This is a genomic window from Streptomyces sp. NPDC046716 (genome assembly GCF_040645755.1).
Classification (GTDB): Bacteria; Actinomycetota; Actinomycetes; order Streptomycetales; family Streptomycetaceae; genus Streptomyces.
In genome coordinates this window covers 1-55,477 of record NZ_JBEYYU010000020.1, presented here as the reverse complement: position 1 = coordinate 55,477, position 55,477 = coordinate 1, and the positions used below count along the sequence as shown (strand labels likewise).

The window sequence follows — 55,477 nt, the reverse complement described above, 5'->3', positions numbered from 1 at the left end:
CCCAGCGCGACCGCTTCATGGCGCGGGTCTCCATCGGCTATCCCAGCCCGGAGGCCGAGTTGCAGATGCTGGACGTGCACGGCGGGGTGTCGCCGCTCGACGACCTCCAGCCGGTGGCGCACGCGCACGACATCGTGAAGCTGGTGGACGCCGTGCGCACGGTCCACGTCGCGGACTCGGTGCGGCGCTACGCGGTGGACCTGGTCGCCGCGACGCGCGCCCACCCGGATCTCAGACTCGGCGCCTCCCCGCGCGCGACGCTGCACCTGCTGCGCGCGGCCAAGGCGTCGGCGGCCCTCAGCGGGCGCGAGTACGCGCTGCCGGACGATGTGCAGGCGCTGGCCGTGGCGGTCCTGGCCCACCGTCTGCTGCCCACCGCGCAGGCGCAGTTGAACCGGCGTACGGCGGAGCAGGTCGTGCTGGACATCCTGCAGCGCATCCCGGTCCCGGCCGCGGACACCCGCGCCCCCCAGCAGGGCTTCGACTCCGCGACGCCCCCGATGTACGGCCAGCAGTCGCCCGGCACGCGGAGGGCGTGATGACGGCCGGGGGGTATCCCGCGGCCGACCCCGGGGGCGGGGCCACCGACGGCGGCACGACGAGCGACAAGGGTGACAAGAGCGGGCTGCGCACGGCGCTGTCCGGACTGACCACCCGCGGCCGTTCGTTCCTGGCGGCCGGCATCGCCGCGGCCATCTGCGCGTACGTCCTGGGGCAGAGCGATCTGCTCCGGGTCGGCCTGCTGCTCGCGGTGCTGCCGCTGGTCTGCGCGGGCGTGCTGTACCGCACCCGCTACCGGGTCGCGGGCAGCCGCCGCCTCTCCCCCGCGCGCGTGCCCGCGAGCGCCGAGGCGCGGGTGCACCTGCGGATCGACAACATCTCCCGGCTGCCCACCGGTCTGCTGATGCTCCAGGACCGGGTGCCGTACGTGCTCGGGCCGCGGCCCCGCTTCGTGCTGGACCGGGTCGAGGCGAGCGGCCGCCGCGAGGTGTCCTACCGGGTCCGCTCCGACCTGCGCGGCCGCTATCCGCTGGGCCCGCTCCAACTGCGCCTGACCGACCCGTTCGGCATGTGCGAGCTGACCCGGTCCTTCTCCGCGTACGACACCCTGACGGTGATCCCGCGCGTGGAGGCACTGCCTCCGGTGCGGCTGACCGGGGAGGCCAAGGGGTACGGGGACGGGCGGCAGCGCTCGCTCGCGCTGGCCGGCGAGGACGACGTGATCCCGCGCGGGTACCGCCACGGCGACGACCTGCGCCGCGTCCACTGGCGCTCGACCGCGCGCTACGGCGAGCTGATGGTGCGCCGTGAGGAGCAGCCGCAGCGGGCCCGCTGCACGGTGCTGCTCGACACGCGCGACCGCGCCTTCCAGGGCGCCGGCCCCGACTCGGCCTTCGAGTGGGCGGTGTCCGGCGCGGCCTCCGCCCTGGTCCACATGCTCGAGCGGGGCTTCTCCGTCCGGCTGCTGACCGACACCGGCACCTCCGTGCCGGGCGAGGGCAGCGACGGGTTCGCGGGCGCCAGCCAGGAGTCGGCGGACGCCGCCGGCCTGATGATGGACACGCTCGCCGTCGTCGACCACTCGGACATGGCGTCGCTGTCGTCCGCGTACGACGTGCTGCGCAGTGGGAACGAGGGACTGCTGATCGCCTTCTTCGGCGATCTGGACGAGGAGCAGGCGGCCGTGGCCGCCAAGATGCGCCGGCGCAGCGGCGGCGCGATCGCCTTCCTGCTGGACAGCGAGACCTGGGCGCAGGGCTCCGGCGCCGCCCCGGCCGCGCGCTGCGCCGAGCGGCTGCGCACGCTCCAGGAGGCGGGCTGGACGGCGGTGGCCGTACCGGCCGGCGCATCCCTGGTGGAGGTGTGGCGGCAGGCGGACCGGGACCGCGGCGGCGCGGTCACGACAGGTACGAGCACGGCTGGGGGCTGGTCATGAGCGGTGGTGCCCGACTGTCGATCTGCGCGACGCTGGCCACTTTCCTGGCGTCGTGCTCGCTGCTGCCCCTGGTCGACACGTCGGCCTGGCTGCTCGAGGCGGCGATCCTGCTGACGGTCCAGGCGGCGGTGGGCGCCGCGGCCCGCAGAGTGCCGCTGGCCCGGCCGCTGACGATCGCCGCGCAGGCGCTGGTGTCGCTGCTGCTGCTCACCGTGTCCTTCGCCCGGGAGCAGGCGATCGGCGCGGTCGTTCCCGGCCCGGAGGCCTTCCGGCACTTCGGGCTGCTGCTGGAGATGGGCGGCGACGACGTCGGCCGGTACGCCATACCGGCGCCGGTGTCCGACGGCATCCGGCTGATGCTGGTGGGCGGCGCGCTGGTGATCGGGCTCGCGGTGGACGCGCTGGCGGTGACGTTCCGCAGCGCGGCCCCGGCCGGGCTGCCGCTGCTCGCGCTGTACTCGGTGGCCGCCGGGCTCTCCGAGGGCGGCGCCGACTGGCTGTGGTTCGTGCTCGCGGCCGGCGGCTATCTGGTGCTGCTGCTCGCGGAGGGGCGTGACCGGCTCTCGCAGTGGGGGCGGGTCTTCGGCGGCACGGGGCACGGTTCCGGCGGCGCTTCGGTGGCCGACGGTCCGAGCGGCGCGACCGCACCGGTCCGCACCGGGCGGCGTATCGGGGCCGTGGCCCTGGGCATCGCGCTGGTGGTGCCGCTGGCCCTGCCCGCCCTGGACGGCGGTGTGCTCGGCCCGTCCGGTTCGGGCACGGGCGCCGGTTCGGGCGGCGGCGGCACGATCTCCGCGGTCAATCCGCTGGTCTCGCTGCAGAACAGTCTGAACCAGCCGGAGGACCGGACGGTGATGACGTACCGGACGAACGCCGAGCAGACCCAGGAGCTGTATCTGCGGATCGTCTCGCTCGACGAGTTCGACGGCACCACCTGGCGCCCGTCGGTGCGCAGCATCACCGACGTCCCCTCGAACCTGCCGAACCCACCGGGCCTCGATTCGGACATCCGCAGGACCGAGGTGCAGACGAACATCAAGGCGGCCGACTGGTACACCCAGGACTGGCTGCCGATGCCGTATCCCGCCTCACAGGTGTCGATCGACGGGCGCTGGCGGTTCGAGGAGGTCGGCCGGACCCTGGTGGGCGACCACGGGCAGACGACGCGCGGCAAGCAGTACAGCGTCAAGAGCCTGGTCGTGCAGCCGACGGCGCAGCAGCTGGCCAACGCCGGGCGGCCGCCGGGCAACCTCCTGAAGGAGTTCACGAAGGTGCCCGCGTCGCTGCCGGACGTGGTGAGCCGGACGGCGCTCCAGGTCACCCGGGGCGCGGCGAACAACTACGAGCGCGCGGTGAAGCTGCAGGACTACTTCGCGGTCGACGGCGGGTTCACGTACAACACGGAGGTGCGGGCGGGCAGTGGTTCCGCCGCGATCGTCCGCTTCCTGAAGCAGAAGGAGGGCTTCTGCGTCCACTTCGCCTTCTCGATGGCGGCGATGGCCAGGACGCTGGGGATTCCGGCCCGGGTCGCGGTCGGCTTCACCCCGGGCTCGGCTTCGGGGGACGGTACGTACACGGTGGGGCTGCGGGACGCGCACGCCTGGCCCGAACTGTATTTCGAGGGGGTCGGCTGGACCCGCTTCGAGCCGACGCCGACCCGTGGCTACACGCCGGAGTACACGCAGGACGACACGCCGACCGACGTCTCGTCGAACACGGCGAAGCCCAGCGATTCCGCCTCGGACGCGACGTCCTCGGATCAGCCGGAGCTGATGGAGAGCTGCTCGGCGCAGCAGCGCAAGGAGGGCCAGTGCGCCGCACTCCTCCCCACGCCGGACGCGGGTTCCCCGGACGACGGACCGCCGATCGGCACAATCCTGCTGGTGACGCTCGCGGTGCTGCTGGTCCTGCTGGTGCCGCTGCTGCCGATGCTGTGGCGGCTGCGGGTGCGGGCGCTGCGCCTCGGTTCGGGTGGCCGTACCGACGCCGATGTCGCCGGGCGCACCCTGGCGGCCTGGCACGAGGTCACGGACACGGCGTGGGACCACGGCATCGCACCGGACGATTCGCAGACCCCGCGCACGGCGGCGGCCCGGATCGTGCGCCTCGGGCAGTTGGACGAGCCGGCGGCCGACGCGGTGCGGCGGGTGGCGGCGGCGGTGGAGCAGGTGCTGTACGCGCCACGGCCGCAGCCCGTTTCGGGGCTCGGCGACGACGTGCGGCGGGTGCACGCCGGCATGCACGCCAAGGTGAGCCGCACGGCGCGGCTGCGGGCGACGCTCGCGCCGCGCTCGGCCGTCCGGGTGGTGTGGGCGCTGGCGGAGCGCCGGGCACGGTTCACGGCGGGGCTGCGGGCCCGCTGGACCGCGGCCCGCTCCCGGCCGTCCGGTCAGGAGAGCTGACGCACCGAGAGTGACGAAGGCGCCGGCCCCTCGGGGGCCGGCGCCTTCGTCCGTGGTCCACGCGTCCGACCCGCACCGGGACGCACAAAGGGTGACCGCATCCCGCGGTCACCCTTCACACACGTACGCTCGTCGAGCGGTCTCCGTAGGAACCGGAGGGGCTCAGCGACTACCGCCCTGCTCGTCGCGGCGGCGCTGCCAGCGCTCCTCGATGCGGTCCATCATCGACCGCTTCGGTTTGCTCTGGCGCCGGGCGGTGGTGCCGCCCGGGACGGCTCCCGCCGGCTGTTCACCCGGCTTGGGCGCTTTGCGCCAGCCGGTGACGGCGAGCACCGCGCACCCCAGCATGACGAGGAATCCCACCACGCTGATCCAGATCTGCTTCGCGACCATTCCAGCCATGAGGAGCGCGATACCCACCAGGAAACCGGCCACGGCCTGGTAGACCCGACGTCGGGTGTATGTACGCAGCCCGCTTCCCTCAAGCGCTGTCGCGAACTTGGGATCTTCGGCGTACAGCGCTCGCTCCATTTGCTCGAGCATTCGCTGCTCGTGCTCCGAGAGCGGCACGGAGTCCTCCTCATCGTGCAGTCGCCGGGGCGACCGGGGGTCCCCTTCAGGATAGGCAGGGAATCGCCCCCGTGAAACCCGCCCCTCTACGCCAACTTCACCATTCCGGACCGCATCACGCCGCTCCGGCCTCCTGAGGCGTCATTCCCCGGTGGCCGTCCCGTCATGCCGGGCGGTCTCCCCCGATCATACGGCGCCGGGCGCCGGATCGGGGGGCCTGTGGCGTACTCCATCTGCCGCTGCGCCGCTGATCAGCGGTGCGACACGAGGGGCGCTCAGGCCCCGTCCTGCGCCTGCTTCTCACCGAGCACGTGCAATTGGGTCGCCACGGCGTGGAAGGCGGGCTGCTCGGCGGCGGCCGCCTCCAGCCTGAGCAGCTCCTGAAGGGCTCCGGGCTCGGTGTCCACGAGGACGCCGGGGACCAGGTCGGCGAAGACCCGCACGCCGTGCACCGCGCCGACATCCACTCCGGCGTCGGCGACCAACCGGGTGAGCTGGTCGGCGGTGAAGCGCCGGGGCACCGGGTCGGCGTCGCCCCAGCGGCCCGCCGGGTCGTCGAGCGCCTGCCGGGCCTCCTTGAAGTGGCCGGCGAGGGCCCGCGCGAGCACGGCGCCGCCGAGACCCGCGGCGAGCAGGCTCAGCACGCCGCCGGGGCGCAGCGCGCCCACGGCGTTGCGCACGCCTTCCTCCGGCTCCTCGACGTACTCCAGGACGCCGTGGCACAGCACCGCGTCGTACCCGCCGCGCTCGACGACGTCGAACAGTCCGGAGACGTCGCCCTGGACGCCGCGCACCCGGTCGGCGACCTCGGCCTCGGCGGCGCGGCGCTCCAGCGCGAACAGCGCGTTCGGACTCGGGTCGACGACGGTGACGCGGTGGCCCAGGCGGGCGACCGGCACCGCGAAGTTGCCGCTGCCGCCGCCGGTGTCGAGAACGTCGAGAGCTCGGTGCGCCTGGCTTCCCGCGGCCTTGACGCGCCGGTCGAGGGCGTCCTTGAGGACTTCCCAGACCACGGCGGTGCGGAGCGAGGCGCGGGGGCCGAAGGGGTCGGAGCGCTGCGGCGTCGGCTGCGACCGGCGAGGGGAGGCGGGCGGGCGAGTCGGGTCCGACACTGCTGGTGACTCCTCGGCGCGGCTCCGGCCGACGGGCGGAGCGTGAACTGGTGCGGGCGCCTCCACCCTAATGGGCCCGGACGTGGGGCATCGCCAGTGCTCACCCGGCGTCGGACACGTCCCGCTCACCGTCCTTCCGCCGGGGTCCCGGCAGCACCGGCTGGAGCACGAGCATCCGCTCGACGAGGCGCAGGAACATCGCGACGTCGCGCAGCAGATCGTCGGCGTCGCGGGCGCTGGCCGCACCCTGGATGCCCGCCTCGGCGCGAGCGCGCCGGGTGGCGCCGGAGGCGAAGAGGGCGCTCCACTCGGCCAGTTCGGGCGCTATCTCGGGGAGCACTTCCCAGGCGCTGCGGATTTTGGCGCGGCGCCGCGGGGTGGGCTCGGGGCGGCCGCGGGCGGCGAGCACGGCGGCGGCGGTGCGCAGGGCGGCCAGGTGGGCCGTCGCGTACCGCTCGTTCGGCGCGTCGAGGATCTCCGCCTCGTCGAGCCCCGCGCGGGCCTGGGCGAGCAGGTCGAGGGCGGCGGGTGGCGCGCCGGCCCGGCGCAGCACCGGGTGGACGTCGCTCGCCGGGCCGGTCGGTGAGGGGGCAGGGCCGATGGCGGCGCGGCGTCGTGCGGCGGCGGCCGCGGTGGATGCGCGATGTCCAGCCATGACGAACCTCCTGTCGTCTGTGTGACGGCGCAGTGGCCGTATGTGTCGATAGTGGAGGACGCCACTGACAATCGGCTCTGACCTGCACCTTTGCCTCGATCGAAGGTTCGGGTTAGCTTTTTGCACTGACCAGTCAGTTCAAAAGGGGAGGGTCATGGACGGGCCGCAGGGCGGGGCCGCCGTCGCCGCCACCGGGTTCGGGGTGAAGGGGCCGCGCGGCTGGGCGTTCCGGGACGTCGACATCGACGCGGGGCCGGGAACGCTCGTCGCGATCGAGGGGCCGTCCGGCAGCGGCCGCACCTGTCTGCTGCTCGCGCTGACGGGGCGGATGCGCCCGGCCGAGGGCGAGGCCCGCGTCGCCGGCCTCGGGCTGCCGAAGCAGATGGCGGCCGTACGGCGGCTGAGCGCGCTCGCGCACGTGCCCGGGGTGACCGATCTCGATCCGGCGCTGACCGTCGCCGAGCACCTGCGGGAGCGGGCGCTGCTGCAGCGCCGGTTCGACGGCTCGTGGCGCGCTCTGCTGCGCCCGCGCCGGGAGCGGGCGGCCCTGGCGCGGCAGCGGATCGACGACGCGCTGGCCGGTGCCGGGCTCGACCTCGACACGCTGCCCAAGAAGGCCCGTACGGCCGTGCGCGACCTGGAGCGCGTGGAGGCGCTGCGCCTCTCCCTGGCGCTCGCGCTCATCGGCCGGCCCCTGCTGATCGGCGTCGACGACACCGACCTGAAGCTCTCGGACCGTGAACGCGCCGAGGTCTGGGACCGGTTGCGGACCGTCACCGCCGCCGGCACCACGGTGCTCGCCGTGTGCAGCGAGGCCCCCGAGGGCGCGCTCACCGTGTCGACCGTCCCCGCATCCACGACCGACAAGGAGACGGCCGATGCGTTCGCCGAAGCTGGCCGCGCTTGAGCTGAGGCGCTTCGGCAGAGGGAAACTGCCGCGCGCCGCGCTCGTCGCCCTTCTGCTGCTGCCCCTGCTCTACGGGGCGCTGTACCTGTGGTCTTTCTGGGATCCCTACGGGCGGCTCGACAAGATCCCCGTGGCGCTCGTCAACGACGACCGGGGGGCGAAGGCGGGCGGCAAGAAGATCACCGCGGGCGACGACATCACCGCGGGGCTGTACGACAGCGACACCTTCCAGTGGCACGAGGTCGATTCCGCGCAGGCCGCGAAGGGCGTGGAGGACGGCACGTACTACCTGTCGCTCACCATGCCGAAGGACTTCAGCGCGCGCATCGCGTCCAGCTCCGGGGACGCGCCCGAGACCGGCGCCCTCCGCGTGCGGACGAACGACGCGAACAATTACATCGTCGGGCAGATCTCCCGGACGGTGTTCTCGGAGGTGCGATCGGCCGCGTCCACCAACGCGTCGCGTTCGTTCCTCGACAAGATCTTCATCTCCTTCTCGGACATCCACGACGCGACCGAGAAGGCGGCCGACGGCGCGGACGACCTCAGGGGCGGCATCGGGAAGGCGAAGGAGGGCTCGAAGGAACTCGCCGACGGCCTGAAGGACGCCAAGAAGGGCAGCGGTGACCTGGCCGGCGGTCTGACCAGGCTCGACAAGGGGGCCGGTGACCTGGAGTCCGGGTCCCGGCAGGTCGCCGACGGCACCCGGCTGCTCGCGAGCCGGGTCAACGGCGCGGCCGACCAGGTACTGCCCTTCCTGAGGGACAACAAGAAGGCGATCGGCGACACCGCGCGGCTGGTGTCCGACTCGGCCGCGGGCGTCCGGCGCCACCTGGATGACCTGGTGCGCCTGGCCCCCACAGCGCGCCAGGGCGCTCACGCGGGATCGGACATCCTCGCCGCGGTCTACGAGCGCCGCTGCGCGCAGGCGGTGCTCGACGACCCGGCCTGCCCCGACCTGAAGAAGGCGATGACGGCGGCCGCGGACGTCGCCACCGTCTCGGACGACCTGAACACCCTCGTCCAGGACCAGCACGGCGACCTGGCGGTCATGGACCGGAACCTGGCGACGCTCCAGGAGCAGTCCGCGGCCCTCGCCCGGCACGCCCCGACGCTCGACCAGGACGTCGAGAAGGCGGTCGCGCAGATCAACCGCCTCGACGACGGGGCCGGGCAGGTCGCGGCGGGCGCCAGGACGCTGCACGCGGGGCTGGGCACGGCCTCGGCGGGCGCCGCCGACCTCGACTCCGGGGTCGGCAGGCTGGAGACCGGCGCGCAGGACCTCGACGGCGGCATGTACCGACTGGCCGGCGGTTCGGGGAAGCTGGCGAGCGGGCTGCACGACGGCGTCGGGAAGATCCCCGACTACGACAAGAAGGACCGTGACCAGCGCACCGGAGTGATGGCCGACCCCGTACAGCTGGCCTCCCAGTCGCTGCACAAGGCACCCAACTACGGGACCGGCTTCGCCCCGTACTTCATTCCGCTGTCCCTCTGGGTGGGCGCGATGGTCGCCTACATGCTGATCGCGCCCCTGAACCGGCGGGCGCTCGCCGTGGGCGCCTCCTCCTGGCGGGTGACGCTCGCGGGCTGGCTGCCGGTGGCCGCGCTCGGCCTGCTCCAGGTGGCGGCCCTGATGTCCGTCCTGCACTGGGCGCTCGGCCTCCAGATGCTGCACGCCGCGGGCACCGTCGGCTTCCTGTGCCTGGTCACGGCCTGCTTCGCGGCCATCGTGCAGTGGCTGAACGCGCGCTTCGGGGCGGCGGGCCGCATCCTCGTCCTCGCCTTCCTGATGTTGCAGCTGACGTCGGCCGGCGGCACGTATCCCGTGCAGACCAGCCCGGGCTTCTTCAACGCGATCCACCCGTACCTGCCGATGAGCTACGTCGTGGAGGCGCTGCGCAGGCTGATCTCCGGCGGCGGTCTCGGGCCCGTGTGGCAGGCGTGCGCGGTGCTGGCGGCCTTCACGGCGGGCGCCCTCGCGCTCACCGCGCTGACCGCCCGGCGCAAGCAGGTGTGGACCCTGGACCGGCTGCACCCGGAGCTGAGCCTGTGAGCGCGCTCGCCGGCGGGCCTGTGAGAATCAGGGGCATGGAAAGCAGCACACGGCGCCAGGCCACCCGGCAGAAGCTCTACGAGGCCGCTGTCACGCTCATCGCGGAGCAGGGTTTCTCCGCCACGACGGTCGACGAGATCGCCGAGCGCGCCGGGGTGGCGAAGGGCACCGTCTACTACAACTTCGCCAGCAAGTCGGTCCTCTTCGAGGAGTTGCTGCGGCACGGCGTCGGGCTGCTGACCGCCTCCCTGCGGGACGCGGCGCAGAAAGCGGCCGACCGGGGCGGCAGCAAGATCGACGCCCTGGACGCGATGATCCGCGCGGGTCTGGTCTTCATCGACGAGTACCCGGCCTTCACCCAGCTGTACGTGGCCGAGCTGTGGCGCACCAACCGCGCCTGGCAGTCCACGCTCGCCGTGGTCCGCCAGGAGGCGGTGGCCGTCGTGGAGGGCGTGCTGCGCGACGCCGTGGGCAGCGGCGAGCTGAGCGAGGAGATCGATGTGCCGCTCACGGCGGCGGCGCTGGTGGGCATGGTCCTGGTGGCGGCCCTGGACTGGCAGGCGTTCCAGCCGGAGCGCTCGCTGGACGATGTGCACGCCGCGCTGTCGCTGCTGCTCCAGGGACGGGTGGGCGGCGGACAGCCGCTGACCGGAAAGGCCTGACCTCCCGGGGGGCGTCCGCGAAAGGCGCCGCTACGTAGAGCGCCGGTCCGGCAAGGCCTGTGACTGCTCTCAGGCTTCACCGGACCGGCGCATCCCCCGTTGTTCCCCCGTGGGATCCCCGTCGTTCCCCCGTCGGGTCTCCCTCGGTCCCCCGTGCCTCGCTCCCGCCCTGTCGGGCGAGAGGAGCGGCCAAGAGCGCTGCGTTCCGTTCCGCCGCCCCGTGTCGGCGGTGCCGGGTGCCGCGCTCTTCCCCGTGGCCTCCACTCTTCCGTCTACGCAGGTAGAACCCCATCCGCGCACCTACTCATCTCCCTCCCTAGGTACGGATACTCAGACCTGCGTGCTCATCCCCAGGCACGGAGAGTTCCCCACTGGTTACGATCACCTCCGTGTCCGTACTCCCCCTGGTCTTCACCAGCGGCTGGGCGAGCGGCATCAACGCGTACGCGGTGGTCCTGCTGCTCGGCGTCTTCGGCGCGACCGGGTTGACCGACGAGGTCCCCGAGTCGCTGCAGCGCCCCGACGTGCTGATCGCGGCCGGAGTGCTCTTCCTGTGCGAGGCCGTCGCCGACAAGATCCCGTACGTGGACTCGGTGTGGGACTCGGTGCACACCGTGATCCGGCCGGTGGCGGGCGCGGTCGTGGGGGCGCTGCTCGCCGGGCAGAGCGGGTCGCTGTCCGATCTGGCGGCGGGCGCGATCGGCGGTTCGACGGCGCTGGCCAGCCATGCGGTGAAGGCCGGCACCCGGATGGCGGTCAACACCTCGCCCGAACCGGCCTCGAACTTCGTGCTGAGCACCGCCGAGGACCTGGGGGTCGCCGGTGTCGTGACGTTCGCGATGTTCCACCCGGTGGCGGCGGCGGTGATCGCGGCGGTGCTGCTCGTCGCCGGCCTGGTGGTGCTGGTCTTCCTGATCAGCCGCATCCGAAGATTCCTGCGCCGGCGGGCCCAGCGGCGCGAGGAACGGCGGATCGCCCGCGAGGAGCCGCGGCCCCCGCCCTGACCTGGCGGCGGCGTTGTCAGAGGTGGCCGATACAGTCCCTGGCATGGCACGAATTGCGGTGATCGGCGCGGGGATGGGCGCCATGGCGGCCGCCGCTCGGCTGGCCGTGGCGGGCCACCGACCGGTGGTCTTCGAGCGCGCGTCGACGTACGGCGGAGCGGTGGGCCGCATCGAGCGCGACGGCTTCGCGTTCGACACGGGACCGGGCCTGCTCCCGCTGCCTGCCGTCTATCGCGACCTGTTCATCAAGACCGGCAAGGAGTCCCTGGAGGACCTGGTCGGTCTCACGCAGGTGGAGCCCGCCGTGCGGCACGTCTTCGCGGACGGCACGACGGCGGACCTGCCGAACGCACGGCGGGCGGGCGTCGCCGAGGCCCTGGACGCGACGATCGGGGCGGGCGCGGGCGCGTACTGGTCGGCTTTCATGGACCGGGCCCGGGAGGCCTGGGACCGCTCGCGCCGCCCCCTGCTGGAGGAGCCCCTGTGGCCGAACTGGGAGGTGCTGGCCGAGCGCGAGCCCTACCCCGCCGTTCCGCAGAAGCGGCTGCTGCGCAAGGCGCGCACGGCGGTCACCCTCGCCGACATCGGCGACCTGGAGCTCGGCGGCGACCCGCGGCTCACGGCGCTCCTGGAGAGCTACGCGCTCGGGTACGGCCTCGATCCCCGTACGGCACCGGCGAGCGCGGCCGTGCTGCCGTACATGGAGCAGACCTTCGGCACCTGGGCGGTGACCGGCGGCATGCGGGCCCTCGCCGACGCGGTGTACGCGCGCTGCCTGAAGCGGAAGGTCCAGTTCAGATTCGGTGCGGCCGTCGCCCGGGTCGTGGTGAAGGACGGACGCGCGGCGGGCGTGGAGCTGGCCGACGGCTCGGTGGAGGACGCCGGGTTCGTCGTGGCCGGAGTCGCGCCCGGCGTCCTGGACGTGCTCGTGCCGGGGCGGTCCGTGCGCGGCGCGGTCCCGGCCCGGGCCGAGGCCGCCGTGCCCAGCAGGCTGACGGCTCATCTGGCGCTGCGCGGGCCGCGTCCCGAGGGCACCCCGCACCGCACGGTGGTGCACGGGACGGACCGGGCCGCCGAGACGGCCTGGCTGTTCGACGCCGCCGCGCGGCCGGACAGGCCCACGGTCACGGTGCTGCGCCCGGGCGACGCCGCCCAGGTGCCGGACGAGGAGCACGAGGCGGTGACCCTCACCGTGACGGTGCCGTCCGGCGCGGAGGTGTCGGACGCCGAGGTCGAGTCGGTCCTCGACGCGGCCGGGCGCGCGGTGCCCGGGCTGCGCGAGCGCCTGCTGTGGCACGAGATCCGCACGCCGCGCGACATCGCGGAGGCGACCGGCGCGGACGGCGGCGCCGTGCCCGCGCCGGCGCTGGCGGCGGCGCGGGGCGGGCTGCTCCACCCGGCCAACAGCACCCCGCTGCCGGGGCTCCTCGCCGTCGGGGGCTGGTCGCACCCGGGCGGCGGGCTGCCGCACGCGGGCATGTCCGGGGCCCTGGTGGCCGGACTGGTCGTGGAGGGGCCGGAGTTCCGCGGCTCGCAGTGAGCCGGGCCGCGGATCGCCGTCGCAGGCCCGCTCAGTAGCGGTACTGCTGCTGCTCCTGCTGGTACCCGGTGTCGTACCCGGTGTTCGGGTCGTGCTGCGGGTACGTGGGATAGGGCTGCTCGGGCGGCAGTTCGCCGCCGTACTCGTCGCCCCCACGCTGCTGCGGCACCCAGACACCGCCGGGCGGGGTCTCCCCGCCGTAGCCGCCGCCCGTCGCGTACGGGTCGCCGTACTGCTGCTGGCCGGTGGCGTACGGGTCGCCGTACTGGGGCTGCTCGGGGTAGCTCTGCGCCCCGATGTACGGGTCGGAGTACGGGGCCGCGTAAGGCTGCTGCCCGGTGTCGTACCCGTAGGTGTGCTGGTCGTAGCCGTAGGACCCGGTGTCGTAGCCGTAGTCCTGCTGCGCGCCGTGGTTCGCCTGGGCGTACGCCGCGTCGCTGTAGACGCCGTACTGGCCGGTGTCCTCGGGCATCGGCTCCGGGGCGTACACGGAGGTCGACTCGGCCGCGCTCTCCGCCGGCATCGGCGGGAAGTCGTCCGCCGTGTCCCGCGCGCCCTGCTCGTACTCCAGATCGGAGACTTCGAGGGTCGGGTCCTGCCGGACCGTTTCCCTCCTGCCGCGCCGTCCGCCCGTGGCCTCGGCCTGCTGGTCGCCCTTCTTCAGGGCCCAGCCGGACGCGAACCCGCGGCGGAACGACAGCGTGACGTAGGTCTGCCCGATCGCGAAGGCGATGGCGCCGAGCCCGATGACGATCACCGAGGGCATCAGGACGCCGAGGACCACCCCGAGGAAGCCGCCGAAGGCCAGCAACCGCCAGCGCAGCCGCGCCTTGTACTGCAGCAGCACCTCACCGAGCAGCCACAGCGCCACCAGTCCGAACGCGATATAGAGGACCGCCCAGCCCATGTACGCCCCTCTCGTACGGCCGCAGCCCCGGGTGGGTACGGCCCATCAGGCCCGCGGATCGTGCAGGCCCAGGTTTTCGTAGATTTCCAGCGTCGCAGTCGAGTTGTTGAGCGTAATGAAGTGCAGACCCGGCACTCCCTCGTCAAGCAGCCTGGCGCAAAACTCCGTAGCGAACTCGATGCCAATGGAGCGTACAGCGGCCGGATCGTCTTTGGCTGTGAGGATCCGCTCTTTCAGCGCCGGAGGGAAGTCCGCGTTGCTCAGCTTCGGCAGGCGTTCGAGCATCCGCACGCTCGTCACGGGCATGCACTCGGGGATGATCGGGGTGTCGCAGCCGGCGGCGGCGACCTTGTCGCGCAGCCGCAGATACTCCTCCGGGTAGAAGAACATCTGGGTGATCGCGTAGTCGGCGCCCGCCCGGCACTTGTCGACGAAATGCCGCACGTCGGAGTCCCAGTCGGCGGAGCGCGGGTGCATCGCGGGGAAGGCCGCGACGCCCACGCAGAAGTCGCCGGACTCCTTGATCAGCTCGACGAGTTCGGCCGCGTACGTCAGCCCTTCGGGGTGCGAGATCCAGTCGCCCATCGGGTCGCCGGGCGGGTCGCCGCGCACGGCGAGCATGTTCCGGATCCCGGCATCGGCGTACTGCCCGATGATGTTGCGCAGTTCGGCGACGGAGTGCTCGACGGCCGTGATGTGGGCGACCGGCGTGAGCGTCGTGTCCGCGACGATCTGCTCGGTCTCCTTGACAGTGCCCGCGCGCGTGGAGCCGCCCGCGCCGTACGTCACGGAGACGAAGTCCGGGGCGACGGCCTCGACCCTGCGCAGCGCGTTCCACAGGTTGCGCTCGCCTTTTGCGGTCTTCGGCGCGGAGAACTCGAAGGAGTACGTCGCCTTGCCGGTCGCGAGCATGTCGCGCACGGTGCGGGCGCGGTCAGTCCTGGTGGAAGGGGTACCTAGGGCCATACGGGCAGGTTACTGAGGGAATCCGGTAGCCCCTAATCCCCGTCCACCCAGCGGACAGCCGGCCGCGGTGGCCCGCTCGCGAGGGGTCAGACGGAGCGCAGGCGCTTGGCGAACTCGGCCGCGGCGGCGCCCGGATCGTCGGCCTCGGTGATGGCCCGCACGACCACGACGCGGCGGGCGCCGGCCGCCAGCACCTCGTCCAGATTCCCCAGGTCGATCCCGCCGATGGCGAACCAGGGGCGGTCGGTGCCGAGGCCCGCGGTGTGGCGCACGAGGTCGAGACCCGGTGCGTGGCGGCCCGGCTTGGTGGGGGTCGGCCAGCAGGGGCCGGTGCAGAAGTAGTCGACGCCGTCCTGGACGGCGGCCGCCTCGGCCTCCGCGTCGGCGTGGGTGGAGCGGCCGATGAGCACGTCGGCGCCGAGGACGGCGCGGGCGGCGGGCACGGGCAGGTCGCCCTGGCCCAGGTGGAGCACGTCCGAGCGGGTCGCGTGGGCGACGTCCGCCCGGTCGTTCACCGCGAACAGCCTGCCGTGACGGCGGGCCGCGTCGGCGAACACGGCGAGGTGCTCCAGCTCCTCGCCGGCCTCCATGCCCTTGTCGCGCAGCTGGACGATGTCCACCCCGTTCGCCAGCACGGTGTCGAGGAATTCCGGGAGGTCTCCCTGGCGCTTGCGCGCGTCGGTGCACAGGTACACCCGTGCGTCGGCGAGCCGGGCGCGCTTGACGTCGGTCATGGAGATCCCCCCGTGGGTGGTGCGGTGTCGTGGCGTGCGCGTCCCCCGCGAGGGGGACGCGCACGCCGGACGGTCGTCAGGTCAGACGGCGAGCGCCTGGGCGCGGCGCTTCACCTCCGTGCCGCGATTCTCGCTCAGCGCCTGCGCGGGCGTGCCCGGCAGGGTCGGGTCGGCGGTGAAGAGCCACTCCAGCATCTCTTCGTCGGAGAAGCCGTCGTCCCGCAGAACCGTCAGGAGGCCGACCAGCCCCTTGACGATCTTGTCACCGTCGATGAAGGCGGCCGGCACGTGCAGCGCACGGTTCTCCCCGCGGCGTACGGCGATCACCTGGCCTTCCTTCACCAGCTGGCGGACACGCGTCACCTCGAGGTCCATCTGCTCGGCGATGTCGGGGAGGGTCAGCCACTCGGGGACGAGAGCATCGATCTTTGCGTCAATCTCGGTCACGGGACAAGCCTGCCATCCCGGACTGACAGTCGGAAGCCGGGACCGTCTGACCAGGTGTTTCAGGAACGGCTGGAGGCGCCGGTCACGCCACGGCGGACTTCAGCGGGCGGGCCGGGTCGGCCAGCCGCTCGGGGTCCAGGACCGTTCCGGCCTCGATGAGTTTGCGGCCCTGGGCCAGGTCGCGGGGCTTGCCGACCGCGAGGACGGCCACCAGGGCGCCCTCGCGCAGCCAGCACACCGACCAGGCGGCACCGGCCGGGTCGCCGCGCCACACGGCCGTGTCGGCGCTCTCGTGGTGGCCCGCGTACTGCACGAAGCGGCCGAACTGCTCGGACCAGAAGTACGGCACCGGGTCGTAGACGGCGGGCGTCTCCCCGATGATGTTCGCCGCCACGGTGCGCGGGCCCTGCAGGGCGTTGTCCCAGTGGTGGACCAGGAGTCGCTCTCCGTAGCGCCTCGAGGGGAACGACGAGCAGTCCCCCACCGCGTACACGTCGGGTACGGAGGTGCGCAGTCCCTCGTCGGCCAGCACCTCGCGGTGGTCGCCGAGGGCGATGCCGGAGCCGGCCAGCCAGCGGGTGGCGGGGCGGGCGCCGATGCCGATGACGACGGCTCCGGCGGGCAGGCGCGTGCCGTCGTCCAGGACCACGGCCCCGGGTTCGATGTGCTCCACGCGCGCGCGGGTGCGCAGTTCGGCGCCCGAGTCCGCGTACCAGGCGGCCATGGGGGCCGCGATCTCGGCGGGCAGCGCCCCGGCCAGCGGCCGCTCGGCCGCCTCGACGACGGTGACCCGGCAGCCGGCCTCGCGCGCGGCGGTGGCGAACTCCGCGCCGATCCACCCCGCGCCCACGACCACCACGTCGTGCTGCTCGGCGAGGACGGGCCGCAGCCGCTCGGCGTCGTCGAGGGTGCGCAGCAGATGGACTCCGGGGACGTCCTCGGTGCCCGGCAGCCGCACCGGTTCGGCACCGGTGGCGACGACCAGCACGTCGTACGGGACGGGGCCCTGCGCGGTGTCCAGCTCGTGGTCGCCGGGGCGCAGGCCGGTGACCTCACGGCCCAGCTCCAGGGTGACGCCGAGCGCCTCGAAGTCGACGTCGAAGGCGGAGCCCTCGGCCTTGCCCAGGAGGACCGCCTTGGACAGCGGCGGCCGGTCGTAGGGCTGGTGGGGCTCGGCGCCGATCAGCGTGACCGTGCCGGGGAAGCCCTGTTCGCGCAGGGCCACCGCCGTCTGCACTCCGGCCATGCCCGCGCCCACGACGACGACGCGCCGCCCTGCCGAAACCGTGTTCCCGTTCCGCTGCTCGCTCACGGGATCACCTTAGGCACCTGATCTTGTGTCAGTCAGCGGAGCGGGCCACTCGAGCTCCGTGACGTCCTGCACACGTGTCACCGGGTTTAGTGATCATCAGGGTTCGCGGGGCGGTGGGCGACCGGCCCGATCTCCTCGACGACGCTGGTGCCGTGGCCCTCCTGCGACTCCCACCGCCAGCTCTCGTCGAGCCGCACCCGTCCGTCCGGCAGCTCGGACACGACGGAGAGGCAGTGCCCCGATGAGGTGGACCCGTCGGTCTTCAGCTGGACGTAGCGGAAGTCGAGCCGGTCGCCGGAGCGGGTGCCCACGAGGTGTCCGCGGACGACGTCGCCGCCCTCGTAGCCGGCCCAGATCCGGCCGTCCTCCTCGTGGTAGGCGAAGCGGGTCCGGGTCCCGACCTGGCCCGGGGCCTGATCGGCGACAGGGGCGAGGTAGAGACCGTCGAGCGAGCGTGCCACGGGCGAGGGCTCCCTTACTGGAGGGCTGGCCGAAGAGCTAGGGTGGCCACCGTAAAGCACTCGCGGGAGCCCGTACGCAGTGGGCTGAGAGGGAGGCTGGAGCGGCCTCCGACCGTACGAACCTGATCCGGGTCATGCCGGCGAAGGGAGGGGCTGGACGCCCATGTCGCGTACGCCGTCCGGAGCACCGGACTCCAGCGCGCAGCCATCGAGGGCCGGCGCGCCGAAGAAGGCCCCCGCCACCGACGTCCTGGTCGTCGGCGGCGGCATCATCGGTCTCGTCACCGCGTGGCGGGCCGCCCAGCGCGGTCTGTCCGTCGCGGTCGTGGACCCCGAACCGGGCGGCGGGGCCGCCCAGGTGGCGGCCGGGATGCTGGCCGCCGTCACCGAACTGCACTACGGCGAGCAGACGCTGCTCGGCCTGAACGTCGCGTCGGCCGCCCGCTATCCGGAGTTCGCCGCCGAGCTGTCCGAGGCCACCGGCCAGGATCTCGGCTACCGCGCGTGCGGCACGCTCGCCGTCGCGCTGGACGCCGACGACCGGGCCCACTTGCGTGAACTGCACGCGCTGCAAACGAAGTCGGGCCTCGACTCGGAGTGGCTGTCGGGCCGCGACTGCCGTCGCCTCGAACCGATGCTCGCGCCGGGCGTGCGCGGGGGCCTGCGGGTCGACGGTGACCACCAGATCGACCCGAGAAGGCTCGCGAGCGCCCTGCTGACGGCCTGCGAGCGCTCCGGCGTGATCCTGCACCGTGCGTGGGCCGACCGGCTCCGTGTCGCCCGGGACCGGGCGTGCGGCGTCACGCTCACCGACCGCACCGAGCTCGACGCAGGCCAGGTCGTGCTGGCGGGCGGGAGCCGCAGCGGACAGCTGGCCGGCGTTCCCGACGAGGTGCTGCCGCCCGTCCGGCCGGTCAAGGGCCAGGTGCTGCGCCTGACGGTGCCGCGGCGGTACGCGCCGTTCCTGAGCCGCACCGTGCGCGCGGTGGTCCGCGGCAGCCACGTCTACCTGGTCCCGCGCGTCAACGGCGAACTGGTCGTCGGCGCGACCACCGAGGAGCTGGGCTGGGACACCACGGTCACCGCGGGCGGCGTCTACGAGTTGCTGCGCGACGCCCACGAACTCGTCCCCGGCATCACGGAACTGCCGCTGACGGAGACCCGCGCGGGCCTGCGCCCCGGCTCCCCCGACAACGCCCCGCTGCTGGGCCCGACCGCGCTGCCGGGCCTGCACCTCGCCACCGGTCACCACCGCAACGGCGTGCTGCTCACGCCGGTCACCGGGGACGCCCTCGCGCATGTCCTGGTCACCGGTGAACTCCCCGAAGAGGCGCGCCCGTTCACCCCGAGGCGGTTCAGTGCCGCCACCCTGGAGCAGCCCGCATGAACGTCACTGTGAACGGCGAGCCGCGCGCCGTGGCCGCCGGGGTCACGCTCGGCGCCCTGGTGGCCACGCTCACCACGGCGCACTCCGGTGTGGCCGCCGCGCTCAACGAGACCGTCGTGCCGCGCACCCGCTGGCCCCTCACCGCGCTCTCCGAGGGAGACCGCGTCGAAGTCCTCACCGCCGTCCAAGGAGGCTGACTCATTCATGGCTGACGACGCTTTCGTCCTCGGCGGCACCACCTACTCCTCGCGCCTGATCATGGGCACGGGCGGGGCGCCGAGCCTCGACGTCCTCGAACGCTCCCTGGTCGCCTCCGGCACCGAGCTGACCACGGTGGCGATGCGGCGCGTCAGCGCCGACGTCCACGGCTCGGTCCTGTCGGTCCTGGAGAAGCTGGGCATCCGGGTGCTGCCGAACACCGCGGGCTGCTTCACGGCGGGCGAGGCGGTGCTCACGGCCCGCCTCGCGCGCGAGGCTCTGGGCACGGACCTGGTCAAGCTGGAGGTCATCGCGGACGAGCGCACCCTCCTGCCGGATCCCATCGAGCTGCTGGACGCCGCCGAGACCCTGGTCGACGACGGTTTCACGGTCCTGCCGTACACCAACGACGACCCGGTGCTGGCCCGCAAGCTGGAGGACGTGGGCTGTGCGGCGGTCATGCCGCTGGGCTCCCCCATCGGGTCCGGGCTCGGCATCCGCAATCCGCACAACTTCCAGCTGATCGTCGAGCACGCGCGCGTGCCGGTGATCCTGGACGCGGGCGCGGGCACGGCGTCCGATGTGGCGTTCGCCATGGAACTGGGCTGCGCCGGTGTGATGCTCGCCTCCGCGGTGACCCGCGCCCAGGAGCCGGTCCTCATGGCCGACGGGATGCGGCACGCGGTGGAGGCGGGACGGCTGGCGTACCGCGCGGGGCGGATCCCCCGGCGCCATTTCGCCGAGGCGTCCTCGCCCCAGGAGGGGCGCGCGCACCTCGATCCCGAGCGCCCCGCCTTCTGACGCCCGCGCCGGTCACAGCTCTGCTGCAGTACGGGTCCGGTCCTGCCGCACAGGTCCGGCCTGTCAGTCACTCCTCGTAGACTCCCTGCGTGGACACGACCCTTCAGGACCCGTTGCTCGGGCATGTGCTCGACGCCCGGTACCGCATCGACGCACGCATCGCGGTCGGCGGGATGGCCACGGTCTACCGGGCCGTGGACACCCGCCTCGACCGCGTGCTCGCGATCAAGGTGATGCATCCGTCGCTGGCGGCCGACGTCACGTTCGTCGAGCGGTTCATCCGCGAGGCGAAGTCGGTGGCCCGGCTCTCGCACCCCAATGTGGTGGGCGTCTACGACCAGGGCACCGACGGCCAGTACGTCTATCTGGCGATGGAGTACATCGCGGGCTGCACGCTCCGCGACGTCCTGCGGGACCGCGGGGCGCTGCGGCCGCGCGCGGCCCTCGACATCCTGGAGCCGGTCCTCGCCGCGCTCGGAGCCGCGCACCGCGCGGGTTTCGTGCACCGCGACATGAAGCCGGAGAACGTGCTGATAGGCGACGACGGCCGGGTGAAGGTCGCGGACTTCGGTCTCGTCCGCGCGGTGGACACGGTCACCAACACCACGGGATCGGTCCTCGGCACGGTGTCCTATCTGGCGCCCGAGCAGATCGAGCACGGCACGGCGACGCCCTCGGTGGACGTGTACGCGTGCGGGGTCGTCCTGTACGAGATGCTCACCGGCGGCAAGCCGCACCTGGGGGACTCCCCGGCACAGATCCTGTACAAGCACCTGAACGAGGACGTGCCGCCGCCGTCGGCCTCCGTCCCCGGTCTGTCCTACGAGCTGGACGAGCTGGTCGCCTCGGCGACGGCCCGCACCCCCGGCGTCCGTCCCTACGACGCGGTGGCGTTCCTCGCCCAGGTCCGCACGGCCCGGGCGACGCTGTCCGACGCCCAGCTGGACGCGGTGCCGCCGCAGGCCCACGACGCGGAGCACGTGGGGGCCGACGACCGGACGAGCGTGATCCCGCGCGCGGTGGGCGCCACCTCGGTGCAGCTGCCGCTGCCGACGCGGGACGAGGACCAGTACCACCGCACGAGCGTGCTGCAGAGCCCGCCCCCCATGCCGCCGGCCCCGCCGCGCGGCGCGGGCGGCAGGCCCCGCCGCGGGCTCTTCGTGATCATCGCGGCGGTGCTGCTGGCCCTGGGGATCGGCACGGGCGTCTGGTACATCAACTCGGGCCAGTTCACCAAGGTCCCCACGATCCTGAACCAGAGCCGGGCCGAGGGCGAGCGCCGGGTCGAGGCGGCGGGCCTGAAGGTCGGCACGGTCGGCGAGAAGTTCAGCGACACCTACGACCGGGGCTCGATCATGGGCAGCGACCCGGCGCCGGGCAGCCGCATCAGGGACAACGGCACGGTGAACCTGACGGTGTCCAAGGGCCCCAGAACCGTGAAGGTCCCCGACCTCGAGGGCACCCCGCTGGCCAAGGCCAGGAGCGGGCTCAAGGACGCGGGCCTGACACCGGGCATGATCACCAGGGCGTTCAGCGAGGACATCCCCAAGGGCTCCGTGATCAGCTCGGACCCGAAGGCGGGCTCGACGCGCAACTCCGGCACGGCGGTCGCCCTCGTCGTCTCCAAGGGCGCCCCCGTCGACGTCCCCGACGTCACCGGTGAGTCCCAGGAGGACGCGGTCGCCGATCTGGCGGACGCGGGCCTGAAGGCGAAGATCGCCCCGGCGCGGGTCAACTCGGACGAGGACAAGGGCGACGTGGCCGAGCAGTCGCCCGGCGAGGGCAAGCAGCTCGCCGAGGGCGACACCGTGACCCTGACGATCTCCAAGGGCCCCGTCATGGTCGAGGTCCCGGACGTCACGGGCATGAAGGTCGACAAGGCGACGTCGACGCTGGAGGACGCCGGGTTCCAGGTCGACGAGGACCGGGGGCTGCTCGGCCTGTTCGGCGACCACGTGGACAAGCAGTCCGTGGAGGGCGGCGACGAGGCCCCCAAGGGATCGACCATCAAGATCACGATCAGGTAGTGCACGACGGCCCGGCCCCAGGGTGCCCGTCCTCGCCATGACACCCTGGGCCGGGTGAACAGCAGCATCCGCAACCCGATCGGCGGTCACGTCCCCGTGGCCGGCGGCCTCGCCTCCGTAGGACTGTCCTACGCGCGCGACCTCGAGGCCGAGGCCGTCCAGGTCTTCGTCGCCAACCCGCGCGGCTGGGCCACCCCCACCGGCAATCCCCGCCAGGACGAGGACTTCCGCGCCGCGTGCGCCGCCGAGAACATTCCCGCGTACGTCCACGCGCCCTACCTGATCAACTTCGGGTCGCACACCGAGGCCACGGCCGAGAAGTCCGTGGAGTCGCTGCGCCACTCCCTGCGGCGCGGCCGCGAGATCGGCGCCCTGGGCGTGGTCGTGCACACCGGCTCCGCGACCGGCGGGCGTCCGCGCGAGGTCGCGCTGGCGCAGGTCAGGGAGCACATGCTGCCGCTGCTCGACGAGCTGACGCACGACGACGATCCGTTCCTGCTCCTGGAGTCGACCGCCGGGCAGGGAGCGTCGCTGTGCTCGCGGACCTGGGACTTCGGCCCCTACTTCGACGCGCTCGACCGCCACCCCAGGCTGGGCGTCTGTCTCGACACCTGCCACATCTTCGCGGCGGGTCACGACCTGACCGGCCCGGCCGGCATGAAGCAGACCCTCGATCTGCTCGTGGAGACGGTCGGCGAGGGCCGCCTCAAGCTGATCCACGCCAACGACTCCAAGGACGTCGCGGGCGCCCACAAGGACCGGCACGAGAACATCGGCTCCGGCCACATCGGCGCCGACCCGTTCCGCGAGCTGATGGCGCACCCGGCGACCGAGAACGTTCCCCTGGTCATCGAGACGCCGGGCGGCAAGGAGGGGCACGCCGCGGACGTGGCCCACCTCAAGAAGCTGCGTCCGTAGAAATCTCCTCCCCGCGAAGGAATACCCCCAGGGGGTATACGGTTCTTGTCGGTGACAGGAACCGCGACGGACGCTGGGGGACCCATGCGGCACGACGAGCACACCGCACAGCGGCACACGCACGACACACACCACGGCCACGACCACGGCCACCAGCACGGGACCGGCGGGGTCAGCTGGTCGACGGCGGCCCAGGCCACCCTGCACTGCCTCACCGGCTGCGCCATCGGCGAGGTCCTCGGCATGGTGATCGGCACCGCGCTCGGCTGGGGCAACGTGCCGACGATGGTGCTGGCGATCGCGCTGGCCTTCGTCTTCGGCTACTCGCTCACGCTGCGCGGAGTGCTGCGGGCGGGCGTCGGCTTCCGGACCGCGTTCCGGGTCGCGCTCGCCGCCGACACCCTGTCGATCGCCGTCATGGAGCTGATCGACAACGGGGTCATCGCGCTGTGGCCGAGCGCCATGGACACGCACCTCGACGACGCGCTGTTCTGGGGCGCCCTGGCCGCGTCCCTCGCACTCGCCTTCGTGGTGACGACGCCGGTCAACCGCTGGATGATCGGCCGCGGCAAGGGCCACGCGGTGGTGCACCGGTACCACCACTGAGGCGGGACCCCCGGGGAGGGATCGGGCTCAGAGCTCGGGCCCTTCCCCGGGCCCTTCCTGGTACGAATAGCGCTGCTCACGCCACGGGTCCCCCACGTTGTGGTACCCCCGCTCCTCCCAGAAACCCCGCCGGTCCGCGGTCATGTACTCCACGCCGCGGACCCACTTGGGGCCCTTCCACGCGTACAGGTGCGGCACCACGAGGCGCAGCGGGAAGCCGTGCTCGGCGGTGAGCAGCTCGCCGCCCTTGTGGGTGGCGAAGATCGTGCTCTCGGACGCGAAGTCCGAGAGGCGGAGGTTGGAGCTGAAGCCGTACTCGGCCCAGACCATGACATGGGTGACGCCGGGCGCGGGCGGGGCCAGCTCCAGCACGGTCGACGCGCGCACCCCGCCCCACTCGGCGCCGAGCATGCTGAACTTGGTGACGCAGTGCAGATCACCGACCACGGTGCCGTACGGCAGCGCCGAGAACTCCTCGTGGTTCCAGGTGTGCTTGTCGCCGTCGGCGGTGGCCCCGAAGACCCTGAACTCCCAGCGCTCGGGGCGGAACTTGGGCACCGGGCCATAGTGCGTGACGGGCCAGCCGCGCTGCAGACGCTGTCCCGGTGGAAGCTCCTGCTGCACCGCTCCCCCAGACTCGCGACCCACCGGATGACCCATGCCTCCATCCTGACAGACCCCGGGCAGTGGACGTGACCACGCGGGCGCCGGCGGGCGACAGTCGATCATCGATTCGGGCAACTCCTACTAAGCGTGCACTTACTGGACGCGTTTCTGTGCCGGTGCGAGGATGCGCGCGAAACCTGCCCAGTCCACCCGCTTGGAAGGAGCCTCTGCGATGCAGGGCGACCCCGAGGTCATCGAATTTCTCAACGAGCAGCTGACCGCCGAGCTCACCGCGATCAACCAGTACTTCCTGCACGCCAAGATGCAGGAGAACTTCGGCTGGACGAAGCTCGCGAAGTACACCCGGTCCGAGTCGTTCGACGAGATGAAGCACGCGGAGGTGCTGACCGACCGGATCCTCTTCCTGGACGGGCTGCCCAACTACCAGCGGCTCTTCCACGTCCAGGTCGGCCAGACGGTCACCGAGATGTTCCAGGCCGACCGGCAGATCGAGGTCGCGGCGATCGACCGGCTGAAGCGGGGCATCGAGGTGATGCGCGCCAAGGGCGACATCACGTCCGCAAACATCTTCGAGTCGATCCTCGAGGACGAGGAGCACCACATCGACTATCTCGACACGCAGCTCGAGCTGGTGGAGAAGCTGGGCGAGCCGCTGTACATCGCGCAGCTCATCGAGCAGCCCGACAGCTGAGATCCGGCCCCGGGGAAGGCTAGGCGGCGTCCGGCAGCTCGGCCTGCGGCGACAGGGCCACGGCGGCCTCACCCTGTTCGACGAGTTCCCTGCGGGGGCACGTGCCCCGGCCGAGCAGCGCCTGTATCCGGCGGACGCACGAACCGCAGTCGGTGCCGGCCTTGCAGGCGGAGGCTATCTGGCGCGGGGTGGAGGCACCGTCGTCCGCGTGCTTCTTGACCTGCGCCTCGGTGACGCCGAAGCAGTTGCAGACGTACACGCGGGTTCACCTCCCGGTCGGGACGAGGTCGAGACTCATCGGTGGCGCCGTCCCGATCTTTCGGTGAGGCTAACCTAACCTTACCCGCCGGGCCGGAAGCACAAAAGTGCCGTGGGGCGCGGATCCCTGTGATCCGCGCCCCACGGCGTTTACTCAGTGCGCACGACCGTCACTGGTCGCGGTACATCTCCGCCACCAGGAACGCGAGGTCGAGCGACTGGCTGCGGTTCAGGCGCGGGTCGCAGGCCGTCTCGTAGCGCTGGTGCAGGTCGTCGACGAAGATCTCGTCGCCGCCGCCCACGCACTCGGTGACGTCGTCACCGGTGAGCTCGACGTGGATGCCGCCCGGGTGCGTGCCGAGCTCCTTGTGGACCTCGAAGAAGCCCTTGACCTCGTCGAGCACGTCGTCGAAGCGGCGGGTCTTGTGGCCCGAGGCCGCCTCGTACGTGTTGCCGTGCATCGGGTCGGTGATCCAGGCGACGGTCGCGCCGGAGGCGGTGACCTTCTCGACCAGCTCGGGCAGCTTGTCGCGGACCTTGTCGGCGCCCATGCGGACGATGAAGGTCAGCCGGCCGGGCTCGCGGTCGGGGTCGAGGCGCTCGATGTACTGCAGCGCCTCCTCGGCCGTCGTCGTCGGGCCCAGCTTGATGCCGATCGGGTTGCGGATCTTCGAGGCGAACTCGATGTGGGCGCCGTCGAGCTGACGGGTGCGCTCACCGATCCAGACCATGTGGCCCGAGACGTCGTACAGGTTGTTCGTGCGCGAGTCGACGCGGGTCAGCGCCGACTCGTAGTCGAGCAGCAGCGCCTCGTGGGAGGCGTAGAACTCGACCGTCTGGAACTCGGCCGGGTCGGTGCCGCAGGCGCGCATGAAGTTCAGCGCGCTGTCGATCTCGCGCGCCAGCTGCTCGTAGCGCTGGCCCGACGGGGACGACTTCACGAAGTCCTGGTTCCAGGCGTGCACCTGGCGCAGGTCGGCGTAGCCGCCGGTGGTGAAGGCGCGCACCAGGTTCAGCGTCGAGGCGGACGCGTGGTACATCCGCTTCAGGCGCTCGGGGTCCGGGATGCGGGCGGCCTCGTTGAACTCGAAGCCGTTGACGGAGTCGCCCCGGTAGGTCGGCAGCGTCACGCCGTCGCGGGTCTCGGTCCCCTTGGAGCGCGGCTTCGAGTACTGGCCGGCGATCCGGCCGACCTTCACGACCGGCACCGAGGCGGCGTACGTCAGTACGGCGCCCATCTGGAGCAGGGTCTTCAGCTTGTTCCGGATGTGATCTGCGGAGACGGCGTCGAAGGCCTCGGCGCAGTCGCCGCCCTGGAGGAGGAACGCCTCTCCCTTGGCGACGGCCGCCAGGCGGGTACGCAGCTGGTCGCACTCGCCTGCGAAGACGAGCGGCGGATACGACTCGAGGTCCGCGATCACATCGCGCAGAGCCTCGGCATCGGGGTACTCGGGCTGCTGCGCCGCGGGCAGGTCTCGCCAGGTGTTGCCAGCGCTCGCGCTGGTCTTAGCGTTCACGGTCACCTGGCCAACATTACGGGTTCGTGTCCCGCGTCCATTCCACCGCTCATCTTTTGAGACACGCGGCCCACGCATGAGCCGCTCTTCGGGTACGGTTGCGCCCATGTTCGCGCAGTTTCTGACCCGCACCTGGTGGTGGACCGCACATCCGGCGGCCCACTGACTGCGCGTATCCACATTCCGCGAAGGCCGCCCGAGGGGCGGCCTTCAGTGTTTTCCGACACCAGCGGCGGCCGTTCCTCCCGATCGACTCTCACTCCCGACAGTCACTGGAAGGAACATCCCCATGCTCGACCAGCTCCTCGCCGACGACCGCCCCTTCGCCCTGCTGCGCCGCCGCACCCCGGGGCGCGACCACGACACGGTCGAGGTCATGATCGGTCCGGTCGGCACGTACGACCGGCTCGCGGACATCCCGGAGGGCCTGGCCCTCGTCCCCTTCCGGCAGATCCGCGAGCGCGGCTTCGACGTCCGTGACGACGGGACCCCGCTGGCCGTCCTGCGCCCCGAGGAGTCGTACGAGATCCCCCTCGCCGAGGCCCTCGCACAGCTGCCCAGGCACTCCGTCGACGTCCGGGACGGCGGCTTCGACGTCGACGACGACCGTTACGCCGACATCGTCGGCCGGGTCCTGCGCGAGGAGATCGGGCGCGGCGAGGGCGCGAACTTCGTGATCCGCAGGACGTACGAGGGTGAGATCCCGGGGTTCTCACGGTCCGACGCCCTCGCCCTGTTCCGGCGGCTGCTCGACGGTGAGCGGGGTGCGTACTGGACGTTCGTCGTGCACACCGGTGAGCGCACGCTGGTGGGCGCGAGCCCGGAGGTGCACGTGCGGATGTCGGGCGGCACCGTCGTCATGAACCCCATCAGCGGCACCTACCGGTATCCGGCCGCCGGCCCCACCCCCGACGATCTGCTGGACTTCCTCGCCGACGGCAAGGAGATCGAGGAGCTGTCGATGGTCGTCGACGAGGAACTGAAGATGATGTGCACCGTCGGCGACCGGGGCGGGGTCGTGATCGGCCCGCGCCTGAAGGAGATGGCGCACCTGGCGCACACCGAGTACGAGCTGCGCGGGAAGTCGAGCCTCGATGTGCGGGACGTGCTGAAGGAGACGATGTTCGCGGCGACCGTCACCGGCTCTCCGGTGCAGAACGCCTGCCGGGTCATCGAGCGGCACGAGGTCGGGGGGCGCGGCTACTACGCGGGCGCCCTCGCCCTGGTCGGCCGGGACGCGGGCGGCGCGCAGACCCTGGACTCCCCCATCCTCATCCGCACCGCCGACATCGACGCGGCCGGACGCCTCCGGGTGCCGGTCGGCGCGACGCTCGTGCGGGGCTCGGACCCGGTGGGCGAGGTCGCCGAGACACACGCGAAGGCCGCCGGGGTGCTGGCCGCCCTCGGGGTGCGGCCCGCCCGGCCGCGCGAGGAGAGCGCGCGCCCGGCGCTGGCCGACGACCCGCGGGTGCGGGCGGCGCTCGACGGACGCCGGGCCGCCCTGGCCCCGTTCTGGCTGCGGATGCAGGAGCGGGCCGACGAGCTGACCGGGCATGCGCTGGTCGTGGACGGCGAGGACACGTTCACCGCGATGCTCGCGCACGTGCTGCGCTCCTCCGGGCTCGACGTGAGCGTGCGGCGCTACGACGAGGAGGGGCTGCGGGAGCGGGTGCTCGCGCACGAGGGGCCGGTCGTGCTCGGCCCGGGCCCCGGCGACCCGTCCGACCTGGCCGATCCGAAGATGCGTTTCCTGCGCTCCCTGACCGCCGAGGTGCTGCGCACGCACGGCGACGGGGTCCTCGGTGTCTGCCTGGGGCACGAGCTGATCGCGGCCGAGCTGGGCCTGGACATCGTCCGCAAGGAGGTGCCGTACCAGGGCGCGCAGACCGGCATCGAGCTGTTCGGCCGCACCGAGACCGTCGGGTTCTACAACAGCTTCGTCGCGGCCTGCGACGACGAGGCCGCGCGCGAGCTGGCCGCCCACGAGGTGGAGGTCGCCCGGGACGCGGCCAGCGGTGAGGTGCACGCGCTGCGCGGCCCCGGGTTCGCCTCGATCCAGTTCCACCCGGAGTCGGTGCTGTCGCTGCGCGGCGCCGGGATCGTGCGGGAGCTGCTCGCTCAGCTGACGGCCGGCACCAGGACGTTCTCGGAGCGGCGTCCCGCCTGATAGTCCAGGACGTTCTTCACCGTGGCCTCGATGATCTGCCCGATCGCGTCCACGGTGTAGTACGCCTGGTGGGACGTGACCAGCACGTTCGGGAAGGTGACGAGGCGGGCCAGGGTGTCGTCCTCGACGACGTCGAGGGACTTGTCGAGGAAGAACAGGCCCGCCTCGGCCTCGTAGACGTCGAGGCCCACGCCCGTGAAGCGGCCCTCGCGGAGCTCGGAGACCAGCGCCTTGGTGTCGACGAGGCCGCCGCGGCTGGAGTTGATCAGGATCGCGTCGTCCTTCATCGTGCGCAGCGCGGCGGCGTCGACGATGTGCTCGGTGGCGGGGAGCAGCGGCACGTGCAGGCTGATCAGGTCGGCCTCGGCGAACAGCTGGTCCTTGTCGACGTACTTCATGCCGAGGGCGGTGCACTCCGGGTTCTCGGCGACGTCCCAGCCGAGCAGGTTCATGCCGAAGCCGTGCGCGATCCGGGTGAACGCCTCGCCGATCTTGCCGGTGCCGAGGACGCCGACGGTGCGGCCGCGCATGTCGCGGCCCATCAGGCCGTCGAGGCGGAAGTCGAAGTCGCGGGTGCGGGTGCTCGCCCGGACGATGCGCCGGTTGACGGCCATCACCAGGGCCCAGGCGAACTCCGCGACCGAGTACGGCGAGTAGTACGAGACCCGGGACACGGTCAGTCCCAGGCGCTCGGCGACCTCCAGGTCGATGTTGTTGAAGCCGGTGGAGCGCTGGGCGATCATCTGCGTGCCGCCGGCCGCGAGGGTCTGCAGCACGCGATTGTTGAGGGTGGCGTTGACGCTGGTGGAGATGATCTCGTAGCCCGCCGCGATGGGTGCCGTGTCCTCGGTGAGGAAGACATCGAGGCACCGGACGTCGTGGTGCCCCGCGAAGGCCTTCTCGATCAGGGGCTTTTCGTCTGATTGCACACCAAAAGCGAGGATCTCCATGACCAGAGTCTAGGCCGATCAAGCCCCTCCGGCGATTCCCGATCAAGCCCCTCCGGCGATTGAGGAGCGGGGTCCGGGGCGGAGCCCCGGGACCTCAGCCGAAGAAGACCCCCACCTCCTCGTACAGGGAGGGATCGACCGTCTTCAGCCGAGCCGTGGCCTCCGCGATCGGCACCCGCACGATCTCGGTCCCCCGCAACGCGACCATGGCCCCCCAGTCCCCGTCCCGCACGGCGTCGATCGCGTGCAGCCCGAACCGCGTGGCCAGCCAGCGATCGAACGCCGACGGAGTCCCCCCGCGCTGCACATGGCCGAGGACGGTGGTGCGGGCCTCCTTGCCGGTGCGCTTCTCGATCTGTTTCGCCAGCCATTCGCCGACGCCGGACAGCCGGACGTGCCCGAAGGAGTCGAGGGACTCGTCCTTGAGGACCACGTCGCCGTCGCGCGGCATCGCGCCCTCGGCGACGACCACGATCGGGGCGTACGAGGCCCGGAAGCGGGAGGTGACCCAGGTGCAGACCTGCTCGATGTCGAAGCGCTGTTCCGGGATGAGGATGACGTTGGCACCGCCGGCGAGGCCGGAGTGGAGGGCTATCCAGCCGGCGTGGCGGCCCATGACCTCGACGACGAGAACGCGCATGTGCGATTCGGCCGTGGTGTGCAGCCGGTCGATCGCCTCGGTCGCGATCCCGACGGCCGTGTCGAATCCGAAGGTGTAGTCGGTGGCGGAGAGGTCGTTGTCGATGGTCTTCGGGACGCCGACGGCCCGCACGCCGTACTCGTCGGTGAGGCGTGCGGCGACGCCCAGGGTGTCCTCGCCGCCGATCACGATGAGCGCGTCGACCTCCTGCGCGGCCAGGTTCTCCTTGACCCGGCGGACCCCGTCCTCCGCCTGAAAGGGGTTGGTGCGGGAGGAGCCGAGAATGGTGCCGCCGCGGGGCAGGATGCCGCGGACCGCTGGGATGTCGAGACGGACGGTGTCGTTCTCCAGGGGACCGCGCCAGCCGTCCCGGTAGCCGACGAAGTCATAGCCGTACTCCTGGACGCCCTTGCGGACGATGCCCCGGAGGACGGCGTTGAGCCCGGGGCAGTCGCCGCCGCCGGTCAGTACTCCGACCCTCATCGCGTAACTCCCTTGTCACGGTGAGCAGTTCAGGAAACTGTCCCGCGCGGGGTCACTCGTCGTCCAGACCCCGCTCGATCGCGTACCGGACGAGCTCGACGCGGTTGTGCAGCTGGAGCTTGCCGAGGGTGTTCTGCACGTGGTTCTGCACCGTGCGGTGGGAGATGACCAGCCGCTCGGCGATCTGCTTGTAGCTCAGACCCTTGGCGACCAGGCGCAGCACCTCGGTCTCCCGGTCGGTCAGTTCGGGCGCCTTCGGCTCGTCGGCGCCCGCGGTGGGCGCGGGCTCCGAGGCGAGGCGGCGGTACTCGCCGAGCACGAGGCCCGCGAGGCCGGGGGTGAAGACCGGGTCGCCGACCGCCGTGCGGCGCACCGCGTCGATCAGCTCGTCCGTCGAGGCGGACTTCAGGAGATAGCCGGTCGCGCCGGACTTCACCGCCTCCAGGACATCCGCGTGCTCACCGCTCGCGGACAGCACCAGGACGCGCAGCGCGGGGAAGGCGGCGACGAGTTCCTTGCAGACCTGGACGCCGGGCTTGGCCGGCAGGTTCAGGTCCAGGACGAGGACGCCGGGCGCCACGGCCTGCGCGCGGCGCACCGCCTGCTCGCCGTCGCCCGCCGTGGCGACGACGTCGAAGCCGGCGGCGGCCAGGTCGCGGGCGACGGCGTCGCGCCACATCGGGTGGTCGTCGACCACCATCACTCTGATCGCCGGCTGTCCGGCCGGCCCCTGCTCGGCCCGCTGTTCGCTCATCGTTCGTGTCCCGCCTTCCCCCGTGCGGCCCCTTCGGGCCGTGTCACTTCTTCTTCGGTACGTGCAGTTCGACCTCGGTGCCCTGGCCGGGTACGGAGATCAGCTCGGCGGTGCCGCCGATGTCGCGCAGTCTGCCCCGGATGGACTGGGCCACGCCGAGCCGGCCCTCGCCCTCGGCCTGGGCGAGGCGGCCCTCCGGGATGCCGGGTCCGTCGTCCCGCACGGTCACGATCACCGCCTCCGGCTCGTCCTCCACCAGGATCCAGGCCCGCGCGCCATCGCCCGCGTGCTGTCGCACATTGTCCAGGGCGGCACCGACGGCGGCGGCCAGCTCACCGGCGGCGGCGGGCGGCATCAGGACGGCGGTGCCGGGCGCGGAGAAGGTGGTCCGGGCGTCGGCGTGCGGGGCCAGCAGCGGGCGCAGGTCCCGCGGGCCCTCGGTGCCGCGCGGCGCGTCGGACTCGGCATAGGTGGTGACGGCCCGGACGACCGCCCCCTGGGACAGGTCCTCCGAGGCGCGGGACGGCTGGCGCAGGCCCTCGGCGACCAGGGTGCGCAGCGCGATCTCCTGCTCGCCCGCCATCCGGCCGAGCTCGGCGGCCTCGCCGCCCAGGGCGGTGCCGCGCCGCTGCACCATGGCGAGGACCTGGAGCACGCTGTCGTGGATGTCGCGGGCCAGGCGCTCCCGCTCCCGGGTGGTGGCCTCGATCTCCAGGGCGCGGGCGAGGGTCCGCTCGGAGGCGCGGGCCACCTCGACCACGTAGCCGATCGCTATGCCCGCGATGCACACCAGCAGGACGTTGTGGACGGTGCTGCGGCTGACGTCGCCGCGCTGCACCACGTTGGCCGCGCCGATCAGCACCGACGCGAAGGCCGCCCAGCGCCAGCCGCCCTTGAGCGCCCAGGCGAGGACCGCGCCCGCCGTCCAGATCGAGGGCAGCGTGGACCCGCCGGTGACCGCCCGCTCGTGCCCCGCGACCGGGGAGAGCAGGATGCCGCCGACCGCGACGGCCAGGTCGATGGTGAGGAACCGCTTGGTGCAGCGCCGGGCGCCCGACACCTGGGGCAGCGTCGCCAGGGTCCACACCGCGAGCACGGCGTAGTAGGCGATGCCGACCCAGGGCCGCTCGTACACCTCGTACGCGCTGGCGAAGAGCCCGATCGCGTACACCATCGTCAGCACGCGGTAGCCCATCAGGGCACGCCACAGCGGCTGCTCCACCGACATCCGCACCACGCGTTCCCGCCGGGTCGCGCTCCCCATGTCCCCCACCCCCGCCGAAGACGGTGCGGCTAGCTGCCGCCCCGCTCTCCACCCTTGTCCGCGGACTTCTCCGCAGACTTCTGCGCTTCCTTCTGGGCTTCTTTTTGGGCTTCCTTCTGTGCTTCCTTCTCGGCCTTCGCCGCGTCCGCGATCTGCCGCTTGGCGGCGGTCGCGTACATGTCGACGTACTCCTGGCCGGAGAGCTTCATGATCTCGTACATGACCTCGTCGGTCACCGCCCGCAGCACGAACCGGTCGCCCTCCATGCCCTGGTAGCGGCTGAAGTCGAGCGGCTTGCCGATGCGGATGCCCGGGCGCATCAGCTTGGGCATCACCTTGCCGGGCGGCTGGATCTTCTCCGTGTCGATCATCGCGACCGGGATGACGGGCGCGCCGGTGGCCAGCGCCACGCGCGCGAGGCCGCCCGGCTTGCCGCGGTAGAGACGGCCGTCGGGCGAGCGCGTGCCCTCCGGGTAGATGCCGAACAGCTCGCCGCGCTCCAGGACCTCGATGCCGCTCTTGATGGCGGCCTCGCCCGCGCCGCGCGAACCGGAGCGGTCCACGGGGAGCTGCCCGACGCCCTTGAAGAAGGCGGCCGTCAGCTTGCCCTTCACCCCCGGAGTGGTGAAGTACTCGGCCTTCGCGATGAAGGTGACCTTGCGGTCGAGCATCGTCGGCAGGAAGAAGGAGTCGGAGAAGGAGAGGTGGTTGCTCGCCAGGATCGCCGGGCCGGTGGCCGGAATGTTCTCCAGACCCTCCACCCAAGGCCGGAAGCCGAGCTTGAGCGGCCCCCCGATGGCCACCTTCATTGCGCCGTAGATCAACCCTCTGCCTTCCCTCGTTCTCGGACCCCGTACACGGACTCGTACGCGGATCGGTCCGAGGATCAGACCTTAACCCGCAGGGCCGGTACAGGGCCCGACGACCCTGGTCGGTGTCAGTCCGGTCGCGTACGGTGAAGACCTCACTCCCGATGCCCCGCCGCCCCCGACACACCCACGAACAGGAGACCGAAGGTGCCGGTCCTTCCTGGAGCCGAGCCGTACCGCCACGACGGCGGCGAGATCGGCGTCCTCCTCTGTCACGGCTTCACCGGTTCGCCCCAGTCCCTGCGCCCCTGGGCGGAGTTTCTGGCCGAGCGCGGTCTGACCGTCTCGCTCCCACTGCTGCCCGGACACGGCACCCGCTGGGAGGACCTTTCGGTCACCGCCTGGCAGGACTGGTACGCGGAGGTGGACCGCGCGCTGCGCGACCTCAGGGAGCGCTGCGCCCAGGTCTTCGTCTTCGGTCTGTCGATGGGCGGCGCGCTCGCGCTGCGGCTCGCGGCCCGCCATGGGGACGAGGTGGCGGGTCTCGTTCTGGTGAACCCGGGGAACAAGGTGCACGGCCTGGCCGCGCACGCGCTCCCCGTCGCCCGGCACCTGGTCCCCACGGTCAAGGGCATCGCCAGCGACATCGCCAAGGAGGGCTCGGAGGAGGTGGGCTACGACCGGGTGCCGCTGCACTCGGCGCACCAGCTCCGCCAGTTCTTCCGGCTCGTCGACCGTGAGCTGCCGCAGGTGACCCAGCCGCTGGTGGTGCTGCACAGCGTGCGGGACCACGTGGTGCCGCCCGCCGACTCCGCGCGCGTGCTCAGCCGTGTCTCGTCGACGGACGTCACCGAGATCCTGCTGGAACAGAGCTACCACGTCGCGACGTTGGACCATGACGCGGACCGGATCTTCGACGAGAGCCTTGCGTTCATCGACCGGATCGCCCCCCGCGCCGGCCAGACCTCCGGCGAGGGCGGGACCAGCCCCGGCGAGAGCGCGGAAGGGACGGCCAGCGGTGGCTGAGCAGGAGGAGCGGCGGGAGCCCGAGAAGCCCGAACCGCACGAGCCGGAGCAGTCGGCGGACGGACAGCAGCCCGACCCGCTGCTGCCGGCCGACGAGGACGCGGCCTGGGCCGAGATCGTCGCCGGATACGGCGACGAGCCGCCGGACCCGCCGGGCGCCAAGCCGTTCAAGTCGGTGGAGGACCTGGCGCTCCTGGACCCGGAGACCAATGACTCCCCCGACGCCGGACCGCGCAAGGACACCCCGGGCCCGCTCGGCTCCTCGGTCTCCTTCGCCCCGGGTGTCGCCACACCCCGGGGCCCGCGCGACTACACGGCGCCCGAGCCCGCGGACGACGACCTCGGGGACGACGACGAGGGCCACTTCGTGCCGCCGGACCCCTCGCTCCCGGAGGCCGACGTCACGGCGAAGTTCGCCTGGCTGGCCGTGGTCGGCGGCCCGCTGCTGCTGCTCCTCGCGGTGCTGCTCGGCTGGGACATGACGTGGTGGCTGGCGACGGTCTGCATCGGCGGCTTCCTGGGCGGCTTCGCGACGCTGGTCGCCCGGATGCAGCCGGGCGACGAGGAGGACGACGACCCGGGGCGCGGCGCGGTCGTCTGACCTGTACGAGTAAGCGGATGAAGGCCCGGCCGGAAGCTTCCGGCCGGGCCTTCGCCGTACCGGATGGAACCCGATCGGGCGTTGCGGCGAAGTACCGGTGAACCAGCCCAAGCCTTCAAGGCGTTCACACGGACGAAAGGAGCCCCGATGGCCGTCAGACCCCGGGAGCACCGCCTGCATCAGCACGGCGAGAGCGACGCCCGGGCGATCGAACGGTCGCGGGAGGAGCCCGAGCAGTTCGCCGCCCTCTTCGACCGGTACGCCGACGCCGTGCACCACTACGCGGCGCGGCGGCTCGGCCCCGAAGCGGCGGAAGATCTGACGGCGGAGACCTTCACCACCGCCTTCAAGCAGCGCCACCGCTACGACCCGGACAGATCCGGCGACGCCCGCCCCTGGCTCTTCGGGATCGCCACCAACCTCGTCGGCCGGCACCGCAGGGCGGAGGCGCGCCGCTTCAAGGCGCTGTCCCGCCTGCCGGAGCCGGTCCAGCACGAGGAGCCGGTGGCCGATCGCGCGGTGTCCCGGGCCGGTGCGCACGGTCTGCGCCGGGAGCTGGCGGCCGCCCTCGCCGCCCTTCCGGCGCGGCAGCGGGACGTGGTGCTGCTCGTGGCCTGGACCGACCTCAGCTATGAGGAGGCGGCCGAGGCCCTGGGGGTGCCGGTGGGCACGATCAGGTCCCGTCTGAGCAGGGCTCGCAGCGCGTTGCGTGAAGCACTGGGCGGTACCGATCCGACCGCTCCGACCGCCCTCCGGGAGGCACACGCCCATGACTGACCGCGAACTCGACCCGATCCTCGACGAATTGAGCACCTGGGAGGGGGACGCCGGGCCCCTCGACCCCGCCGCCCGCCACCGAGCCCGTACCCGCCTGCTGTCCGCGACGGAGAACCGCCGGCGTCCGCTGTGGCAGCGGCCCGGCCTGCGGATCGCCGTGTCGGGCCTGGCCACGGCAGCGATCGCCGCGACCGTCCTGGTGGCGGTGCGCGCTGACGACGGCGCTCCGGCCACCGCCCAGAAGCAGCAGGTGCGCTCGGTGAACGCCCGGGTCGTGCTGGCCGGGGCCGCCGCCTACGACCGCGAGCACGGGCTGCCGGTCACGACGCCGCCGCGCGACGACCAGTTCGTCTACACGAAGGAGATCATCAAGGAGACGAACCAGAAGACGGGCGAGACGAAGTCGTACGTCGACGAGAACTGGAAGTCGGTGGACGGCTCCAGGCGTTCCTGGGTGATGGAGATCGGCAGGGGCTGGTGGTCGGAGCCGCTCGGCAAGAACGAGAGCATGTGGCCGACGCAGGAGTGGGACACGCTGAAGAAGCTGCCGACCGACCCGGAGAAGCTGATCCTCGCGTTGCAGCGCAAGGCGGGCGGCGGGAGCAAGTCCCTGGACCGGCTCACGACCCAGGACTGGTGGGAGGTCCAGTTCTCCCTGACCGGTCTGCTCAAGCTGATCCCCGTGATGCCCGACGGTCTGCGCGCGGCCTCGTACGAGGCGCTCGGCATGGTGCCGGGCGTGAAGGTGGTGCCCGGCGAGCGGGACGCGAAGGGCCGCACCGGTGTGGCGGTCGTCTGCACCCTGGACCCGAGCGGCCGCCAGGTCGACGGCCACCTGGCGTTCCTCTTCGACCCGAAGACCTACGCGTTCCTGGGCTTCCGGGACGTCCGCACCTCGGGTGACGGTGCGAAGAAGAAGACCTACACCCAGCTCTCCTCCCTGGACAGCTGGGCGATCACCGACAAGGTGAAGCAGCGCCCGTAGCTCACGCGGCGGGGATTCTGAGGGCGGCCAGGACCGGCAGATGGTCCGTGGCCGCCCTCAGCTCGTCCGTGTCCAGGAAGGCCGGCACCCCGCACCCCAGCACCTCCACGCCCTTGGTGGCCAGGATCGCGTCGATGCGCTGATGGGGGTCGTCCGGCGTCGAGGTGTACTCGCCGCCCCAGGGCGCCTTCGCCCAGCAGTCCTGGAGCGTCGCGCTCAGCCGCCGGAAGGTCCGTCCGTCCGGCCGCTCGTTGAGATCGCCGCCCGCGACGACGTGCTCGACGCCCAGCTCCGCGATCCGGTCGAGGAGGAGCCCGCCCTGCGCGTACCGCTCGTCCTTCTGCAGGCTGAGGTGGCAGCTGACCACACCCACACGTGGACCCTGTGCGCCGCCGAACCGGACGACGGCGGTCGCGAAGCCGCGCCGGTGCAGGCCGGGGTTGAGCGGGAGCAGGACGTCGTCGGTGCGCTCGACGGTGGCGCGCAGGGAGCAGAGCAGCGCGGGCCCGGCGGCGCTGCCGCCGCCGGAGAGGTACACGAGGTTCGCGGCGCGGGCGAGCCGGGCGAGCTGCTTGCGCCAGCGGAAGAACCGGGGCGCCTCCTGGATCAGCACCAGGTCGGGGGCGCAGGCCTTGATCACCCGGGCAAGGGCCACGGGGCTGTCGCGCATCGAGCGGATGTTGTAGCTGAGGACGCGGATGACGGCCGAACCGTCGGGTTCCGTAACGGAGTTGGGCAGTTCGGGAAGGTCGCTGAGGGAGCCGGAGTCCATGACGATCAAGATACGCCGGTGCCCGCCGCCCCCGGGGGGAACGACGGGCACCGGGCCGTGCGGATGTCACATGACGGGGTCGGGCTCCCGCGCCAGGTCGGCGGCGCCGACCAGGCCCGCCTTGTTGCCGAGCTGGGCCGCGATCACGTCGGCCACCGGCCGCCAGTTGCCGCCGACCAGCCAGCGCTTGTACGACTTGCGGATCGGGTCGAGGACCAGCTCGCCCTCGTCCGACAGGCCGCCGCCGACGATGAACGCCGACGGGTCGAAGAGCGAGGCCAGGTCGGCCAGGCCCGCGCCGGCCCAGCGGGCCAGCTCGCGGTAGGAGTCGACGGCCACCAGGTCGCCCTGCCGGGCGGCCATGGAGATGTGCTTGCCCTCGATGCCCTCGGGGGTGCCGTCGCCGAGCGACAGCAGGTACTCGGCGCTCTCCGGCGTCGCGTTGGCCCGCTGGCGGGCGTAGCGCACCAGGGCGCGCCCCGACGCGTACTGCTCCCAGCAGCCCTGCGAACCGCAGCCGCACAGCAGCCCGTCCGGCACCATGCGGATGTGGCCGAACTCGGCGGCGACGCCGAAGTGACCGCGGCGCAGCTTGTTGCCGATGATGATGCCGCCGCCGAGGCCGGTGCCGAGCGTGATGCAGATGACGTTGCGGTGGCCCTTGCCCGCGCCGAACTTGTACTCGCCCCAGGCCGCCGCGTTCGCGTCGTTCTCCACGACGACGGGCAGGCCGACGCGTCCCTCGACCTTCTCCTTGAGCGGCTCCTGGCGCCAGTCGATGTTCGGCGCGAAGTACACGGTGGAGCGCTGCCGGTTGACGTATCCGGCGGCCCCGATGCCGACGCCGACGATCTCGTGACCGGCCCTGGCACCTTCCACGGCCGAGGCGATCGCGTCCACGATCCCGTCAGGCGTGGAAGGCGTCGGCACCTTGAACGTGGAGAGGATGTTCCCCTCCTCGTCGACCACGCCGGCCGCGATCTTCGTGCCGCCGATATCGACGCCGATGGTGAGTCCCATGAATCCCTCAGTTCGGTCGAGCCCCGCTACGGCCCACCGTACCTGAGCGGCGTTCAGTCCAGGTCGATGTGCTCCCCGCCGGGGCCTTCGTCCTCGGGCCCGCGGGGCTCGGGCGGCCGGCCCTCGGGGGCGCCCTGGGTCCAGCGCCGCTCCTGGCCCTCGACCGCGGAGCGGTAGGCGGCGAGCAGCTCGGAACCGGCGGCGGCGAGGTGGTCGAAGACGTCGGAGTTGCGCTCGATGACCGGCTCGACGACATTGCGGACCTGCCGGACCGCCTGCTTGGCGACCTGCTCCGCGGTGCCCTGTGCGACGGAGCCGAGGAAGGGGGCCTGGGCACCCGAGAACCCGGAGAGCTTCTCGGCGACCGCGTCGACGAGCTTCTTCAGCTCCTCGGCGGCCGAGCCGGGCGGCGCCCCGTGTTCGGCACGGCGGCGGGCCTTCTCCTCGGCGAGGTCCTCGGCGCACGCCTTCTCCCACGCGTCGGCGTCTACGGGCTTCTCGGTGGCGTCGCTCATGGCGCTGACTCCTGCGAAGAGCTGAGGGTTTCCTGAACCGGTTGCATCTTCGACGTTACCCGAACGGGTGCAGGGGGTTCACCGTGCTTGCGGCCACAGATCCGGGTCGGGGGCGAACCGTACGCACAGCTCCCCGTCGACCAGACCGGCTCCGGCGACGGTGCAGCGGCGCGGGGCTGAGGGCAGCGGGACGATCCGGCGGAAGGGGCCGGCCCCGACGACCAGCTCGTCGCCGCGGCGCACCAGGCTCAGCTCCTCGCGCACGGCGCCGGGCAGCGGGATCCGCCAGACCAGCACCCCGTCCTCCGCGAGCCGGTCCTCGACGGGCCAGGTCACGGGGGGTACGGGACCGGTGGGCGGTGCCGGTACGTCCAGGTCGGCGGGGCGCGGGTCCCGGCCCAGGTGCGCGATCGGGTGCGTCTCGTGCTGCCACTCGGCGATCACCTTGCGCTGCCGGGCGGCGGCGTCGGCGAGCCACGGGTCGGTGGAGCCGTCGGGCAGGAGGCGGTTGGCGAGCAGCACGTCGAGGCGCAGTCCGTGCAGTGCGAGTCCGGCGAGGGTGGTGCGCAGGGTCTCGGCGGCGGCCTCGGTGGGCTCGACGACGAGGCGTACGGAGGTGTCGGCGTCGTCGATCACCGCCTGTGCGGCGGCGAGTTCGCCGTCCCAGCGGGTGGCGGCCTCGTACAGCCACTCCGCGGGCATCGGCACTCCGGCCAGCCGGCCGAGGACGGGCCGCAGGGCGCGGGCCGCCTGCCGTTCGGCGGGCAGCAGCCGGCGCAGATAGCGGCGCAGCTGCTCGGGCAGGGCGAGCAGGGCGACGGCGCGCGGGGCGGCCGGGAGGTCGACGACGACCAGGTCGTACGGTCCGTCGGCGCTGTCCCGCAGGGCGCGCAGCAGGGCCAGCTCCTCGGCTCCGGGCAGCGGGGTGAGTTCGTCGCCGTCGAGCCGGGAGGCGCCCAGCAGATCGAGTCCGGAGCCGGCCCGCTCCTGGAGCGCGAGCAGATCGGCGCGGAAGTCGTCGGCCGGGGTGAGCCGGGTGACGGTGACGCCGGGGAGCCCGTCCACGGCGCCGGCGGTGCCCGGGAAGTCCGCGCCGATCAGCTGGACGCGCGCGCCGTCGCGGGCGGCCCGGAGAGCGGTGGCGGAGGCGACGGCCGTCTTGCCGGAACCGCCGGGGCCGGTGACGAAGAGGGTGCGCATGGGCCTTGAGGCTACCTTCAGGGCAGCACGGCCATGCCGGGGCCGGGGGCGCTACTTCGCGGCGCCCGACTCCACCCACTTCTTCAGTCCGGCCAGCGCGCGGTCCGTGATGACCTTCTCGGCCTTGCGCTTGATCATGCCGAGCAGCGGGATCTTCACGTCGACGGTCAGGGAGTAGGTGACCTCGGTGCCCGTGCCGGAGGGCGTGAGGACGTAGGACCCGTCGAGGGAGCGCAGCATCTGCGACTTCACGAGGGACCAGGACACCTCGTTCGGACCGGCCCAGGTGTACTTCAGGACCTGGTCGTCCTTGATCGCGCCGGCGTCCATGACGAGCCGGACCTGTTCGGCGCGGCCGGCGTCGTCGGAGCTGAGGACCTCGGCCTCCTTCACCTCGCCGGTCCAGTCCGGATAGCGGGCGAAGTCGGCGATCACCCCCATGACGTCGGCCGGTGCCGCCTCGATCGTGATGCTCGAACTGGTGTGTTCCGCCATCGCCGTGGCTCCTCCGGATACCGGTCAGGGGTGGGTGCGCCGCGCTGGGGTGCGTCCGTGGGTGCGCGTCGCGTGCAGGCTATCGCGCGCGAGTGACCGCGCCGTCACCACTCCAGGGCCCAGGGCCTGCCCGAACCCGCGAAATGGCCGACGTTGACGCATTCCGTGGCGCCGATCCGCATCCGCCGGACCAGCGGCTGGTGGACGTGGCCGAACAGGGAGTAGCGGGGACGGGTCCGGCGGATGGCGTCGAGCAGCGCCCGGCTGCCGCGCTCGAACCGCCGCGCCACGGTGTCGTAGACCAGGTCGGGAACCTCGGGCGGGATGTGGGTGCACAGCACGTCGACCTCGCCCACGGCCTCGATCTTGGCGGCGTACTCCTCGTCGTCGATCTCGTACGGGGTCCGCATCGGGGTGCGCAGGCCGCCGCCGACGAAGCCGAAGACGCGGCCGCCGATCTCGACCCGCTGTCCGTCGAGCACGGTCGTGCCCGGCCCCGCGTACTCGCTCCACAGGTCGGGCACGTCGACGTTGCCGTACGTGGCGTACGTCGGAGTGGGGAAGGCGGCGAACAGCTCCGTGTACTGCTTGCGCACGGCTTTTTCGATGGCGGGCCTACGGTCGACACCCGCCCACAGGCGCGCCCCGAACTCCCGCGCCTCGTCGAAACGGCGGGCGGTGCGCAGCTCCACCAGCCGCGAGGCGTTCTCCTTTCCGAACAAGTCGGGGAAAATGCCGCGCGAGTGATCCGCGTAGTCGAGAAAGAGCACCAGGTCACCGAGGCAGACGAGAGCGTCCGCCCCGTCGCCGGCCCGTGCGAGGTCGGTGGAGTTTCCGTGCACATCGCTGACCACATGAACGCGCATGCGATCACCCTAGGACGACCGGCCTATGGTGGGTAGAGCCCGCCGGACCTGCGGTTACTTCCGAGTCGGGAATCGGCTGGACTACTGTGCGCAGAGCACCGCCGTGACGTGTGACGCAGCGAACATCTGGCCTGGACCCCCTACCGAAAAAGCAGTACTGGTGGGTAACGTCCGGGCAGTCCAGTCGTGCTCAGTTCAACCAGATCGACCAGTTCAGGGACTGAGCACCTGCCCGATCTTGGACCGCACCGACGCAGCACACAGAGTCGTGGCGCCGGCGCCCTATGAGGAGCAGCAGTCTTGCGCGAGTTCAGCCTTCCGGCTTTGTACGAGGTCCCTGCCGACGGCAATCTGACCGACATCGTCCGCAGAAACGCCGCGCAGCATCCGGACGTCGCCGTCATCGGCCGCAAGATCGACGGCACCTGGCAGGACGTCACCGCGACCGTCTTCCTCGCCGAAGTCCGCGCCGCGGCCAAGGGTCTGATCGCCTCCGGCGTGCAGCCGGGCGACCGCGTCGGCCTCATGTCCCGTACGCGCTACGAGTGGACGCTGCTCGACTTCGCGATCTGGAGCGCGGGCGCGGTCACCGTCCCGGTCTACGAGACCAGCTCGCCGGAGCAGATCCAGTGGATCCTCGGCGACTCCGGCGCCGTCGGGATCGTCGTCGAGTCGGCCGGTCACAGCGCCGCCGTCGACTCCGTGCGCGGCGCGCTGCCGCAGCTCGCGCACGTCTGGCAGATCGACGCGGGCGGGGTCGAGGAGCTGAACCGGGCCGGCGCCGAGGTGCCGGACGCCACGGTCGACGAGCGCAGCGCCGTCGCCAAGGCCGACGACCCGGCGACCATCGTCTACACCTCGGGCACCACCGGCCGCCCCAAGGGCTGCGTGCTGACCCACCGCAGCTTCTTCGCGGAGTGCGGCAATGTGGTCGAGCGCCTGAAGCCGCTGTTCCGCACGGGCGAGTGTTCGGTCCTGCTCTTCCTGCCGGTGGCGCACGTCTTCGGCCGGCTGGTCCAGGTGGCCTCGCTGATGGCCCCGATCAAGCTGGGCCACGCCCCGGACATCAAGAACCTCACGGACGAACTCGCCGCGTTCCGTCCTACGTTGATCCTGGGCGTGCCGCGCGTCTTCGAGAAGGTCTACAACTCGGCGCGGGCCAAGGCGCAGGCCGACGGCAAGGGCAAGATCTTCGACAAGGCCGCCGACACGGCGATCGAGTACAGCCGCGCGCTCGACACCCCCAAGGGCCCGTCGCTGGCCCTGAAGCTCAAGTACAAGACCTTCGACAAGCTGGTCTACAGCAAGCTGCGGGCCGTGCTCGGCGGGCGCGGCGAGTACGCGATCTCCGGCGGCGCGCCGCTCGGTGAGCGGCTCGGCCACTTCTTCCGCGGTATCGGCTTCACGGTCCTGGAGGGCTACGGCCTCACCGAGTCCTGCGCGGCCACCGCATTCAACCCGTGGGACCGGCAGAAGATCGGCACGGTCGGCCAGCCGCTGCCCGGCTCGGTGGTCCGGATCGCCGACGACGGCGAGGTGCTGCTGCACGGCGAGCACCTGTTCACGGGCTACTGGAACAACGAGGGCGCGACGGAGGAGGCCCTCGCCGACGGCTGGTTCCACACCGGGGACATCGGCACCCTCGACGAGGACGGGTACCTGCGGATCACCGGCCGCAAGAAGGAGATCATCGTGACGGCCGGCGGCAAGAACGTCGCGCCCGCCGTCATCGAGGACCGCATCCGCGCGCACGCGCTGGTCGCCGAGTGCATGGTCGTCGGGGACGGGCGGCCGTTCGTCGGCGCGCTCGTCACGATCGACGAGGAGTTCCTCGGCAAGTGGGTCTCCGACCACGGCAAGCCCTCCGGGTCGACGGTGGCCTCACTGCGCGGGGACGCCGATCTGCTGGCCGCGATCCAGTCGGCCGTGGATGACGGGAACGCCGCCGTGTCCAAGGCGGAGTCGGTCCGTAAGTTCCGCGTCCTGGGTACGCAGTTCACCGAGGAGTCGGGGTACTTGACGCCCTCGCTGAAGCTGAAGCGAAACGTTGTGGCGAAGGACTACGCCGACGAGATCGAGGCGCTGTACCGGGGCTGAGGTTGTAGCGCCGGTGGCCCACTGCGGCTCTCGTCGTGCGTCCCTGAAGCGAGCGAAGCTCGCCCTCAGGGGCGCGGGGAACTGCGCGAGAAGCGGCCACCGGCCGCAGCCGAACGACAACCCAACAGGGGCGCGGGGAACTGCGCGACCGCCCCCACCGGGCCCGCGCCCGACAACGGCCCCGTTACAGCAACTCCCGCAAGCGTTCGGCGAGCAGATCCCAGCGCCACTTCTCCTCGACCCAGGCGCGCCCCCGCTCCCCCATCCGCGCCCGCAACTCGGCATCGAGCAGCAACGGCACCACCCGATCCGCCACCTCCTCGGCGGAACCGCCCCGGACGACCCACCCCGTCTCCCCGTCGAGCACGGCGTCCGGCGCCCCGCCGGAGTCCCCGGCGACCACGGGCAGCCCGGTCGCGGAGGCCTCCAGGTACACGATGCCGAGCCCCTCGACGTCCAGCCCCCCGCGCCGCGTGCGGCACGGCATGGCGAACACGTCACCGGCGCCGTAGTGCGCGGGCAGCTCCTCCCACGGCACGGACCCGGTGAACCGCACGGAGTCCGCCACCCCGGTCTCCGCGACGAGCCGCCGCAGCTCCTTCTCGTACGGCCCGCCCCCGACGACCAGCAGCACGGCGTCCGGCACAGCGGCCAGGATCCGCGGCATGGCCAGGATCAGCGTGTCCTGCCCCTTGCGCGGCACGAGCCGCGAGACGCACACGACGACGGGCCGGTCGGCGAGGCCGAGCCGGGCCCGGACGGCGTCTCCGCCCGACCCGGGGTGGAAGGTCTTCTCGTCGACCCCGGGCGGCAGTTGGACCATCCGCGCCGCCGCCTCGGGCGTGAGCGCGGCGGCGATCCGGGAGCGCGTGTACTCGCCCAGATACGTGACGCAGTCCGTCGACTCGCCGATCCTGCGCAGCAGTTGGCGCGATGCGGGCAGCTGCGCCCACCCCGCCTCGTGCCCGTGCGTCGTCGCGACCAGCCGCCGCGCGCCCGCCTTGCGCAGCGCGGAGCCCATGAGCCCGAGCGGCGCGGCCGCCCCGAACCACACCGACGTACAGCCGTGCTCCCGCAGCAGGCCCACCGCGCGCCTGGTCACGCGCGGCGTCGGCAGGAGCATGGTCGTACGGTCGCGTACGACGGTGAACGGCTGCTCGGCGTCGAACGCCGCCGTCGCCTCGGCGCCCTCCCGGCCGTGCTTCCACGTCGAGGCGTACACGACGAGCCGCTCGGGATCGAGCCGCAGCGCCATGTTGTGCAGGAACGCCTGGATGCCGCCGGGGCGGGGCGGGAAGTCGTTCGTCACGAGCAGCGTCTTGGGTGTCTGGTGCATCGCCGCAGACAGTACCGAACCGGGCCGTCGGATCGCGCCACGCCGCCGGGTTCCATGGCCAGGGCACAGTGCGCCCCGGCATGATGAGTCGAATGAAGACGCGAAATCCCACCGCACTGCTGTTCACCTGGGTCCTGACCAGGACCCTGCTCCTGCTCTGCGTCTTCAAGGTCATCGTCGTTCCCGGACCCGATGTGACCAGCGATGTCTCGGTGATCTACCACGGCTGGTTCGACATCCTGCGTACCGGAACGTTCCCTCTGGACGACGTGACGTGGCAGTACCCGCCGGCCGCGGCGGTCGCGATCCTCTCGCCCGCCCTGCTGCCGTTCCTGGAGTACGCCTCCGCGTTCTTCCTGCTCGCCTTCCTGGCGGACGCGGTCGTCCTCCTGATGCTGCTCCACCTGTCCGAGCGGCGGGGCGCGTCGCGTCGCGGTGTGTGGGTGTGGATCGCCGGTCTGCCGCTGCTGGGACAGACGGTGTACGCGCGCTACGACGTGATGGTCACCGCCGTCGCGGTCGCGGCGGTGCTCGCCGCGGCCCGGCACCCGAAGGCCGCGGGGGTGCTGGCCGCGATCGGCGCGATGCTGAAGGTGTGGCCGGCGCTGCTGCTGCTCGGCACCCGGCGCGGCCGGGCCACCCTGGAGGCGTGGGGCTCCGCGGCGCTGACGGTGGGCGGTCTCGTCCTGGCGTTCGTCATCGCGATGCCGGGCGCCATGGCCTTCCTGACCTTCCAGCGGGACCGGGGCACCGAGGTCGAGTCGCTGGGCTCGCTCGTCTTCCACGTGGCGCGGCAGTTCGGCTGGTCGGGCACGGTACAGCTGAACTACGGCTCGGTGGAGTTCCTCGGCCCGTACGTGGACCTGGTGAGCATGCTCGCGCAGGTGCTCACCGCCCTCGCCTTCGGCTGGCTGCTGCTGTGGCGGCTCAAGGCTCGCGCCTGGGGTCCCGCCACGCTCGCCGACGCGGCGCTCACGGCGGTGCTGCTGTTCACCACCACCAGCCGTGTCATCAGCCCGCAGTACATGCTGTGGCTGGTCGGGCTCGCGGCCGTCTGTCTGCTGTTCCGCGAGAGCCGGATGACGCTGCCGGTGTGGCTGGTGCTCGCGGCCACGTTCGTCACCTTCCTGGAGTTCCCGATCTGGTTCTCGCACGTGGTCGCGAGCGACGCGCTGGGGCTGACGCTGCTGCTGGTCCGCAACGGCCTGCTGGTCGTGGCGTCGCTCTCGGCCTGCCGTCGCCTGTGGCGGGCGACGGTGACCGAACCGCGGCTGGCCGAGCGGCGCCCGCTCCCCGCTCAGGCGGCCCGCGAGAACTCGGTGATCGGCTCCTGAGCCACCGCCCGCCGGGCCAGGAACAGCAGGGCCGCGCACTGCACGGCCATGGTGGCGCCGAGCGCGGCGCACACCCCGGGCAGCCCCCACAGCTCTGACAGCCACAGGGCGCACGGGAGTTGCAGGGCCGTCCCGAGCGCCGTCACCCGCAGCACCCGGCCCGCTCCCCCGCTGCCCTCGAAGACACCGCCCAGCGCGATGAAGGCGGCCATCAGCACCAGGTACGGGCCCACGCAGCGCAGGAACAGGGCCGCCTCGGCGGTGACCTCGTGCGGCGCCCCGAACGCCCGCGGCAGCCACGGCGCGAGGACGAGGAAGAGCCCGGCGGCGACGAGCCCCGCCGCCCCGGCCACCAGGACCGCCTGCCGCCCGATGGGCCCGCGCTCGTCGTGGCCCGCGCCCCGGCGGTGCGCGGTGTGGATGGACGCGGCCTGGCGCACCGCGTAGGCGGCCATCGTCGCGACGTAGAGGACCTTGTACGCGACGGCGTACGCGGCCACCGACGTCACCCCGAGCCGCGCCACGACCGCGACCAGGGCGAGCGCGCCGGTCTGCCGCACGGTGAAGTCGGCGGACATCGGCAGACCGGTGCGCAGGGTGCGCCGCACGGAGACGGTCAGCCGCTCCCCGCCCTGCGCGGTGCGGGCCGCCCGGAGCACCGCGTCGCGCCGCATCACCACCACTCCCACGGCCAGCGCGACGAGCCGGGCCGCCACCGTGGAGACGGCGGCGCCCACGACCCCGTACGCGTGGATGAGCAGCGGGTCGGCGGCGAGGATCAGCCCGTTCGCGAGCAGGGCGAGCCGCATCGGGGTGCGGGTGTCGCCCGCGCCCTTGAGGATCCCGTCGACGAGCTGCTGCGCGAAGAAGACGGCCATGCCCGGCATGGAGACCGCGAAGTACGAGACGGCGAGCCGGAACGCGCCGTGCTCGTCCCCGCCGCCCAGCACGAGCCGCGCCAGGTCCGCCCGGAAGAGCCAGCCGCCCGCCACGACCACCGGCACGACCAGCGCGCACAGCCCGGCCCCGCCCCGCACGGCGGCCCGCACCGCGCCCGGGTCCCCGGCGCCCCGCGCGTGGGCGACCAGCACGGTCGTGCCGGAGCCGAAGACGAGGGCCACGCCGAGCAGCACGTTCTCCACGTTCGTGGCGACGGCGACGGCCGCGACGGCGTCGCCCCCGAGCCCGGCCACCCACACGGTGTTGATGATCCCGGCCGCCACGGAGGCGAGCAGCGAGAAGTAGACGGGCCGTGCCAGCCCGATGAGCGTTCCGCGGTGTTCGGCGTCTGTCATTCCCGCCCCTGTTGCCATCACAGCCCATGCCTCTTTTCGAGGTATCGATTACCTCGAAAAGAGGTAGCATGGGCCTCCCCGCATTCACAATTCCCCCCGGAGGCCGCGTGCTGGAGCTGCCGATTCTCGGCTTCCTCTGTGAACGGCCGCTGCACGGCTATGAGTTGAAGGAGCGCATCGAGGCGCTCAGCGGCCATGTCCGCCCGGTCAGCGACGGCGCGCTCTACCCGGCGATCACCCGGCTCCTGAAGGCGGGCAGGCTCGACGAGCACGCGGCGCCGGGCACGCGGGCGGCCCAGCGGCGCGTGCTCACGCTCACCGACGCGGGCAGAGCGGACCTCCTGGACCGCCTGCGCCGGCCGAAAGAGATCGAGATCAGCGACCACACCCGCTTCAACACGCTCCTGGCGTTCCTGCGCCACCTGCCCGACCCCGCCGAGCAGGCCGCGGTCCTCCGTCGCCGCCTGGACTTCCTGGAGACCCCCGCGAGCTTCTTCTACGACGCGGAGAAGCGGCCGGTGCGCGCGGAGGAGCCCGACGATCTGTTCCGGCGCGGCATGCTCCAGGTGGCGCGTGCGACGGGCCGCGCCGAGCGGGCCTGGCTGCGGGAGGCCCTCACCGCGCTCGGCGGCTGACCGGGCCCCGGCTCAGCCCAGCTGCTCCCGGACGTAGGACCGCCAGCGCGCCACGAACTCCCGCTCGTCGATGCCGAGCACGCTCTGGAGGGCGCCGTCCACGGCCCCGGTCCGCTCCCGGTGCTCGCCGACCGCCTTGTAGAGGGCGTTGAGCTTCTCCTCGCCCCAGTCGTCGGCGATCATCCGGCAGGCCAGCCAGCCGCTCTCGTAGGCCTGCGCGAGGTCGGCGGAGTCACCGCTGAAGCCGAAGTCGGCGTCGTCCGGGAGGGTGCCGGGCGCCGTGCCGCCGCGCACCGCGCTCTGCAGCTCGGGCGCGGCCTGGGCCGGGGTGCGGCCGCTGCCCCGGTATCCGGCCCAGTCCGCGTACCCCTCCGACAGCCACAGCGGCGTCGCCGCCGAGGTGTCCGCGCGCGTCGCCACGTGCGTCGCCTCATGGGTGAGGACGACCTGCTTGCCGAAGTACCCGAGAACCCGGTACGCCTCGGGGTTGATGATCACCCGGTCCGCGGGGGCCGTGCGCGAGCCGCCCGCCTCGCCCGTCGTGACGGCCGCGATCCCCTGATAGCCGGAGGCCGGCGCGCCCAGCAACCCGCCCATGCCGTCCAGCGACTTGGGGACGACGACGACCACGCGCCGCGCCCAGTCGGTGCCCCACGCGCTGTCCACGGCGGGCACCGCGTCGTCGGCGTCGGCCGCGTAGGACCGAAGCTCCGAGCGGCGCTGGCCCACGCCGAGGACCAGGCTGTGGGCGCCCTTCACCACCGTCACCCGGCCCTGCTCCCACAGCTGCTGGGCGGACTTCTTCGCGGGGCGGTCGCCGATGACGTACCAGTGCCCGGCCCGCTGCCGGAGCGTGAGCGTGCGCTCGGTGACGACGGGCGACCTGTCGTAGCCCTCGACGCGGTAGCGCAGTTCGGCCGTGGCGGTGGCGCGGGCGTGCTCGGTGCGGCCGAGCGCGGTGAGCCGGTAGCTCCAGCCGTCCAGCGGGACCTCCGCGAGGTCGGACAGGAGCGTCGGGTCCGCGTCGCCGGTGGCCCGGTACGCCGTCGTGTCCCCGGCGACGACGGCCGCCGCCCGCCGGTCGAGGACGTGCTGCACGGCGGTCGAGCGGGCGTCCGTGGGCGCCCCGTCCCCGCCGCCGCACGCGGACACGGCGGCGAGCAGGGCGCCGAGCGCCACGAAGGACCCCGCCCTGCTCATCGCACGCCGACGACCAGCCATCTTGCCGATCGTACGGCGGACCGGGGCAGGAGCGCCTACGGCCGGGTCACGGATGAGACGGGCATCATGCCGACCGGGTCGTAGCGGACCGCGGCGCCCGGGTAGGGCGCGTGGATCACCTGCCCGTTGCCCGCGTAGATGCCGACGTGGCTGGCGTCGTCCCGGTAGGTGACCAGATCGCCGGGGCGGGCCTGCGACAAGGACACGTGCTGTCCCGCGTTCCGCTGCGCCTGCGAGGTGCGCGGGATGCCGACGCCCGCCTGCGCGTACGACCACTGGGTCAGGCCCGAACAGTCGAAACCGGACGGCCCGCTGGCGCCCCAGACGTAGGGCTTGCCGAGCGCCGACTGCGCGGCGGCCAGGGCCGCGGCGGCCCGCGACGAGGAGGCCGGACCCGCGCCCGCCAGGTCGGGACGGGCGCCGCCGCGCGAGGCCCGCTCGAACTCCGCCCGGTCGGGGGCCGTCATGGCATTGAGCAGCCGCCGCGCCTTCGCGAGCTTCTTCTCGACGGTGTGCTTGTGCTTGGCGACGGCCTTGCGGCTCTGGGTCAGTTCGGCGAGCTGCTGCTGGGCCTCGGCCCGCTGCTGGGCCAGCTGCCGCTGGGCGCCCTGCAGTTCCGCCAGGTCGTCGGCCTGCCGGGCGCTAATCCGGTCCATCGTGCCGGCCCGGTCGAGATAGCCCTCCGGGTCCGACGAGAGCATCAGGACGAGCGAGGGATCCATACCGCCGGTGCGGTACTGCGCGCCGGCCACCATGCCGAGCGCCTGCCGCATCTTGTTGATCCGCTCCTGCCCGCGCGCCACCTCGTCCTGGGTCCTGGCCAGGTCCTTGCGGAGCCGGTCGGCGCGCTCGTCCGCCTTGTTGAAGGACTCGGTGGCCTGCTCCGCCTGCTCGTAGAGGTGGTCCACCTCCGCCTTGGTGTCGGCGGGCCTGTCCTGCGGTGCCGCGCCCGCGGGTGCGGCACCGAGCAATGCGGCGGCTCCCGCCGCGGCGACGGTCAGGACGGTGACGCGCGAGCCGAGGTCGAACCCTGACTGCCGAGAGTGCGCTGTACGGCGATGGGACCCCACGGGCGACAGCTCCCCTTCCGCTGACGGTCCCCCATGCTTCAGCTCGGGGGAAGTGCGGGCCGACAGTAGCCGCGCGACCACCCCCTCACCAAAGACCCTTCACGGTGCGCACACACCGGCGCCCCGCCTCTGACGCAGGTCATGGGCGGGGCGCGGGGTCAGCGGAAGGTGTCGGGATTCGCCCGAACGGGCGCGTTTCTCGATCTCCTCAGGCCGTTGGTACGAGGATCAGATGCGGACGCCGAACTGGAACGAACCGATCGTGCTCATCGACTCGTAGCGGACGACGGCGCCGGGGTGCGGAGCGTGCAGCACCTGGCCGTTGCCGGCGTACAGACCGACGTGCGCGAGGTTGTTGAAGAAGACGAGGTCACCCGGCTTGAGCTGGCTCATGCCTATCTTGGTGCCGTCGTTCTGCTGCGTGTACGTGGTCCGGGTGATGCCGACGCCGGCCACGTTGTACGCGTACTGGGTCAGGCCCGAGCAGTCGTACGAGTTGGGGCCGGTGCCGCCGGAGACGTACGGCTTGCCGAGCTGGGTGGCCGCGGCGCTCAGGGCGGCGGCGCCGAACTTGGAGGCGGCCGCCTCGTTGCCGAGGTCGACACGGCTCGCGGAGGAGCGGCTGGCGCGCGTCTCGGCGTCGGCCATCCGCTGACGCTCGGCGGCGGTCAGGGAGTTGAGCAGCTTCTGCGCCTCGCCCAGCTTGCCCTGGACTTCCTTCTTCTTCTTGCCGAGCTCGGTGCGGGTGTCGGCGAGGTCCTTGAGCTTCTCGGCGGCCTCGGCGCGCTCCTGGGCCAGCGTGCGCTGCTTCGCCTGGACCTTCTTGAGCGACTCGAGCTGCTGGGCGGAGAGCGCGTCGAGGGTGGACGCCTTGTCGAGGTAGTCGTCCGGGTCGGCGGAGAGGAAGAGCTGGACGGAGGAGTCGATGCCGCCGGAGCGGTACTGCTCGCTGGCCATCGCGCCGATGCCGGTGCGCAGTTCGTTGAGCTCGTCCTGCTCGCGGGCGACCTTGTCCTGGAGGTCGCCGATCTCCTTCTCGAGCTTCTTCTGCTTCTCCTTGGCCCCGTTGTAGAGGTCGGTGGCCTTGCCCGCCTCTTCGTAGAGCTTGTCGACCTTGGCCTTGACTTCGCTCTTGTCGGGCTTGGGGGCGGCGCTGGCCGCCTGCGACGTAAGGGCCACGGCAGCGGCGGCGGTCGCGGTGAGCACGGTCACGCGGGTGCGGCTCGGCTGCTTGGGTCGACGGTGGGACGCCACGAAGGCGAGCTCCTTCTTCCTCCAGCCGCCCAAAGAACACCCGATGGGCGGTGCCCCTCCACCGTCACTCACCTCATGTGAGTGATCAACCGAGCGGAGGTTCGAGGCCCGACCCTAGTGACCTTCTTGTGATCAGTTCAAATCCTGTCGAGAAAAATCTCGGTCACCCCCTGCATTCTTTGCACTCAACTCACATGCAGTGATGTCGCTTTGACGCTACGTTGCGTGAAGGTTTCGCCAATTCGGGCAAACGGAACGGAGGTTGCCGTTCCGTCGAATGCGGACATCAGCCCCGGGACAGCCGCTTCAGCAGCATGACGGACGCAACCGGACGCGCACCGGCCTTCGCCACGCCGTCCGCGACCTCGCGGTCGGTCGAGACGACGATCACCGGCCGGCCGGGCGGCTCGGCGCGCACCAGCTGCCGGATCAACTCGTCGGCCGTGACACCCGCCTTGGAGAACAGCACCCGGACCCCGCGCGGCGGCGCGAGCAGCACCGGCGCGGCCAGCTCCGCCCCGTCGAAGACACAGGTCACCTCGGCACCCGTCTGCGCGGCCAGCTGCGAGAGCGAGCCGAGCAGCCGCAGCCGCTGCTTCTCCAGCGGCATCGTCGGATAGCCGGTCTTGGTGACGTTGTAGCCGTCGACCACGAGGTGCGCCTGCGGCAGCGCCAGCAACTGGTCGAGGATCGCCGGGTCGTGCTCGTGCAGGGCGCGCGCCGCGATGTCCTTCGGGGTCATCTTCCCCGGCTCCACGGCGTCCACGGAGTCGGCGGGCCGGGCCGACACCGGCGGCAGCGCCAGCTCCCGGCGCAGCCCCTGGGCGGCGTCGAGCACGGTGTCCAGGAGCAGCCGTACGCGCATGTCCTCGACGCTGCGCCCCTCGCGGGCCGCGCGCCGGGAGGCCTCCAGGGCCGCCTCGACCTCGCCGAGCCGTCCCTTCAGCCGCCGCGTCTCGCTCTCCGCGGCCGACACCTGCGCCTGCGCCTCGGCGCGCGCCGCGTCGATCTCTCCGCGCGCCTTGCGCACCGCGGCCTCACCGCGCTTGACGTCGCTCTGCGCGGAGCGCAGCTTGCGGTGCACGGCGTCGGCCTCGCGCCGGGAGGCCTCCAGCTCGGCGCGCAACCGTTCCGTCTCGGTCCTGGTCTGGTTCTGCGCCTCGGCGAGCTGGGCACGCAGGCTCTCCAGCTCGGCGCGGGTCTCCTCGTCGGCGCGCTCGGCGTCGGCGCGCTGCGCCTCCTCACCGGCGGCGGCGACCAGCTTGACCCAGCCCGTGGGCCGCAGCACGTACGCGGCGGCGGCGACGTCGAGGGGGTCGGCGGCGGGCGGCGGCGATCCGGACTCCAGGGCGCCCGCCAGCTCGGGCTGCGCATCACGGAACCGCTCGGCGATCCGCTGCCGGAAGATCGTGTCGCTCTCCACGGCCGCGGCCATCGCGTTGCCCGCGAACTTGGCCCGGCGCGTGGGGGTGAAGCGGGCGTACTGCCGCAGCTGCGCGGGAAGTTCGCCGATGGTCAGCCCGCCGAAGCCGTCGGAGACGATCTGCACGACCCGGCGCCGTACGCCTTCGGGCAGCGGCCGGTCGAGCACCTCGGCGGCGGCCGGCTCAGGGTCTTTGGCCTCCCCGCCCGTGCTCTGCACCATCCGTCACCCCAATTGTCTTGAGTGCACCGGCTCCGTCAGGAGTCGGTGCCCGGCCTGTCGACGAGCTCCACCTGGTCCACCGCGTTGCACCAGCGGCAGCGGACCGACTCGATGGTCTCACTGACCACGTCGCGTTCCTCGACCTTCGGCTCACCGGCCAGGTCGAGATGGACGTACTCGACGACCTTCGAGGAGCGCGTCACGTCGAACCGGGTCAGGTTGCCGCACAGCGTGCAGCGCCAGCGGGTGGTGGCGGTCGGCAGGGGAACCGTCATCTCAGAGCATCTCTTCCTCGCGTGCACGGCGTGGTGCGTGGTGCTTGCTGTATTGCCCGTAACCCTACGGCCTGCCGTACACCGCCCGCTCCCCGCCTTGCGTCATGCTCTTCCCATGATCGGCGACGGGCGCGACGCGACCGGAAAATTCGGAAAAGTGACCGCATTCCTCAGGGAGCATCCGGCCCCGGTCACGTACGGGATCATCGCGCTGTGCTGTGTGGTCTTCGTGCTCTCCCCTGCCTCGGGCTTCAATCCCACCTATGGCACGGGTGCCCGCCTGCTCACGGAACAGACCGCCTATTTCGACCGCTGGGGCGTGGTGCCCGCCGAACTCCTCACCGGATCCGCACGCGCCGCCCTCACTCCGCTCACCGCGCTGTTCGTGCACGGCAGCTGGCTGCACCTGCTGGGCAACATGCTCTTCCTCTATGTCTTCGGCGCGATGGCCGAGGAGCGCATGGGGCGCATCCAGTACGCGCTCTTCTACCTGATCACCGGGTACCTGGCACTGTTCGCGTACGCGCTCGCGCACCCGGACTCCCACCAGAGCCTGGTCGGCGCCTCGGGAGCGATCTCGGCGGTCCTCGGCGCCTTCCTCTATCTCTTCCCCGACGCGCGCGTGACGAGCCTGTTCCCGTTCCTGCTGTTCCTGCCCCTGCGCTTCCCGGCCTGGGTGGTGCTGCCGTTCTGGGTGGCGCTGCAGTGGGCGGCCGCTGGCCAGGACACCCAGGGGCCCGCGGTCGCGTATCTGGCGCACCTCGTCGGCTTCTCGCTCGGGTTCCTCTACGCGTGGGTGCGCTACAGGGGCCGGGCTAAGGTTGAGCAGACCCATGCCACGGCCACCGAGGGAGACAGCCAGCCGTGATCACCGCGATCGTGCTCATCAAGACCAGCGTGGACCGGATCCCCGAGATCGCGGAGTCGATCGCGGCCCTGGACAGCGTCAGCGAGGTCTTCTCCGTCACCGGCACGTACGACCTGATCGCCATGGTCCGCGTCGCCCGCCACGACGACCTCGCGGACATCATCCCCGGCAGCATCAGCAAGATCCCGGGCGTAGAGGGCACGGACACCCACGTCGCGTTCCGCACCTACTCCCAGCACGACCTGGAGGCCGCCTTCTCCATCGGCCTCGACGGCTAGCAGCGCCCCGCCAGGGGCGCGGGGAACTGCGCGCTCAGCCACAACGAAAGCCGCGGTCGCGACTGCTCAGTACATGAGCACCGACGGCTGGGTGATCGAGCACAGCACGATCCAGGACAACTCCGGCGCCGCACTGATGGCCGG

General features: G+C 72.2%; 56 protein-coding genes and 1 riboswitch (1 of these 57 cut by a window edge). Of the genes, 26 read left to right on the top strand and 30 right to left on the bottom strand.

The genetic code is table 11. The features are described 5' to 3' along the window. The 3 genes in view from ABZ930_RS17255 to ABZ930_RS17245 are tightly spaced (each overlapping or abutting the next) and all read left to right on the top strand, a layout consistent with a single transcriptional unit that may run on beyond the window. A protein-coding gene (locus ABZ930_RS17255) for a MoxR family ATPase (protein WP_361548400.1) crosses the window boundary here: on the top strand, positions 1 to 539 show its 3' portion. 508 nt of this gene lie to the left of the window's left edge; the window shows 539 of its 1,047 coding nt (coding positions 509–1,047); its start codon lies off the left edge, out of view; it ends in the stop codon at positions 537 to 539. Further along, positions 539 to 1,936, top strand: coding sequence for a DUF58 domain-containing protein (locus ABZ930_RS17250; RefSeq protein WP_361548397.1), 1,398 nt, complete (start codon positions 539 to 541; stop codon positions 1,934 to 1,936). Before ABZ930_RS17255 ends, ABZ930_RS17250 begins: the two co-directional genes overlap by 1 nt. Further along, positions 1,933 to 4,338 (top strand): DUF3488 and transglutaminase-like domain-containing protein, encoded by a 2,406-nt coding sequence (locus ABZ930_RS17245; RefSeq protein ID WP_361548394.1) that lies wholly within the window; start codon positions 1,933 to 1,935, stop codon positions 4,336 to 4,338. The genes ABZ930_RS17250 and ABZ930_RS17245 overlap by 4 nt, the downstream gene beginning before the upstream one ends. A 162-nt stretch (positions 4,339 to 4,500) precedes the next feature. Here the strand turns inward: ABZ930_RS17245 and ABZ930_RS17240 are convergent, their stop codons facing one another. The 3 genes from ABZ930_RS17240 to ABZ930_RS17230 all read right to left on the bottom strand — a co-directional run bounded on the left by ABZ930_RS17240 (position 4,501) and on the right by ABZ930_RS17230 (position 6,675). Further along, positions 4,501 to 4,908: a DUF3040 domain-containing protein gene (locus ABZ930_RS17240; protein WP_361548391.1), complete on the bottom strand. Its 408-nt coding sequence runs from the start codon at positions 4,906 to 4,908 to the stop codon at positions 4,501 to 4,503. Positions 4,909 to 5,183: 275 nt separating this feature from the next. Next, on the bottom strand, positions 5,184 to 6,020 hold the full coding sequence (locus ABZ930_RS17235) for a methyltransferase (RefSeq protein WP_361548388.1): 837 nt from the start codon (positions 6,018 to 6,020) through the stop codon (positions 5,184 to 5,186). A 100-nt stretch (positions 6,021 to 6,120) separates the two neighbouring features. Next, entirely contained in the window at positions 6,121 to 6,675 is a 555-nt protein-coding gene (locus ABZ930_RS17230; RefSeq protein WP_361548385.1) for an SAV_6107 family HEPN domain-containing protein, read from the bottom strand. A 154-nt stretch (positions 6,676 to 6,829) separates the two neighbouring features. Here ABZ930_RS17230 and ABZ930_RS17225 point away from each other — a divergent pair, with 154 nt between their 5' ends. From ABZ930_RS17225 to ABZ930_RS17205, 5 genes are all read left to right on the top strand, one after another. Next, positions 6,830 to 7,582, top strand: coding sequence for an ATP-binding cassette domain-containing protein (locus ABZ930_RS17225; protein WP_361548382.1), 753 nt, complete (start codon positions 6,830 to 6,832; stop codon positions 7,580 to 7,582). Then, positions 7,554 to 9,638, top strand: a complete 2,085-nt coding sequence (locus ABZ930_RS17220) for a YhgE/Pip domain-containing protein (protein WP_361548379.1) — start codon at positions 7,554 to 7,556, stop codon at positions 9,636 to 9,638. The genes ABZ930_RS17225 and ABZ930_RS17220 overlap by 29 nt, the downstream gene beginning before the upstream one ends. 35 nt (positions 9,639 to 9,673) lie before the next feature. Further along, positions 9,674 to 10,300 (top strand): TetR/AcrR family transcriptional regulator, encoded by a 627-nt coding sequence (locus tag ABZ930_RS17215; RefSeq protein ID WP_361548376.1) that lies wholly within the window; start codon positions 9,674 to 9,676, stop codon positions 10,298 to 10,300. A 389-nt stretch (positions 10,301 to 10,689) separates the two neighbouring features. After that, positions 10,690 to 11,304, top strand: coding sequence for a DUF4126 domain-containing protein (locus tag ABZ930_RS17210; protein ID WP_361548373.1), 615 nt, complete (start codon positions 10,690 to 10,692; stop codon positions 11,302 to 11,304). A gap of 43 nt (positions 11,305 to 11,347) precedes the next feature. Beyond that, positions 11,348 to 12,844 carry an NAD(P)/FAD-dependent oxidoreductase gene (locus ABZ930_RS17205; RefSeq protein ID WP_361548370.1) on the top strand — a complete coding sequence of 499 codons (1,497 nt, stop codon included), beginning with the start codon at positions 11,348 to 11,350 and terminating at the stop codon, positions 12,842 to 12,844. A gap of 31 nt (positions 12,845 to 12,875) precedes the next feature. Here ABZ930_RS17205 and ABZ930_RS17200 read toward each other — a convergent pair whose 3' ends face one another. The 6 genes from ABZ930_RS17200 to ABZ930_RS17175 form a co-directional block, all read right to left on the bottom strand. Further along, the gene (locus ABZ930_RS17200; protein ID WP_361548367.1) at positions 12,876 to 13,751 is read right to left on the bottom strand and encodes a hypothetical protein; all 876 of its coding nucleotides are present in this window, start codon (positions 13,749 to 13,751) and stop codon (positions 12,876 to 12,878) included. Between the two features lie 45 nt (positions 13,752 to 13,796). Beyond that, positions 13,797 to 14,717, bottom strand: coding sequence for a methylenetetrahydrofolate reductase [NAD(P)H] (metF, locus tag ABZ930_RS17195; RefSeq protein ID WP_361548364.1), 921 nt, complete (start codon positions 14,715 to 14,717; stop codon positions 13,797 to 13,799). A gap of 86 nt (positions 14,718 to 14,803) precedes the next feature. Continuing rightward, the gene (thiE, locus tag ABZ930_RS17190; RefSeq protein ID WP_361548361.1) at positions 14,804 to 15,451 is read right to left on the bottom strand and encodes a thiamine phosphate synthase; all 648 of its coding nucleotides are present in this window, start codon (positions 15,449 to 15,451) and stop codon (positions 14,804 to 14,806) included. Positions 15,452 to 15,532: 81 nt separating this feature from the next. Continuing rightward, positions 15,533 to 15,898 carry an Rv2175c family DNA-binding protein gene (locus ABZ930_RS17185; RefSeq protein ID WP_111661804.1) on the bottom strand — a complete coding sequence of 122 codons (366 nt, stop codon included), beginning with the start codon at positions 15,896 to 15,898 and terminating at the stop codon, positions 15,533 to 15,535. 82 nt (positions 15,899 to 15,980) lie between these two features. Beyond that, complete coding sequence (locus ABZ930_RS17180) at positions 15,981 to 17,210, bottom strand: FAD-dependent oxidoreductase (protein WP_361548357.1); 1,230 nt, start codon at positions 17,208 to 17,210, stop codon at positions 15,981 to 15,983. Positions 17,211 to 17,296: 86 nt separating this feature from the next. Beyond that, positions 17,297 to 17,671 (bottom strand): hypothetical protein, encoded by a 375-nt coding sequence (locus ABZ930_RS17175; RefSeq protein ID WP_361548354.1) that lies wholly within the window; start codon positions 17,669 to 17,671, stop codon positions 17,297 to 17,299. 52 nt (positions 17,672 to 17,723) lie between these two features. Then, positions 17,724 to 17,837: riboswitch (TPP riboswitch) on the top strand. On the opposite strand from ABZ930_RS17175, the gene thiO reads away from it, so the two are divergent. From thiO to ABZ930_RS17145, 6 genes are all read left to right on the top strand, one after another. Further along, positions 17,835 to 19,058, top strand: a complete 1,224-nt coding sequence (gene thiO / locus ABZ930_RS17170; protein ID WP_361548351.1) for a glycine oxidase ThiO — start codon at positions 17,835 to 17,837, stop codon at positions 19,056 to 19,058. (Overlaps the previous riboswitch by 3 nt.) Continuing rightward, positions 19,055 to 19,255 carry a sulfur carrier protein ThiS gene (gene thiS / locus ABZ930_RS17165; RefSeq protein WP_111661808.1) on the top strand — a complete coding sequence of 67 codons (201 nt, stop codon included), beginning with the start codon at positions 19,055 to 19,057 and terminating at the stop codon, positions 19,253 to 19,255. The genes thiO and thiS overlap by 4 nt, the downstream gene beginning before the upstream one ends. Before the next feature lie 7 nt (positions 19,256 to 19,262). Further along, on the top strand, positions 19,263 to 20,057 hold the full coding sequence (locus ABZ930_RS17160) for a thiazole synthase (protein WP_361548348.1): 795 nt from the start codon (positions 19,263 to 19,265) through the stop codon (positions 20,055 to 20,057). A gap of 89 nt (positions 20,058 to 20,146) precedes the next feature. Further along, a complete protein-coding gene (gene pknB, locus ABZ930_RS17155) occupies positions 20,147 to 22,084 on the top strand; it encodes a Stk1 family PASTA domain-containing Ser/Thr kinase (protein ID WP_361548345.1) in 1,938 nt (645 codons plus the stop codon). A gap of 54 nt (positions 22,085 to 22,138) precedes the next feature. Next, positions 22,139 to 23,002, top strand: coding sequence for a deoxyribonuclease IV (locus tag ABZ930_RS17150; protein ID WP_361548342.1), 864 nt, complete (start codon positions 22,139 to 22,141; stop codon positions 23,000 to 23,002). A gap of 84 nt (positions 23,003 to 23,086) precedes the next feature. Beyond that, entirely contained in the window at positions 23,087 to 23,608 is a 522-nt protein-coding gene (locus tag ABZ930_RS17145; protein WP_361548339.1) for a DUF4396 domain-containing protein, read from the top strand. A 27-nt stretch (positions 23,609 to 23,635) separates the two neighbouring features. On the opposite strand, the gene ABZ930_RS17140 is transcribed toward ABZ930_RS17145, so the two are convergent. After that, complete coding sequence (locus tag ABZ930_RS17140) at positions 23,636 to 24,268, bottom strand: sulfite oxidase-like oxidoreductase (RefSeq protein WP_361548336.1); 633 nt, start codon at positions 24,266 to 24,268, stop codon at positions 23,636 to 23,638. A gap of 178 nt (positions 24,269 to 24,446) precedes the next feature. Here ABZ930_RS17140 and bfr point away from each other — a divergent pair, with 178 nt between their 5' ends. After that, positions 24,447 to 24,926, top strand: a complete 480-nt coding sequence (gene bfr, locus ABZ930_RS17135) for a bacterioferritin (protein ID WP_361548333.1) — start codon at positions 24,447 to 24,449, stop codon at positions 24,924 to 24,926. 19 nt (positions 24,927 to 24,945) lie between these two features. Here the strand turns inward: bfr and ABZ930_RS17130 are convergent, their stop codons facing one another. Both ABZ930_RS17130 and ABZ930_RS17125 read right to left on the bottom strand, forming a co-directional pair. Next, positions 24,946 to 25,185, bottom strand: coding sequence for a (2Fe-2S)-binding protein (locus ABZ930_RS17130; protein ID WP_361548330.1), 240 nt, complete (start codon positions 25,183 to 25,185; stop codon positions 24,946 to 24,948). Between the two features lie 169 nt (positions 25,186 to 25,354). Beyond that, positions 25,355 to 26,707: a class II 3-deoxy-7-phosphoheptulonate synthase gene (locus tag ABZ930_RS17125; protein ID WP_361548327.1), complete on the bottom strand. Its 1,353-nt coding sequence runs from the start codon at positions 26,705 to 26,707 to the stop codon at positions 25,355 to 25,357. 70 nt (positions 26,708 to 26,777) lie between these two features. Between ABZ930_RS17125 and ABZ930_RS17120 the strand changes: the two genes are divergently transcribed. Next, complete coding sequence (locus ABZ930_RS17120) at positions 26,778 to 26,867, top strand: trp operon leader peptide (RefSeq protein ID WP_361548324.1); 90 nt, start codon at positions 26,778 to 26,780, stop codon at positions 26,865 to 26,867. A 123-nt stretch (positions 26,868 to 26,990) separates the two neighbouring features. Next, on the top strand, positions 26,991 to 28,868 hold the full coding sequence (locus ABZ930_RS17115; RefSeq protein WP_361548321.1) for an anthranilate synthase family protein: 1,878 nt from the start codon (positions 26,991 to 26,993) through the stop codon (positions 28,866 to 28,868). On the opposite strand, the gene ABZ930_RS17110 is transcribed toward ABZ930_RS17115, so the two are convergent. The 5 genes from ABZ930_RS17110 to ABZ930_RS17090 form a co-directional block, all read right to left on the bottom strand. Beyond that, the gene (locus tag ABZ930_RS17110) at positions 28,820 to 29,818 is read right to left on the bottom strand and encodes a 2-hydroxyacid dehydrogenase (protein WP_361548318.1); all 999 of its coding nucleotides are present in this window, start codon (positions 29,816 to 29,818) and stop codon (positions 28,820 to 28,822) included. The genes ABZ930_RS17115 and ABZ930_RS17110 overlap by 49 nt on opposite strands. Positions 29,819 to 29,912: 94 nt before the next feature. Beyond that, positions 29,913 to 30,941: a 6-phosphofructokinase gene (locus ABZ930_RS17105; protein WP_361548315.1), complete on the bottom strand. Its 1,029-nt coding sequence runs from the start codon at positions 30,939 to 30,941 to the stop codon at positions 29,913 to 29,915. Positions 30,942 to 30,993: 52 nt separating this feature from the next. Further along, positions 30,994 to 31,695 (bottom strand): response regulator transcription factor, encoded by a 702-nt coding sequence (locus ABZ930_RS17100; RefSeq protein WP_361548312.1) that lies wholly within the window; start codon positions 31,693 to 31,695, stop codon positions 30,994 to 30,996. A gap of 43 nt (positions 31,696 to 31,738) precedes the next feature. Next, the gene (locus tag ABZ930_RS17095; protein WP_361548309.1) at positions 31,739 to 32,959 is read right to left on the bottom strand and encodes a DUF5931 domain-containing protein; all 1,221 of its coding nucleotides are present in this window, start codon (positions 32,957 to 32,959) and stop codon (positions 31,739 to 31,741) included. A gap of 29 nt (positions 32,960 to 32,988) precedes the next feature. Next, positions 32,989 to 33,780 (bottom strand): lysophospholipid acyltransferase family protein, encoded by a 792-nt coding sequence (locus ABZ930_RS17090; protein ID WP_361548578.1) that lies wholly within the window; start codon positions 33,778 to 33,780, stop codon positions 32,989 to 32,991. Positions 33,781 to 33,975: 195 nt separating this feature from the next. Between ABZ930_RS17090 and ABZ930_RS17085 the strand changes: the two genes are divergently transcribed. The 4 genes from ABZ930_RS17085 (at position 33,976) to ABZ930_RS17070 (ending at position 37,157) form a co-directional block, all read left to right on the top strand. Beyond that, positions 33,976 to 34,794, top strand: coding sequence for an alpha/beta fold hydrolase (locus ABZ930_RS17085; protein ID WP_361548306.1), 819 nt, complete (start codon positions 33,976 to 33,978; stop codon positions 34,792 to 34,794). After that, the gene (locus ABZ930_RS17080; protein ID WP_361548303.1) at positions 34,787 to 35,395 is read left to right on the top strand and encodes a hypothetical protein; all 609 of its coding nucleotides are present in this window, start codon (positions 34,787 to 34,789) and stop codon (positions 35,393 to 35,395) included. Before ABZ930_RS17085 ends, ABZ930_RS17080 begins: the two co-directional genes overlap by 8 nt. 147 nt (positions 35,396 to 35,542) lie before the next feature. Further along, on the top strand, positions 35,543 to 36,172 hold the full coding sequence (locus ABZ930_RS17075) for an RNA polymerase sigma factor (RefSeq protein ID WP_361548300.1): 630 nt from the start codon (positions 35,543 to 35,545) through the stop codon (positions 36,170 to 36,172). Beyond that, positions 36,165 to 37,157, top strand: coding sequence for a CU044_5270 family protein (locus ABZ930_RS17070; RefSeq protein WP_361548297.1), 993 nt, complete (start codon positions 36,165 to 36,167; stop codon positions 37,155 to 37,157). The genes ABZ930_RS17075 and ABZ930_RS17070 overlap by 8 nt, the downstream gene beginning before the upstream one ends. A gap of 1 nt (position 37,158) precedes the next feature. Here ABZ930_RS17070 and ABZ930_RS17065 read toward each other — a convergent pair whose 3' ends face one another. From ABZ930_RS17065 to ABZ930_RS17040, 6 genes are all read right to left on the bottom strand, one after another. Next, positions 37,159 to 37,929, bottom strand: coding sequence for an endonuclease/exonuclease/phosphatase family protein (locus ABZ930_RS17065; protein WP_361548295.1), 771 nt, complete (start codon positions 37,927 to 37,929; stop codon positions 37,159 to 37,161). Positions 37,930 to 37,995: 66 nt separating this feature from the next. Then, positions 37,996 to 38,949, bottom strand: a complete 954-nt coding sequence (locus ABZ930_RS17060; protein ID WP_361548293.1) for an ROK family glucokinase — start codon at positions 38,947 to 38,949, stop codon at positions 37,996 to 37,998. A gap of 53 nt (positions 38,950 to 39,002) precedes the next feature. Then, positions 39,003 to 39,464, bottom strand: coding sequence for a DUF5304 domain-containing protein (locus tag ABZ930_RS17055; protein WP_361548290.1), 462 nt, complete (start codon positions 39,462 to 39,464; stop codon positions 39,003 to 39,005). 78 nt (positions 39,465 to 39,542) lie between these two features. Beyond that, a complete protein-coding gene (locus tag ABZ930_RS17050; protein WP_361548287.1) occupies positions 39,543 to 40,664 on the bottom strand; it encodes an ArsA-related P-loop ATPase in 1,122 nt (373 codons plus the stop codon). Between the two features lie 51 nt (positions 40,665 to 40,715). Further along, entirely contained in the window at positions 40,716 to 41,159 is a 444-nt protein-coding gene (locus ABZ930_RS17045) for an SRPBCC family protein (RefSeq protein ID WP_361548284.1), read from the bottom strand. A gap of 104 nt (positions 41,160 to 41,263) precedes the next feature. Continuing rightward, positions 41,264 to 42,025, bottom strand: a complete 762-nt coding sequence (locus ABZ930_RS17040; protein ID WP_361548281.1) for a metallophosphoesterase — start codon at positions 42,023 to 42,025, stop codon at positions 41,264 to 41,266. A 300-nt stretch (positions 42,026 to 42,325) separates the two neighbouring features. Between ABZ930_RS17040 and ABZ930_RS17035 the strand changes: the two genes are divergently transcribed. Further along, on the top strand, positions 42,326 to 44,122 hold the full coding sequence (locus ABZ930_RS17035; RefSeq protein WP_361548278.1) for an AMP-dependent synthetase/ligase: 1,797 nt from the start codon (positions 42,326 to 42,328) through the stop codon (positions 44,120 to 44,122). Positions 44,123 to 44,306: 184 nt separating this feature from the next. Here ABZ930_RS17035 and ABZ930_RS17030 read toward each other — a convergent pair whose 3' ends face one another. Beyond that, on the bottom strand, positions 44,307 to 45,458 hold the full coding sequence (locus tag ABZ930_RS17030; RefSeq protein WP_361548275.1) for a glycosyltransferase family 4 protein: 1,152 nt from the start codon (positions 45,456 to 45,458) through the stop codon (positions 44,307 to 44,309). 92 nt (positions 45,459 to 45,550) lie between these two features. Here ABZ930_RS17030 and ABZ930_RS17025 point away from each other — a divergent pair, with 92 nt between their 5' ends. Continuing rightward, complete coding sequence (locus ABZ930_RS17025) at positions 45,551 to 46,792, top strand: glycosyltransferase family 87 protein (protein ID WP_361548272.1); 1,242 nt, start codon at positions 45,551 to 45,553, stop codon at positions 46,790 to 46,792. On the opposite strand, the gene ABZ930_RS17020 is transcribed toward ABZ930_RS17025, so the two are convergent. Further along, entirely contained in the window at positions 46,756 to 48,087 is a 1,332-nt protein-coding gene (locus ABZ930_RS17020) for an MATE family efflux transporter (RefSeq protein WP_361548269.1), read from the bottom strand. The two genes, ABZ930_RS17025 and ABZ930_RS17020, sit on opposite strands and share 37 nt — an antisense overlap. 107 nt (positions 48,088 to 48,194) lie before the next feature. On the opposite strand from ABZ930_RS17020, the gene ABZ930_RS17015 reads away from it, so the two are divergent. Next, positions 48,195 to 48,722 carry a PadR family transcriptional regulator gene (locus tag ABZ930_RS17015; protein WP_361548267.1) on the top strand — a complete coding sequence of 176 codons (528 nt, stop codon included), beginning with the start codon at positions 48,195 to 48,197 and terminating at the stop codon, positions 48,720 to 48,722. A 12-nt stretch (positions 48,723 to 48,734) separates the two neighbouring features. Here ABZ930_RS17015 and ABZ930_RS17010 read toward each other — a convergent pair whose 3' ends face one another. From ABZ930_RS17010 to ABZ930_RS16990, 5 genes are all read right to left on the bottom strand, one after another. Beyond that, positions 48,735 to 49,943 carry a hypothetical protein gene (locus ABZ930_RS17010; protein WP_361548264.1) on the bottom strand — a complete coding sequence of 403 codons (1,209 nt, stop codon included), beginning with the start codon at positions 49,941 to 49,943 and terminating at the stop codon, positions 48,735 to 48,737. Positions 49,944 to 49,978: 35 nt separating this feature from the next. Beyond that, a complete protein-coding gene (locus ABZ930_RS17005) occupies positions 49,979 to 51,013 on the bottom strand; it encodes an NlpC/P60 family protein (protein WP_361548261.1) in 1,035 nt (344 codons plus the stop codon). Positions 51,014 to 51,241: 228 nt separating this feature from the next. Continuing rightward, positions 51,242 to 52,267: an NlpC/P60 family protein gene (locus ABZ930_RS17000; RefSeq protein ID WP_361548258.1), complete on the bottom strand. Its 1,026-nt coding sequence runs from the start codon at positions 52,265 to 52,267 to the stop codon at positions 51,242 to 51,244. 286 nt (positions 52,268 to 52,553) lie between these two features. Then, positions 52,554 to 53,912 (bottom strand): NYN domain-containing protein, encoded by a 1,359-nt coding sequence (locus ABZ930_RS16995; RefSeq protein ID WP_361548255.1) that lies wholly within the window; start codon positions 53,910 to 53,912, stop codon positions 52,554 to 52,556. 35 nt (positions 53,913 to 53,947) lie between these two features. After that, entirely contained in the window at positions 53,948 to 54,187 is a 240-nt protein-coding gene (locus tag ABZ930_RS16990; RefSeq protein WP_111661836.1) for a hypothetical protein, read from the bottom strand. A gap of 157 nt (positions 54,188 to 54,344) precedes the next feature. On the opposite strand from ABZ930_RS16990, the gene ABZ930_RS16985 reads away from it, so the two are divergent. Both ABZ930_RS16985 and ABZ930_RS16980 read left to right on the top strand, forming a co-directional pair. Then, positions 54,345 to 55,055 (top strand): rhomboid family intramembrane serine protease, encoded by a 711-nt coding sequence (locus ABZ930_RS16985; protein ID WP_361548252.1) that lies wholly within the window; start codon positions 54,345 to 54,347, stop codon positions 55,053 to 55,055. After that, positions 55,052 to 55,333: an Lrp/AsnC ligand binding domain-containing protein gene (locus ABZ930_RS16980; RefSeq protein ID WP_361548249.1), complete on the top strand. Its 282-nt coding sequence runs from the start codon at positions 55,052 to 55,054 to the stop codon at positions 55,331 to 55,333. Before ABZ930_RS16985 ends, ABZ930_RS16980 begins: the two co-directional genes overlap by 4 nt. Positions 55,334 to 55,477 lie beyond the last annotated feature (144 nt).

Coding starts and splice junctions, on each gene's coding strand:
- ABZ930_RS17115 (WP_361548321.1), top strand. CDS start 26,991: ATGCTCGACCAGCTCCTCGCCGACGACCGCCCCTTCGCCCTGCTGCGC.
- ABZ930_RS17225 (WP_361548382.1), top strand. CDS start 6,830: ATGGACGGGCCGCAGGGCGGGGCCGCCGTCGCCGCCACCGGGTTCGGG.
- ABZ930_RS17055 (WP_361548290.1), bottom strand. CDS start 39,464: ATGAGCGACGCCACCGAGAAGCCCGTAGACGCCGACGCGTGGGAGAAG.
- ABZ930_RS17040 (WP_361548281.1), bottom strand. CDS start 42,025: ATGCGCGTTCATGTGGTCAGCGATGTGCACGGAAACTCCACCGACCTC.
- ABZ930_RS17120 (WP_361548324.1), top strand. CDS start 26,778: ATGAGCCGCTCTTCGGGTACGGTTGCGCCCATGTTCGCGCAGTTTCTG.
- ABZ930_RS17010 (WP_361548264.1), bottom strand. CDS start 49,943: ATGGCTGGTCGTCGGCGTGCGATGAGCAGGGCGGGGTCCTTCGTGGCG.
- metF (WP_361548364.1), bottom strand. CDS start 14,717: ATGGCCCTAGGTACCCCTTCCACCAGGACTGACCGCGCCCGCACCGTG.
- ABZ930_RS17245 (WP_361548394.1), top strand. CDS start 1,933: ATGAGCGGTGGTGCCCGACTGTCGATCTGCGCGACGCTGGCCACTTTC.
- bfr (WP_361548333.1), top strand. CDS start 24,447: ATGCAGGGCGACCCCGAGGTCATCGAATTTCTCAACGAGCAGCTGACC.
- ABZ930_RS17215 (WP_361548376.1), top strand. CDS start 9,674: ATGGAAAGCAGCACACGGCGCCAGGCCACCCGGCAGAAGCTCTACGAG.
- thiO (WP_361548351.1), top strand. CDS start 17,835: ATGTCGCGTACGCCGTCCGGAGCACCGGACTCCAGCGCGCAGCCATCG.
- ABZ930_RS17230 (WP_361548385.1), bottom strand. CDS start 6,675: ATGGCTGGACATCGCGCATCCACCGCGGCCGCCGCCGCACGACGCCGC.
- ABZ930_RS17075 (WP_361548300.1), top strand. CDS start 35,543: ATGGCCGTCAGACCCCGGGAGCACCGCCTGCATCAGCACGGCGAGAGC.
- ABZ930_RS17100 (WP_361548312.1), bottom strand. CDS start 31,695: ATGAGCGAACAGCGGGCCGAGCAGGGGCCGGCCGGACAGCCGGCGATC.
- ABZ930_RS17070 (WP_361548297.1), top strand. CDS start 36,165: ATGACTGACCGCGAACTCGACCCGATCCTCGACGAATTGAGCACCTGG.
- ABZ930_RS17045 (WP_361548284.1), bottom strand. CDS start 41,159: ATGGCGGAACACACCAGTTCGAGCATCACGATCGAGGCGGCACCGGCC.
- ABZ930_RS17160 (WP_361548348.1), top strand. CDS start 19,263: ATGGCTGACGACGCTTTCGTCCTCGGCGGCACCACCTACTCCTCGCGC.
- ABZ930_RS17110 (WP_361548318.1), bottom strand. CDS start 29,818: ATGGAGATCCTCGCTTTTGGTGTGCAATCAGACGAAAAGCCCCTGATC.
- ABZ930_RS17105 (WP_361548315.1), bottom strand. CDS start 30,941: ATGAGGGTCGGAGTACTGACCGGCGGCGGCGACTGCCCCGGGCTCAAC.
- ABZ930_RS17065 (WP_361548295.1), bottom strand. CDS start 37,929: ATGGACTCCGGCTCCCTCAGCGACCTTCCCGAACTGCCCAACTCCGTT.
- ABZ930_RS17095 (WP_361548309.1), bottom strand. CDS start 32,959: ATGGGGAGCGCGACCCGGCGGGAACGCGTGGTGCGGATGTCGGTGGAG.
- ABZ930_RS17140 (WP_361548336.1), bottom strand. CDS start 24,268: ATGGGTCATCCGGTGGGTCGCGAGTCTGGGGGAGCGGTGCAGCAGGAG.
- ABZ930_RS17030 (WP_361548275.1), bottom strand. CDS start 45,458: ATGCACCAGACACCCAAGACGCTGCTCGTGACGAACGACTTCCCGCCC.
- ABZ930_RS17250 (WP_361548397.1), top strand. CDS start 539: ATGACGGCCGGGGGGTATCCCGCGGCCGACCCCGGGGGCGGGGCCACC.
- ABZ930_RS17020 (WP_361548269.1), bottom strand. CDS start 48,087: ATGACAGACGCCGAACACCGCGGAACGCTCATCGGGCTGGCACGGCCC.
- ABZ930_RS17145 (WP_361548339.1), top strand. CDS start 23,087: ATGCGGCACGACGAGCACACCGCACAGCGGCACACGCACGACACACAC.
- ABZ930_RS17060 (WP_361548293.1), bottom strand. CDS start 38,949: ATGGGACTCACCATCGGCGTCGATATCGGCGGCACGAAGATCGCGGCC.
- ABZ930_RS16995 (WP_361548255.1), bottom strand. CDS start 53,912: ATGGTGCAGAGCACGGGCGGGGAGGCCAAAGACCCTGAGCCGGCCGCC.
- ABZ930_RS17050 (WP_361548287.1), bottom strand. CDS start 40,664: ATGCGCACCCTCTTCGTCACCGGCCCCGGCGGTTCCGGCAAGACGGCC.
- ABZ930_RS17200 (WP_361548367.1), bottom strand. CDS start 13,751: ATGGGCTGGGCGGTCCTCTATATCGCGTTCGGACTGGTGGCGCTGTGG.
- ABZ930_RS17220 (WP_361548379.1), top strand. CDS start 7,554: ATGCGTTCGCCGAAGCTGGCCGCGCTTGAGCTGAGGCGCTTCGGCAGA.
- ABZ930_RS17205 (WP_361548370.1), top strand. CDS start 11,348: ATGGCACGAATTGCGGTGATCGGCGCGGGGATGGGCGCCATGGCGGCC.
- thiS (WP_111661808.1), top strand. CDS start 19,055: ATGAACGTCACTGTGAACGGCGAGCCGCGCGCCGTGGCCGCCGGGGTC.
- ABZ930_RS17025 (WP_361548272.1), top strand. CDS start 45,551: ATGAAGACGCGAAATCCCACCGCACTGCTGTTCACCTGGGTCCTGACC.
- thiE (WP_361548361.1), bottom strand. CDS start 15,451: ATGACCGACGTCAAGCGCGCCCGGCTCGCCGACGCACGGGTGTACCTG.
- ABZ930_RS16990 (WP_111661836.1), bottom strand. CDS start 54,187: ATGACGGTTCCCCTGCCGACCGCCACCACCCGCTGGCGCTGCACGCTG.